This window comes from Kineococcus xinjiangensis (genome assembly GCF_002934625.1).
GTDB classification, from domain to species: Bacteria; Actinomycetota; Actinomycetes; order Actinomycetales; family Kineococcaceae; genus Kineococcus_A; species Kineococcus_A xinjiangensis.
This window is the reverse complement of sequence record NZ_PTJD01000002.1, coordinates 57672-114987: the sequence shown is the minus strand read 5'-3', so window position 1 is coordinate 114987 and position 57316 is coordinate 57672. Positions and strand designations below refer to the sequence as shown.

Genomic DNA, 57316 nt, shown 5'->3' with positions numbered 1-57316 from the left:
ACGGGCCTCGGCCTCGGCGGAGCGCAGGACGGTGTTGAGGTGCTCCAGGGTGCGCTGGTGCTCGCGGCGGTGGGAGATGTCGCGGACGAAGGCGTGGCACCACCAGCCGCCCTCCACGGCGAGGGTTCCGAGCGCCATCTCCACGGTGAGCCGGTGGCCGTCGCGGTGCACGGCGGGCAGTTCCATCGCGGAGCTCGGCAGGGCGCGCTCGCCGGTGGCGGCGAAGCGGGCGATGCCCTCGCGGTGGGAGGCGCGCAGCTCCGCGGGGATGATCAGCTCGGCGAGCTCGCGGCCGGTGGCCTCGGCGCCGCTCCAGCCGAACATGCGCTCGGCGGCGGGGTTCCAGTGGGTGACGAGGCCCGCGGAGTCCGTGGCGATGAACGCGTCGGGGCTGGCGGTGAGCATCGCGGCGAGCAGGTCCCCGCCGGGGCGCGGCTGCGCGACGGGGGCGGCCGGCGCCTCGGCCCGGTGGGCGGGCGCCTCGGTGGGGCGGCCCGCCAGCAGCAGGTGCCGCACGACGACGCCCGCGAGGGCGAGGTAGGCCAGCAGCAGCACGGCCAGCGGCCCGAGGCCGCCGGAGCCGTCGGCGCCGGGCAGGCCGGTGGCGGCGACGGCGACGCCCACGGCGGCGGCACCGGCGAGGGCGGCCAGCAGGAGGGGGCGGGCGCCACCTGGGCCGCTGCCGGGTGTGCAGGCGGGCTGCGTCCCTGGCATCGGTTCGTCCGGCATGGTGTGCTCATCGACCTGCCCGGAGGGGCACTTGACGCAGTGACCTTCCGACGGCGCAAGCACCCCGGCCGCCCACCACGGAGCGTCACGTGCCCGGCCGGCACCCTGCTGGGCCGGGCGAGCGGTGCGCTGCTCCGGTGGGGAGCGGTGACGACGGCGGTGCAGCCGCGGTGCGGCGAGGGCGCCGTCGGCGGGCTGCTCGCCGCTCGGTCAGGGAGCGCCGGGGCCGGGCGGCTGCACGGCGCGGGCGGCCTCGACCATCCGCTGCAGGTCGGCGAGGTGGCCCCGGAGGGCGCGCTGCCCCGCCCCGGTGAGCTCCGCCCACGTCCTGCTGCGCCCGCCGAGGCCGGGGATCCTGCTGAGGCGGGCGTAGCCGGCGTCGACGAGGACCTTCAGGTGCTTGCTGGTGACGGAGTCGGCGACGGCGAGGTGGTCGCGCAGCACGCCGAACTCGACCTGGTCGGCGCTGCTGAGGAGCGCGGCGATCCGCAGGCGGTGGGGGGCGTTGAGGACCTCGTCGAAGCGGGGTTCCACGTCCACGGCGCTCATCTGACCGCTCCGGCGGCGAGGGCGCGCAGGTCGGCCTGCAGGGCGCGCTCGTGCCGGCGGCCGGAGACGGTCATGCCGACGACCGTGGCGAGCGCGACGGGCAGCGCCGGCCAGGAGGGCCCGCCGAGGACGGGGGACAGCAGGCCGAGGACGACGAAGAGGGACAGCATGCTGAGGTAGTCGTCGAGGGCGCGCCGTGCGCCGTGCCTGCGGTCGCTGAGGACCGCCGTGCCGGTGCGGGAGCGCGCGGCGAGGGACAGCGCCATCAGCGCCACGAGGGTCGCGGCGGCCGCGGCGATCATCACGGTGGCGTCGGCGGTGGCGAAGCTGGCGACGAGTGCGCCGAGCACGACGGCCCGGGCGGGGGAGTACCAGGAGGGGTGCACCGGGCGCTCGGCCAGTTGAGCGCGGGCGTCCGCGACGGCGGCCAGGGCCTGCTGGGGGGTGAGGGAGGCGCCGTTCGTTTCCATGCCGGAAAGGTGCGCCTTTCCGGCATGGAAAGGCCATCGTGGTGGTCCTGCCGCTGGGCCGTCCGGGGAGCGGCGTCGCCCACGGTCACCCCGACGGCCCTCCGGGGGCCCGACCGGGTGGAGGGGCCGCTGCGCTGCGTGAGGTGGGTCGGCCGACAGCGGGCCCGCAGGCGGGCTGTCAGCCGACCCGGCCCTCAGACGAGCTGGACGAGGTCTCCGACGGAGTCGACGACCCGGTGCGGCCGGAACGGGAAGCGGTCGACCTGCTCGCGCTTCGTGGAACCGGTGAGGACGAGGAACGTCCGCAGCCCCGCCTCCATGCCGGCGACGATGTCGGTGTCCATCCGGTCGCCGATCATGGCGGTGGACTCGGAGTGCGCCTCGATGCGGTTCATCGCGGAGCGGAACATCATCGGGTTCGGCTTGCCGACGAAGTAGGGCTCCGCGCCGGTCGCGCGGGTGATGAGCGCGGCGACCGAGCCCGTGGCGGGCAGCGGTCCCTCGGCGGAGGGGCCGGTGGCGTCGGGGTTGGTGGCGATGAACCGGGCCCCGGACTGCACGAGCCGGATGGCGCGGGTGATGGCCTCGAAGGAGTAGGTGCGGGTCTCCCCGAGCACGACGTAGTCGGGGTCGGTGTCGGTGAGGATGAACCCGGCCTCGTGCAGCGCGGTGGTGAGGCCGGTCTCGCCGATGACGTAGGCGGAGCCGCTGGGCATCTGCCGGGCGAGGAAGTCCGCGGTGGCCATCGCGGAGGTCCAGATGGACTCCTCCGGCACGTTGAGCCCGCTGCGGGCGAGGCGGGCGGCGAGGTCGCGCTGCGTGAAGATCGAGTTGTTGGTGAGGACGAGGAAGCGGCGACCGGATTCCACGAGCCGGTTCAGGAACTCCGCCGCTCCCGGCAGGGCCCTCTCCTCGTGGACGAGCACGCCGTCCATGTCGGTGAGCCAGCACTCGATCTCGGGCTGGTCTCCCTGGGGGTGGGACACGGGTACCTCCTGCTGCTGGTGGGTGGGGTCTCAGGCGGTCCAGCCGTCGAGGACGGCGCGGCTGCCGGACAGGCCGAGGCGGGTGGCGCCGGCGTCGATCATGGCGCGGGCCTGCTCGGCGGTGCGGATGCCGCCGCTGGCCTTGACGCCCAGGCGCCCGCCGACGGTCTGCGCCATGAGGGCGACGGCGTGGGTGCTGGCACCGCCCGCGGGATGGAAGCCGGTGGAGGTCTTCACGAAGTCGGCGCCGGCGGCCTCGGCGGCACGGCACGCACCGACGATCGCCTCGTCGCTCAGCGCGGCGGACTCGATGATGACCTTGAGGACGCCGGGGGCGGGGACGGCGGCACGGACGGCCTCGACGTCGGCGCGCACGGCGTCGAAGTCGCCGCTCTGGGCGGCGGCGATGTCGATGACCATGTCGACCTCGGCGGCGCCGGCGGCCACGGCGGTCGCGGCCTCGACGGCCTTCACGGCGCTGGCGTGCTTGCCGGAGGGGAAGCCGCAGACGGTGGCGACGACGAGGCCGGTGCCGTCGACGGGCAGCATGTTCGGGGAGACGCAGACGGCGAGGACCCCGAGGTCGCGGGCCTCGTCGCAGAGGGCGGCGACGTCGGCGGGCGTCGCCTCCGGCTTGAGGAGGGTGTGGTCGACGAGGCGGGCGACGTCGTCGCGGGTGAGGGCGGAGGCGGTGGTCACGGCGCGATCCTGCCAGGAGCGCCGCCGGCCGGCCGGGAGGGCGTCCGGTCGCCGGTGCGCGGCACGCCGTGCCGCCGGATCAGCGACCGGTCGCTGCGGGGCCGGTGGACTCGCGCACCACGAGGGTGCAGTCGTGCAGCCGGACGCCGTGGCCGACGCGCTCGCCGTCGATGATGCCGAACAGGTCCCGCACGGCCGCCGCGCCGAGGTCCTCGAGGTTCATGTCGACGGTGGTCAGCGGCGGGTCGGTCTCCAGGGCGAAGGGGGCCCAGTTGTCGTAGCCGGTGACCGCCACGTCGTCGGGCACCCCGCGTCCGGCTGCCTGCAGGCCGGTGACGACGCCGTAGGCGATCTGGTCGGAGCCGCAGACGATGGCGTCGACGTCGGGGACCTCGGTGAGGAGGCGCTCCACCGCCTGCCGGCCCCAGCGCTGCGACCACGGGCCGTAGGCGATGGGGGCGGCCAACTCCAGGCCCGCGGAGCCGAGCGCGCTCTGCACCCCGGCGGCGCGCTCGGTGACGGCGCGGGTGCCGGCCGGGCCGCTGACGTGGGCGATGCGCCGCCGGCCGGTGTCGAGGAGGTGCTCGGCCAGGAGGTGGCCGCCGTAGCGGTCGTCGGGGACGTGGGCGATGTCGCGGGGCTGGGTGGTCTCGCCGTGGACGTAGACGACGGGGACGTCGATGTCGGCGGACAGGGACGGGGTGACCGCGTTGTCGTCGCCGAGGACGAGGATCCCGTCCACCTTGCGCTGGCGCAGCATGTCGAGGATCGCCTTGAGCCGCCCCGCGTCGCCGCGGGCGTCACTGGTGATCATCGTGAGGTCGATCTCGCTGAGCGCTGCCTCGGCCCCGAGCATCGTCGGGACGACGAACCGCTGGGAGAGGCTGTCGACGATGACCAGCCCCACGGTGCCGCTGCGGCCGCTGATGAGGCTGCGGGCCATCGGGTTCGGCGTGAAGGAGAGTTCCCGGGCCGCCTTGAGAACCCGTGCGCGGGTCTCCTCGGAGACGCGGCTCTGCCCGTTGATGGCCTTGGAGGCCGTGGTGAGCGAGACCCCGGCCCGGGCGGCGACCTCGGTGAGCGTGGATGCGCGGCGCGCCGTCACGCGGCGCATCATGCCAGAGCGCGACGCGCCGGAGGTGGTCCGGCCGTCGGCCGGTGCCCCGTCGCGTGTCGGCCGGGGGAGCGCGAGGACGCGCCCGGCGGTGCGCTCCGCGTGGTCCTCTGCGCGGTCCACCGGCTCAGTCCTTCACGGAACCCGCGGTGATCCCGGCCGCGACGTAGCGCTGGGCGAGGACGAGGAGCACGGCGGCCGGGACGGAGGCCACCACCGCCGTGGCCATGATCGCGTCCCACTCCTGGTTGTTGTTCCCGATGTAGCGGTAGATCCCGAGGGTGATGGGCTGGTGCCTGCCGCCGCCGTCGAGGGTGGAGGCGAAGATGAAGTCGGACCAGGCCCACAGGAAGGCGAACAGCGACACGGTCACCACGGCGTTGCGGCTGACGGGGAGGACGACGGAGACGAACGTGCGCAGCGTCCCGGCGCCGTCGATCGTCGCGGCCTGGATGAGCTCGTCGGGGATGCCGCGCATGAAGGCGGTGAAGAGCAGGACACCGAACGGCACGGCGATGGTGGAGTCGGCGAGGATCAGGCCGGGCAGGGTGTTCAGGACGCCGAGGCTGAGGTAGATGGCGTAGAAGCCGCTGGCCATGATGATGCCGGGGACCATCTGGGCGACGAGCATCGTGAAGGTGAGGGCCCGGGCGCCGCGGGGGCGCAGCTTGGCCAGGGCGAAACCCGCGGGCGCGGAGACGAGCAGCGTCAGCAGCACCGTGCCGAGCCCGAGGACCAGGCTGGTGCCGAGGAACGGGAGCTGTTCGTCCAGCACGCTGCGGTACCCGTCCAGCGTGGGGGTCAGCGGCAGCAGCTGCGGCGGGGTGCGCCGCATGAGCGCGGCCGGTGTCAGGGAGACGTTGACCATCCAGTAGACGGGGAAGAGCATCACGGCGGTGAGCAGCACGCCGACGACGGACTTCAGCAGCTGCGACCTGGTGCCCGCGGGATCGTTGCCCGCGACGCGGGTGTTCACGACTCCGTGCTCCGTCCGGCCGAGCGGATGTACAGCAGCCCGCAGAGGAGTGCCATCACGATGAGGAGGTTGCTGATCGCCGCGCCGGGCCCGAACTGCGGCAGCAGGGATCCGAAGCTCTCGCGGTAGGACCAGGTGGCGAGGGTGGTGGAGGCGTCGCCGGGCCCGCCCCGCGTCATGATCCAGATGATGTCGAAGACCTTCAGCGTGTACACCAGGCCCAGCAGCAGGGTGATGGCCGAGACCGGCCTCAGCAGCGGGAAGGTGATGAACCGGAACCGTTGCCAGGCGCCGGCGCCGTCGAGGGAGGCCGCCTCGTAGACCTCGCCGGGGATGGACTGCAGGCCGCTGTAGAGCACGACGAGGTTGAACGGGATGCCGATCCAGATGTTGGCGATGATGACCGACACCAGCGCCCACTGCGGCGACGTGAGCCAGTTCACCGGCTCCACCCCCACCAGCGACAGGGCGTGGTTGACGACGCCGGAGTCGCTGTTGAGCATCCACGCCCACGTGGACGAGGACACGATGAGAGGCAGCAGCCACGGGACGAGGAACAGCGCCCGCAGGGTCGTCGACAGGCGGAAGTTCTGGAAGAAGAAGACGGCGAGCGCGAGGCCCAGGACGAACTGGAAGAGCAGCGAGACGCCGGTGAACAGCAGGGTGTTCAGCAGGGCGGTGCCGAACGTCGCGTCCTGCACGACGGCCCGGTAGTTGTCCAGGCCGGTGAACTCCGCCCCGCCCTGCACGAAGGAGCGCACGGTGTAGTCGCGGAGGCTGAGGTCGGCGTTGCGCGCCAGCGGGTAGGCGTAGAAGGCGACCAGGTACAGGGCCACGGGCGCCAGGAACGCCCAGGCGGTCCACTGCCCGGAGCGGGGCCGCCGCACCCGCCCCGCGGGTGGCGGTGCGGGCGCACGGCCCGCACCGCCCTCCACGGCGTGCTCGGTCATCATCGGTGTCGTCACCAGGGTGTCCTCTGCGGTGGGGGTGCGGCGGCGGGGTCCGTCAGGAGGTCGCGGCGGCCGCCGCGTCCTGCGCCTCGGCGAGGGCAGCGGCGGGGTCGGCCGCGCCGCTGAGGGCCTTCTGGAAGGCCCCCCACATCGGCTCGGAGATCCGGGGGTACTTCGTGCCGAGGTTGTCGCTGGTGCGTCCCTTGGCCGCCTGCACCGCCTCGACCCAGACCTCCAGGTCGGGGTCGGCCTCGACCTGCTTCGCCTGGACCTCCTCCGTGGGGGCGACGTAGGAGAGGGTCGTCGTGGTGGTGAGGCTGTTCTCCCCGCTGGTGAGGCAGTCCACGATCTTCCCGGCGGCCTCGTAGGTGGAGGTGTCCTCCTGGACGGGGACGGAGACGAACTCCCCGCCGGTGGGGGCCGGGGCGGGACCGCCGTCGCGCGCCGGGATGGGCATGACGCCCCAGTCGATGCCCGACTCCTTCACGTTCCCCAGCTGCCAGGTGCCGTTCTCCGCGAACGCGTACTCGCCGGTCTCGAACTCCTGCCAGCTCGTGGTCTGGGTGTTGTTGAGGACGGAGTTGGGCGCGTAGCCCTTGTCGAGCCAGTCCTTCCACAGGGACAGTGCGGCCAGGCCCTCCGGGGAGTCGAGCTCCTGCAGGTCGGCGCCGGCGCCCCAGAACCACGGCAGGAACTGGAAGCTGCCCTCCTCGGTGCCGATGGCGGAGAAGGTGATGCCCTTCTTGCCCGCGGCCTTGACCTTCTCCAGGGCGGCGGTGAGGGAGGCCCAGTCGGTGACGGAGGCGGGGTCGACGCCGGCCGCGTCGAGGACGGCCTCGTTGTAGTAGAGGGCGAGGGTGTTCGCGCCGATGGGCACCCCGTAGGCGTCGCCGTCCACCTCGCCGGCCGCGAGGAGGTTCTCCGCGATGGCGGAGGTGTCGCCGCCGAACTCCTCGGCCGTCGTGAGGACGCCGGCGTCGGCGAGGGTGGAGACGACGGGGTTGTCGACGACGAGGATGTTCGGGGCGCCGCCCTGCTGGGCGGCGAGGAGCGCCTTGTTGGTGAGGTCGGAGGTGTCGAACCCCTGGCGCTCCAGCGTCACCCCCGCCTGGGTGCCGCACTCCTCGACGAGCTTCGTCCACTCCGAGGTCTCGTCGAACTGGGGGTAGGGGTCCCAGAGCGTGAACTCCCCCGCTGCGCCGCCGGCGGCGGCCTCGCCCGTGGTCCCTCCTCCGCCGCAGGCGGAGACGGACAGGGCGGTGGCGAGGAGCAGGGCGGCGGTGCGGCCGCGGCGTGGTGCGGGGGAGGGGAGCACGGTGTTTCCTCTCTGAAACAGGTGGCGGGGTGCGGGGGCGGGGCTCAGGACGCGGTGGGGATCCAGACGCGCATGGCGCCGGGGCGCCGGTTGCCCCAGCGGTGGTACGGGACGAGGTCGACGTCGAAGGGTGCGGAGGTCCGCCCGGTGCCGGGGGTGGAGGTGTACAGCTCCCCGGGCTGCGACGACGTCTCCACCACGGCGCGGATCCGCACGCCGGGCCGGGTGCCGCTCCCGTCGTCGGCGAGGCCGACGAGGCGGACGTCCTCCAGGACGACCCCCTCGGGCAGGTCGGCCTCCTCCAGTGCGAAGAGGAGGGGGCCGCGGGCGAGGGCGACGCACCCGCGGACCGCGTCCACCCGCGGGTGCGGGGAGACGGTGCGGGCGGGGGCGTCGAGGTGGAGCAGCACCTCGTGGCCGCCCCGCCAGGACCTGCGGAGGCGGGCGTAGCCGTCGGGGGCGGTGGCGTCGACGCGTTCGCCGTCCACCGTCAGCGACCAGTTCGTGCACCAGCCGGGGACGCGCAGGGCGAGCTCCCAGGGCGCGTCGGTAGCCGTCTCCACGCGGATCGCCACGGCCCCGTCGAGGGGGTACTCCGTGGTGACGTCCAGCCGCACGGCGTGCCCGCCGTGCAGGTCGAGGACGGCGCTCCCGGCGCTGGGGTGGTGGACCTGGACGCCGGCGGCGGAGGTGGTGAGGCAGTAGTCGTGGATGCTGGTGAGGAGCCGCGCGAGGTTCGGCGGGCAGCAGGCACAGGTGAACCAGGGCAGGCGCTGCGAGGGCGCGTCCTCGTGGGTGCCGTCGTGGCCGGAGCGCAGGTGCAGCGGGTTGGAGTAGAAGAACGCGGTGCCGTCGGTGGAGGTGGAGACGGCGATCGCGTTGTGCAGGGTGGTCTCCATGGCGTCGGCGTAGCGGGCCTCGCCGGTGGCGAGCAGGAGTCGCCAGGCGAGCTGGAACGCGGCGATCGCCGCGCAGGTCTCGGCGTAGGCGCGGTCCGGCGGCAGCTCGTAGGGGTCGCCGATGGACTCGTCGCGGTGGCGGGAGCCGTGGACGCCGCTGAGGTAGGTCTTGCTGGCCGCCAGGTCGTCCCAGATGCGGACGGCGTAGGCGAGGAGTTCCGCGTCGCCGGTCTCCACGGCCACGTCCACCGCCCCGGCGAGCAGGTAGAGCTGGCGCACGGCGTGTCCGGTGGCGCGGGTGGCCTCCCGCAGGGGCACGTCGTCCTGGAAGTAGCCGGAGCCGAAGTGGCTCTCGCCGAGCCAGCGGTGCCCGCGCCGGTCGAGCTGCCGGCGGGCGAAGTCGAGGTAGGCGCGGTGGCCGGTGGCCCGGTACAGCTCCACGAGGGCGGTCTCGACCTCGGGGTGGCCGTCGACGTGGGGGTTCTCCTCGTCCCCGAGGGCGTCGAGGACCAGGTCGGCGTTGCGGGTGGCGACGTCGACGAGGCGGGGGAGGACGTCGCAGCGGGCGGCGGCCACGGCGGCCTGGAACAGGTGCCCGGCGGTGTAGAGCTCGTGGCCCCACTGCGGGTCCGACCAGCGCGGGACGCCCGGGTCGCCCTGGACGCGGGAGTTGAGGTAGCCGTCGGGGTCCTGGGCGCGCTGGAGCAGGTCGACCAGTCGCTCGGCCTGCTCCAGGCGCTCGTCGCCGGCGGGCAGGTCGTGGGCGGCCCAGGCGACGGCCTCGAGGGTCTTGTAGACGTCGCTGTCGGTGAAGAGCATCCCCGTGAAGGGGGCGTCGGACTCCCCGGTGAGCCGCGCGAGGTTGGTGAACGCCTCGCCGTCGAGCACGTGCCGCAGGACGTGGGGGAGGGTCCGCTCGACCGTGGTGGCCTGCCAGGACCCCAGCCAGCCGTGGCGGCCGAGGCGGAAGCTGCGGTGGGGGAGGGGCTGCAGGGTGCAGCCGGTCCCGTCGGAGGGCAGGACCGGCCCGCCGGGTCGGCAGGCGGTCACGGCGTGGAGCGTCATGGGTCGTCCTTCCAGGGAGCGTCGCTCGCCGTGGAGTCGGAGGGGTGCGGGCCGCGCCGGCCCGGAGGCGGTGCGGCGAGGTGGGGAAAGGTTTCCCCACTCAGGCCTCTGCGGTCAAGCACTGCCTGCCGGTCACTTCCCAGGAGATTGCCTGGCTTGACGCTTGACGCCGCCCGCCGAGTGGGGGAAGGTTCCCCCACCCGCAGCCCCGGCCCGGTGGATGCCCCCCGTCCCCGGCGGCCGCTCCCCTCGCCGACGAGCGGAGCGCCCCCGCGGGCGGCACCACCGGCACGACGGCGCACGCGACCCGCACCGAGGCACCCTCCCCGCGCGCCGCCCCCACCCCCCGACCTGGAGCCCTCGATGACGCCCCGACGGACCACCCGGATCCTCACCGGCCTGCTGCCCGCGACCCTGCTCCCCGTGACGCTGACCGGCGCGATGGTCGCCGTCGCCCCCGCCGCGCCGGCGCTGGCCGCGACGCCCGCCCCCGCCCTCCACTACGAGTTCGACGCCGACGACGTCGGCAGCGGCGAGGTGACCGACTCCTCGGGCAACGCCCGGCACGGCACCCTCGTCAACCCCGCCACCGCCTCCCTGCTCGACGGTGCGCCGGGCGGGGCGGCGCTGCGACTGCCCGGTGGCGCACCGACCTCCGACGGCGCGTACGTGCGCTTCCCCGGCGACGTCGTCGACGGCGCCGCCGACGTGACCGTCTCCGCCCGCGTGCGCTGGGACGGCACCGCGGCGCCCTGGCAGTGGCTGTTCGCCCTCGGGGAGGACACCGACCGCTACCTCTTCACCACCCCCTCCAGCGGCGAGGGCAGGCTGCGCACCGCGGCCACGACGACCGCCGCCGGCGGCGAGGCCCAGGTCACCGGCTCGGCGGCCCTGCCCGCGGACGGCTGGCGCACCGTCACCGTCACCCTCGACAGCACCACCGACCGCCTCACCACCTACCTCGACGGCGCCGAGGTGGCCTCCGCGCCGACCACCGTCACGGCCGCCGACCTCATCGCCGGTCCCCGTGCCGCCACCGGGTTCATCGGCCGCTCCTTCTACCCCGACCCCCTCTTCGCCGGCGCCGTCGACGACTTCCGGGTGTGGCGCTCCGCGCTCACCCCCGCCCAGGTCGCCGAGGTGGCGGGCGGCGCGACCCCCACCCCCGTCGCGCTCGCGGACACGGACGTCGACGTGCGCACCCCGATCGGGACGGCGCCGCAGCTGCCGCACGCGCTGCCCGCCTCCTTCACCGACGGCTACCAGCGTCAGGTCCGCGTCCAGTGGCAGCCCGTCGACCCGGCGAGGTACGCCACCCGCGGCAGGTTCACCGTCGAGGGCGCCGCGGCGGGGCTGCCGGTCACCGCGACCGTCACCGTCATCCGCGAGGGCGAACTCACGATCGACCTGGCGAAGACCACGGGCGCCTTCCACGGCGGCGCCTCCGGAACCCTCTACGGGCTGTACGGGCAGGGCGTGCCCACGAACAACCTCATCGAGGGCATGCACGTGCGCACCGTCTCCACCAAGGCGCAGGACGGGCCCCAGCACCCCGGCGCCGACGCGCTGGAGGTCGTGAAGCCGCTCGCGGACAGCACCGACGGTGACGTCTACATCTACATGACCGACATCCACCGCGGCTTCCCCTACCAGTGGCCGGGGCGGACGCCGGAGGAGAAGCTGGACCTGTTCCTGGACAAGATGTCCGTGCAGGTGGACCAGGTCCTCACCCTCGAGCCGCGCTACCGCGACAACATCGTCTTCGTGCCCTTCAACGAGCCCGAGGGCAACATGTTCGGCACGGGGGAGTGGAGCTACGACGGCACGAGCTGGCTGAGCGACCCCACCGACTACTTCGCCGCCTGGGACCGCGCGCACCGGCTCATCAAGGGCAAGATGCCCGACGCACGCATCGCCGGGCCCAACACGAGCATCCTGTTCGGCCAGGTCAAGGGGTTCCTCGCGCACACCGTCGAGGCCGGCACCGTCCCCGACGTGATGACCTGGCACGAGCTCAGCCACCCGCAGCAGATCCGCGACAGCGTCGCGACGTACCGGGAGTGGGAGGCGGAGGTGTTCGCGGGAACCCCGCACGCCGGGCGACAGCTCCCCGTCAACATCAACGAGTACGCCTTCAACTACCACACCTCCGTCCCCGGCCAGATGGTCCAGTGGATCTCCGCGATCGAGGAGTCGAAGGTCGACGCGGACATCGCCTACTGGAACATCGACGGGAACCTGTCCGACTCCGCCGTCGAGGCGAACCGCGGCAACGGCCAGTGGTGGCTCTACAACGCCTACGGCAGCATGACCGGCCAGACGGTGGCCGTCACCCCGCCGTACCCGGGCCGCAACTACTCCCTCCAGGGCGTCGCCACCCTCGACCGCGGCAAGGCGCAGGCCCGCGCCATCCTCGGCGGTTCCTCCGGTGCGGGGCACGTCCGCTTCGAGAACGTCCCCGTCGACGTGTTCGGCACGACGGTGCGCGCCACCGTCCGCGAGATCGCCTGGACCGGCCAGATCGGCGACTCCGCCCAGCCCGCGGTCGTCGCCGAGCGCGACCTCGCCGTGCGCGACGGGGCCGTCGTCCTCGACTTCGGCAGCGACCTGCCCGCCCTGCAGGAGTCCTCCGCCTACGAGGTCGTCCTCGTCCCCGGCGGCGGTTCCGCGCCCGCCAAGGCGTCGCCGCGGCTGTGGCAGGAGAGCTACGAGGCCGAGGCCGCGCGCTACACCGGCGCCGGGTACAGCAGGAACGGGCCGGAGGGTTCCCCGGCCGACGTCTCGAAGTTCTACACCTCGGGCGGTTTCAACGTCGGGGGGCTGCGCACCGGCTCCGACGGGGTCCTCGAGTTCACCGTCGACGTGCCGCAGGACGGCCGCTACGACCTCGGCGTCTTCGCCAGCACCCTGAACACCTTCCCGCTGGTGCGCGAGCAGGGGCCGACGAACGTGTTCGTGCGCGTCGACGGCGGCGCGGAGCAGGAGCTGTTCCTGCCGCTGGCCTACAAGTGGGTGGTGTGGGACCACGCGGACACCACCGTGGAGCTGAGCGAGGGCCGGCACACGATCTCCCTCGCGGCGCGCAGCCTCGACGGCAGCCGGGCCACGAAGGGCGACGCGATCGTCGACCGGATCACGCTGTCGCTGCCGAACCCGGCCGCGGCCACCTCCGTGTACGAGGCCGAGGTCGCCGACCTGCGCGGCGGGCGCACCGTCTACACCCGCGACCTGAAGGGCGCGGCCAAGGACGCGGTGCTGTCCGGTGCCGGCGCGGCCGCCCTCGCCAAGGGCGAGACGGCGACGTTCTGGGTGTACTCCGCCCGCGACGCCGAGGCCACCCTCGCCGTGCACACCGTCAGCGGCGGCAAGGTGCGCCTCACCCTCAACGGCGTGGACGTGGCGAGGTCGGGGAAGTCCCTGTCCGTGCCCGTCTCCCTCTCCGGCGGCGTCAACAAGGTCACCCTCACGGGAGAGGCCGCCACCACCGTCGTCGACCGGATCGAGGTCCGTCCCACGTCGGGGAACCTGCCGGTCGCGACCTACGAGGCGGAGGCCGCGCAGCTCCGCGGCTCCGCGGCGGTGACGCCCCTGTCCCTGGCCTCCGGCGGCTCGGCGGTCACCGGGATCGGCGGCGAGCCCGGCAACGGCAACACCCTCACGTTCACGGTGACGGCAGAGCGCGCGGGCCGGCACGCGGTGCGGATCCGCTACTCCAACCCCGAGCAGTCGCCCGCCACCCACTACAACCCCGACCCCCTCGCCCGCCACGCCGACCTGACGGTCGACGGCGGGCCCGCGGGACGGATCCTGTTTCCGCACACCTTCCACGAGAACAGCTTCGAGGAGCTCACCGCCGTGCTGGACCTGCGGCAGGGAAAGAACACCGTCACGTTCGCCGCACAGGAGCTGCCGAACTTCGACGGCAGGACCTACGCCTCGGAGACCGTCCCCGGCGTCCTGCTGCGCTCGCGGTGGGCGCCGGTGATCGACCGGATCGCGGTGTCGCCGCTCGCGGGACCGGTCACCGGGCTGCGCTGAGGCGCGGCTCGGTGCGCGCCCCCTCCTGGACCGTCCGGGAGGGGGCGCGCACGTCCCCGGTCCGCCGGCCGGCCCCGGTTGGCGGGCGTAGACTCGCCCCGTCCGCCGCGCTGCGCTGGATGCTCCGCCGCTTCCGGCAGGTCCCGGACGGGGCCCGTCCCGATCCGGGAGCGGCCGTGCACGAGCAGGGAGCACCGGGCGCATGACGTCCGCGCGGAGCGCCCGGATCCTCGGCGGGCTGCGCGCCACCTCCACCGGCGGTCTCGCCCCCGAGGTGTGCGCGGCGTCCATCCGTGCGACGGGCGTCGACGGCGCGGGGCTCAGCCTCGCCGGGAACCGCGGCCCGGTCGTCGTCGTCGCCGCCACGGCGGGGCTCGGGCGGACGCTGGAGGACCTCCAGGTGCACCTCGGGGAGGGGCCGTGCGCCGACGCGTGGCTGTCCGGGGAACCCGTGTCGCACCCCGAACTCGCCCGCTCGGCCCACCGGTGGCCGGCGCTCGGGCCCGCCGCCCTGGAGGCCGGGGCGCGGGCCGCCTTCGCCTTCCCCGTCACCGTGGGCTCGGTGCGCCTGGGCACGCTCAGCCTCTACCGCTCGCACCCCGAGGACCTCGGCCCCCGCGAGGTCGACGAGGCCATCGCCCACGCCGGCGCCGCCGGCAGCGCCCTGCTGCAGCTGCGCCCCGCTGACGACGGTGCGGGCGCCGACGGCGAGGCGGACGCCGTCCGGCGGGCGGTGCGGGCGGACCGCTACGTGCACCAGGCGACGGGGATGGTCAGCGAGCAGCTGCACTGCTCCCTCGACGACGCCCTCGCCCGCCTGCGCGCCCACGCCTACGCCGGCGGCCGGACGGTGGCCGAACTGGCCCGCGACGTGGTGGCACGGCGGGTGCGCTTCTCGCCGGAGGACCCGTGACGCCCGGCGCGGGAACGGGTCCCAGGTCGGCGCGAGGAGGAGGGAAGACCCATGGGGACGGCTGAGCGGGTGGTCGAGGTCCTGGTGGAGCTGGCGGACACCCTCGTCACGCCCTTCGACGTCATCGAGATGCTGCACGTGCTCGTCGAGCGCAGCGTGGAGCTCCTCGCCGTCGACGCCGCCGGACTGGTGATCGCGGATTCCTGCGGTGCGCTGCAGGTCGTGGCGGCCTCCTCCGAGGAGGCGCTCGTCCTCGACCTGCTGGAGCTGCAGGGGAAGGAGGGCGGCCCCTGCGTCCTCTGCTTCACCACGGGCGAGCAGCAGGTCAACCTCGGCGCCGCGGTCGTCTCGGCCCGGTGGCCCGAGTTCGCCGCAGCCGCGCTCGCCGCCGGGTTCGGCTCGGTGCACTCGCTCCCGCTGCGGTTGCGCGACGACGTGCTGGGGGCGGTCAACCTCTACGCCGCGGCGGAGGTGCGGTTGTCGGCGGAGGACGTCGCGGTCGGGCAGGCGCTGGCGGACATGGCGACCATCGCGATGCTGCAGGAGCGCGCGGTGCGCGAGCAGGAGGTGGTGGCGCAGCAGCTGCAGATGGCGCTGAGCAGCCGGATCGTCATCGAGCAGGCGAAGGGCGTGCTCGCCGAGCGGTACGGCCTCGGCGTCGAGGAGTCCTTCGGCGTCCTGCGCACGCACGCCCGCCGCACGGGGCAGCGCCTCACGGACGTGGCGCGCAGCGTCGCCGTCGGCGGGGAGCTGCCGCTCGGGATCGTGCGCCCCTGACCTCGTCCCCGATCTCGCCCGCGAGCCCGGCGCGGGGGCCCGCCGGGCTTCCCGTCTGCGTGAGCATTGATTACGATACGTACTGAAAGCTGCCCCAGACCCGGTGGCGCCCGCTCGTCGCACCCCCGGGGGAGTTCCATGTCCAGCCGTCCAGCCAGCCCCGCCGAGCGCCGGTTCCCCGCGGGGGCCGTGCCCCGGTGAACCAGCAGCGGCTCACGGCCGTCCTCGCGGAGTTCGCGCGGACGCTCGTCACCGACTATCCCGTGCAGGCCATCCTCGAGCACCTGGTGCGCCGGGTCGTGGAGGTCCTGCCGGTCAGCGGTGCCGGGGTGATGCTCACCGAGGGGCGGGGCCTGCGCTTCGCCGCGGCCTCCGACGACGTCCTCCTGCGCATCGAGTCCCTGCAGGACGAGGTCGGCGAGGGGCCCTGCCTGGAGGCCTGCCGGACCGGGCAGCCCGTCCTCGTGCCGGACCTCGCGGCGGACGAGCGCTTCCCCCGCTTCGCGCCCGCCGCGCTCGAGGCCGGCATGGCGGCGGTCTTCACCTTCCCGCTGCGCTGGCAGAGCGGGCAGATCGGGGCGCTCGACCTGTACAGCGACGTCCCGTACGAGCTCAGCGGCGCGGAGTTCGGCGCGGCGCAGATCCTCGCCGACGTGGCGGCGGCGTACGTGGTGAACGCGCGCTCCCGCGACGAGCTCAGCGCGAGCGCCGCCGAGATGGAGCACCGCAGCCTCCACGACCCGCTCACGGGCCTGGCCAACCGCGCCCTCCTGCTCGACCGGCTCACACGGGCGCTGCTCCTCGCGGAGCGCTCGGGAACCTCCGCCGGGGTGCTGTTCCTGGACCTCGACGCCTTCAAGGCCGTCAACGACGCCCACGGCCACCGGATCGGTGACCTGCTCCTGCTGGCGGTCGCGGAGCGGATGCAGAGCGTCCTCCGCCCGGGCGACACCCTGGCCCGGCTGGGGGGTGACGAGTTCGTCGTCGTCTGCGAGGGCCTGAGCGGGCCGAGCGAGCTGGCCCGGGTCGCCGAGCGGGTGGCGCTGGCCTTCCGCTCCCCGTTCCTGGTGGAGGGCCGGGAGGTCGGCGCGGGGGCCAGCATCGGAACGGCGATGGGCAGCGGCGCGGGCGAGCTGCCGCAGCACCTGCTGGAGGCGGCGGACCGGGCGATGTACCTCGCGAAGCGGCCCGCCCGCTCCGGTGGGGCCCGCGGAGGCGCTGCGGGAACGGCCGGGGCGCGCTCCTGGGCGTCGCTGGAGCAGGAGCTCGCGGTGGTGGTCGCCGAGGGCTCCCTGGAGGTGGCCTACCAGCCGGTCGTGGACCTGGCCACGGCCTCCTGGGTCGGGGTCGAGGCGCTGGTGCGCTGGCCGCAGCGCCTCGGTGGCCACGTCGACGCCGCCGCGGTGGTGGCCGCGGCGGAACGCGCCGGCCTCATCGTCCCCCTGGGGGCGTGGGTGCTGGGGCGCGCCTGCGCGGACGTGCGCAGCTGGTCCGCCGCGGACGGCGTTCGCCGCAGCGTCGCCGTGAACGTGTCGGGGACGCAGCTGCGGCACCCCGCCTTCGCCGAGATCGTCGAGGACGTCCTGGTCCGCACGGGCACACCCGCGGCGGACCTCTGCCTGGAGATCTCACCCGCGGAGTCGGCGGACGGGCCCGACCCGGCGGCCCTGCGCAACGTCCACCGGCTGCGGGACCTCGGGGTCCGCATCGCCGTCGACGGCTTCGCCAGCCGCCACAGCGCGTTCGGGCCCGGCGGGGAGGCGGGCGTCGACGTCGTGAAGATCGCCCGTTCCTACGTCGGCGACCTCGGGCGGGAACCCGTGGGGGAGGGGGTCGTCGCCTCGATCCTCGGTCAGGCCGCCCGGATCGACCTGCGGGTCGTCGCGGAGGGGATCGAGACGGCCGGGCAGCTGGAGCGGCTGCGCGGCCTGGGCTGCTCGGAGGGGCAGGGCTTCCTGCTGGGGCGGCCGCGGTCCCTCGCGGAGCTGCGGCTCGGCCCGGTGGTGGCCGCCCGCTGACGCGGTGGGCGCGGCGTGACGCCGGCGGCCGCCCCTCACCCCTCGTCGTGCGTCGGCTTCGTCCCCGCCGGGCGGTAGCGGACGGTCAGCGTCCGCACCGTCCAGATCCCGATGCCGACCAGGTAGACCACGACGAGGACGAGGGCGCCCCAGGGCAGCCGCTCGGAGCCGGAGACCGCGGTGCGGGTGACGAGCGCGGTGAGCGCGGCGAGCAGCAGCAGGGTGGCCGCGCCGATGCCGTAGAGGTCGTCGCGCAGCCGGCGGCGCAGCTCGGGTGCGCGCTCGGGGGTCTTCCAGTGCTCGGGGTGCGGGACGTTGACCAGGTCCAGGGGGACCCGGCGCATCCAGGCCGCCAGGCCGGCGAACAGGGCGGTCAGGGCCGCGCCGAGGACGACGTCCACGGTGACCGCCCAGGCCCTGCTGCTGTAGGAGTCCGCCTCGCCGCCGGGGCCGAAGTGGACGGGGACCCGCTCGGGGAGGACGACGGCGCTGACGGCGACCACCGCGGCGTACAGCAGGGCGGCGGCGAGGAAGGCGGCCCGGGCCATCCCCGCACCCTGCCACAGCGGCGCGGGTGGCTTCCGGGTGCCCGGCGCGCCGGACGGGGGCATGGTGGTTCAACGTCGAACCAGTCGAACCAGTCGAACCAGTCGAACCAGCCGGATCGCGTCGGGTCCGGCCGGACCGGGAGGACCGCCATGAGCACCGCGCAGCCCCACGGCCTGCACCACGTCACCGCCGTGGCCGAGGCGCCGCAGCGCAACGTGGACTTCTACTGCCGCGTCCTCGGGCTGCGCCTGGTCAAGCAGACCGTCAACTTCGACGCCCCCGGCGCCTACCACCTGTACTACGGCGACGGCGCCGGGCGGCCCTCCAGCCTCATCACGTTCTTCGCCTGGCGGGACGTCCCCCGCGGCAGGCTCGGCACCGGCCTGGCCACGGCCACCGCCTTCAGCATCCCCGAGGGCTCCGCCTCCTGGTGGCGCGACCACCTGCGCGCGCAGGGCGTGGAGGCCGACGTCACCACCCGGCACGGCGCCGACGTCGTGGCCTTCCGCGACCCGGACGGCATGGTGCTGGAGCTGGTCACGGCGGCGGGGGACACCCGCTCCGGCTGGGACGGCGTCGCCGGGGTGCCCGCCGAGCACGCGCTGCGCGGCCTGCACGCCGTCACCCTCACCGAGCGCGCCCTCGACCCCACGGCGGAGGTGCTCACCTCGCTGCTCGGCATGGGCCTGGACGGCGAGGACGGCGGGCGGGCCCGCTTCGCGATGGGCGACGGCGGCTCCGGTGCCCTGGTCGACGTCCACGGCACGACGAGCGCCGAGCGGGGCCTGCAGGCGGGCGGCACCGTCCACCACGTCGCCTTCCGCGCGCCGGACGAGACCGCCCTGGCCCGCTGGCGCCAGGGCCTCGTCGACGCCGGCCTGGAGGCCACCGAGGTGCTGGACCGCAAGTACTTCCGCAGCGTCTACTTCCGCGAGCCCGGCGGGGTGCTGTTCGAGATCGCCACCGACGCCCCCGGGTTCGACGTGGACGAGCCGCTGCTCGAGCTCGGCCGGCGCCTGCAGCTGCCGCCGTGGCTGGAGCCGGACCGGGAGCAGATCGCCGCCGCTCTGCCGCCGCTGCACGTCCCCGATGACCAGGATGCCGGTCTAGTTCCGACTGACTAGTCAGAACGGGTCATCCTGGCGCACACTCCTGTACATCCCGGTGGCGGAGAGGCCGCCACTTCCCGTCCGGAGGTGCCTGTGTCCCAGGACGCCCTGGCGCGGCGACGAGCGCAGAGCCGCCCGTCGCTGCCCCGCCGAACCAGCGCGGTGGCCGCCATCGCCCTCGCCGCTGCCGCGTTCACCGCGCTCCCCAGCGCAGCCGAGGAGACCGTGCCCGCGGCCCAGCTGGTGCGCGTGTCCACCCCCACCTGGGCCGAGCGCGACCTGCTCACCGGTCTCGGGCTCGACCTGACCGAGCACGGCGGGCCCGGCTTCGTCGAGGTCGTCCTGCACGGCGCCGGGGACGCGGACGTCCTGCGGGAGGCGGGGCTCGACTTCACCGTCGAGATCCCCGACCTCGCCCTCGCGTGGGCCAGGAGCAACCAGGCCAGCGCCGCCTACGCCGCGAGCGTGGAGTCCTCCCCCCTCCCCAGCGGCCGGGACACCTACCGCTCGCTGGAGGACTACGAGGCCGACCTCGACCGGCTCGCGCGCGCGCACCCCGGACTCGTGAAGCCGATCACCCTGCCGCACAAGACCCTCGAGGGCCGCACCGTCCGCGGGGTGGAGATCACCGAGAACGCGGCCGCCACCGACGGCAAGCCCGTCTTCCTCCTCATGGGCCTGCACCACGTCCGCGAGTGGCCCGGCGGCGAGCACGCCGTCGAGTTCGCCTTCGACCTGGCGCAGAACTACGGCCAGGACGAGCGCATCACCCGGCTGCTGCGCTCCGCGCGGGTCGTCGTCGTGCCCGTCGTCAACCCCGACGGCTATGCGACCTCCTACGCCGACGGCGCGCTGCTGGACCTGCGGGAGAGCGACGACGGCGGCACCGTCACGATCCTCGGCACACCCGGCAACGCCTACAAGCGCAAGAACTGCCGCCCCGCCGACGGCGTGACCACCAGCCCCGCCGGGGCCTGCGCCGCGGCCAAGAGCCAGGGCGGCTTCGGCATCGGCGTCGACCTCAACCGCAACTACGGCGGGTTCTGGGGCGGGCCCGGGGCCAGCTCCACCCCGGCCGACCCCACCTACCGCGGCGAGGCGCCCTTCAGCGAGCCCGAGACGCGCAACGTCCGCGACCTCGTCTCCTCCCGGCAGGTCACCACGCTCATCTCGAACCACACGTTCTCGAACCTCGTGCTGCGCCCCCCGGCGCTGCGCTCCGCCGGGGACACCCCCGACGAGCCCGCCTACGCCGACCTCGGTGCCCGGATGGCCGCCAACAACGGCTACACCAACCAGAAGTCGTTCCAGCTCTACGACACCACCGGCGGCACGGAGGACTGGTCGTACTACGCCACCGGCGGTCTCGGCTTCACCTTCGAGATCGGCGAGGAGTTCCACCCGCCGTACAACAGGGTCGTCGACCACTACCTCGGCGCCGGGGACTTCGCCGGCAAGGGCAACCGCGAGGCGTACCTCGTGGCGCTGGAGAGCGCCGCCAGCCCGGCGCTGCACTCCGTCATCGCCGGCAAGGCACCCGCCGGGGCGACGCTGACGCTGGAGAAGTCCTTCGCCACGCTCACCTCCCCGGTGGAGTCCCCCACCGGCACGGGGCAGCCGATCGCCCTGCAGGACCGCCTCGCCACCACCATGACGGTCCCCGCCGGCGGACGCTACGAGTGGCACGTCAACCCCTCGACGCGCCCGGTGGTGATGGAGCGCCGACTGAAGACCACCGCCTCCGAACCCACCGCGTCGCAGACCTTCAGCGGCGTCGCCCCCACGCCCGTCATCGGCCACGTCGACCACGAGTTCACCGTCACGGCTGCCGACCAGGCGCTCCTGCAGGTGGACCTGACCTGGCCGACACCGGACGACATGGACCTCGAGGTCTACCGCAAGGCCGCCGACGGGACCCTCACCCGCGTCGCCTCCTCCGGGAACTTCCTCGGCGAGAAGGAGACGGCGGTGCTGGAATCGCCGGAGCCGGGGACCTACGTGCTGCGGGTGATCAACTTCGCGTCGGCCTCCCCGACCTACGAGGTGACGGCGGCCGTCTACGGCGCCGGCCCCGACCAGGTCGTCGGCGGGCTCGTGGAGAACTGGACGCTCAGCTGCGCCGGCCCCGACGGGACCGTCCACGAGCGCGTGCCCGTCGTGGTGGACCGCGGCCAGCAGGCCAAGGTCGACCTGAAGAAGTGCGCGACGGCCCTGGGTCGCCGCTGACCGTCCACCCCGCGCACAGGAGGGGCCGTCCCGCACCCGGGGCGGCCCCTCCGCGCGCGTGCGGGCCCGTGGCGCCGGCGCGCGGCGGGCCTACAGTCCTGCCATGCCCGAGGCAGCCCCGCCCGCAGGTGCAGCGCCCGACGACGCCGAGGACTGGCGCCGCCGCCGGAGCGAGGACGCCGAGGCCCGCGCCGCCGTGCACGAGCGGGCGCGGGCCGAGGAGCACCGCCGGGCCCGCGACCTCCTCGCCGGTTTCGTCGCCGAGCTGCACCGCCGCGGGATCCCGCCCGTCGCGCTGCGCGCCGGGGCCGACGGCCCCCGCCACCGCACCGGCCTGCAGGGCTGGTACCTCAAGCGCAACGGCTCCCTCGGGGTGAGCACCGAGGGGGACTACTACGTCCTCGCGGTGGTGCCCAGCCTGCGCGAGCGCCTGACCGGGATCCGGCTGCAGCCCGGCGACCCTCCGCTGCAGGTCGGCCGCGGCGCCCGCGACGGGGAGTCCGTCGCGCTCGCCGAGCTCCTGCGGCAGCGGCTGGCGGAACTGGGCGGGGAGTCCCCGGAGCACCCCGGGCACTGAGCCGCGGCCGGGGCCCGGCACGTCCCACCGGTGGGCCGGGCACCGCGGGGCGGGGTGGGGCCGGCGGACGCGGTGGTCGATGCTGGGGGCCGCAGATCCCCAGCCCGAACTCCGGAGGACGCCGTGCCCGTGTTCGTCGCCACCTACTCCTACACCGAGGACACCGCCGCCCGCGACGCCGTGCGCGCGGAGCACCGGGAGTACCTCGCCGGCCTCGGCGAGCGGCTGGTCCTGTCCGGGCCGACGGACGCGAACGGGGCCGTGCTGGTGTTCGACGTGCCCGCGGCGGCCGACGTGGAGCGCATCCTCGACGCCGACCCGTTCACCCGCGCGGGCCTGGTCGCCGCCCGCACGGTGGTGGGCTGGACGCCCGTGCTGGGGCGGCTGCTCCCCTCCCTGTGAGCCCGGCCCGCCGCGCGGATCGTCACCCCCGGTGACGATCCGCGGGGTGGGCGGCCGAACGGGTGCCGCCGTCCGGCTGGACGGGTGACGGAGCGCATCGGGCCGCGGGCGCGCTGCCAGGCTCCCCGGGTTCCCGAGCCCGCCCGGAGGAAGTCCCCGTGATCCGCCAGCAGCGCCCCTCCCCGGACGAGGGCCTCTCCCTCGTCGACCTGACGGTCGCCGCGGCCGTCCTGGGGGTCCTCGCCGCCGCCGCGGTCCCCGTCCACGCGGCGGTGGTGCGGCAAGCGCAGGCCACCGCCGCGGCGAGCGACGCCCGCCACGCCGCGCTGCTCAGCCGGATCGCCGCCCTGGAGACCGGCTCGTTCCGCGACGCGGACCTCACCGACGAGGCGGCGATCGCCGCGCTCCCGGGCGAGCTGGCCGCCTTCCGGCGCAGTCCCCGCGTCCGCACCCGCGTCTGGGGGATCCCCGAGGCAGCCGCGGGCACGGCGCCCGCCGGCTCCTGCGCCCTCGCCCACCACGACCAGGCGGGCCTCTTCGCGATGCACGACAGCTCGCACGGCGCCGTCGCGGCGGGCTTCACCGCGACCGACGTGCCCCGGCTCGTCGCCTCCCTGCCCGCCTCCGCGCCCTGCAGGCGGCTGTCCGGCCGCTGGCACGCAGCGGTCACCGGCACCGGCTGAGCGGGGCGGACGGGTGACATGCGCTGCAGGTGCGCGGCCCGACCGCCGAGGAACCAGGGACGACCCCCACCATCCCGAGGAGAGCAGTGGACGTCTCGCACCGCCGAGGCGGTGACGACGAGGGCTTCACCCTCGTCGAGCTCCTCGTCGTGATGATCATCATCGCCGTCCTCGCCGCCATCGCCGTGCCCCTGTACCTGAACCAGCGCCAGGCGGCGTGGGCCACCGCGGTCTCCAGCGACGCCCGCGAGGCCGCGACCGTGATCGTCACCCACTCCGACGACAGCGGGCACTTCACCGACGCCGTCTTCCGCGACGACGCCGCCATCGCGGCCCTGCCGAACCCCCTCAACGAGTTCAAGCGCAACCGCGACGTCGGCACCGCGGTCCGGGGCATCGCCCAGAACGCCGGCGGCCCCGGCCCGGCGGGGTTCTGCATCGTCTCGTACCACGACCGGGCGCAGGTCTGGGCGATGTACGACAGCGTCACCGGACCCGTCAGCCGCAGCTTCACCGACGCCACGACCGCCGCCGTCGCCGCCGGGCTGGCGGCCGCGCCCACCTCCGCGTGCGGGCGCATGACGGCCGACTGGGCGACGCTGAAGAGCGACTCCCGGGGCTACTGACCCGCACGGCCACGACCGCCCGCCCGGCTTGCGACACTGGGGGAGTGACGACCCACCCCTCCACCACCCCTCCCAGCGCCCCCGGCCCCGTGGAGGTCCCCGTCGCCCCCCGCGCCGCCGCACCCGCCCGCGCCGGGCTGGGGCCCACCGCTGGAGCGGGGCGCGAGCTGGAGGACCTGCGCCGCCGGCTCGCCGCGGCCCTGGGCCCCGGCGGCCAGGACCAGGTGGACGTCTCCTCCCGCCGGCGCGCGGAGTACACCACCGACGCCTCCAACTACCGCGTCGTGCCCCGCGCCGTCGTCTTCCCGCGCTCCGCGGACGACGTCGAGGCCGCCTTCGCCGCCTGCCGCGACCTCGGCGTGCCGCTGACCAGCCGCGGCGCCGGGACCTCCGTGGCCGGCAACTCCATCGGCCCCGGCGTGGTCCTGGACTTCTCCCGCCACCTCGGGCGGGTCCTCGACCTCGACCCCGCCACCCGCACCGCCGTCGTCGAGCCCGGCGTCATCCTCGACACCCTCCAGCGCCACGCCCGCCCGCACGGGCTGCGCTTCGGCCCGGACCCCTCCACCCACGCCCGCTGCACCCTCGGCGGCATGATCGGCAACGACGCCTGCGGGCCGCACGCCCTCGCCTCCGGCCGCACCAGCCACAACGTCGTGGGCCTGGAGGTGATCGACGGCCACGGCCGGCGCTTCTCCACCGACGCGCCCCCCGCCGAACTCGTCACCGCCCTGGAGGGGATCGCCGCGCAGCACCTGGCGACGATCCGCACGAAGTTCGGCACCTTCGGCCGGCAGGTGTCCGGCTACGCGCTGGAGCACCTGCTCCCCGAGCACGGCGGCCCCCGCGGCACCCGGCTCGCGCGGCTGCTCACCGGCTCCGAGGGAACCCTCGCGACGATGCTGCAGGCCACGGTGCGGCTCGTGCGGGAGGCCCCCGCCACCACCTTCGTCGTCCTCGGCTACGCGACCATGGCCGACGCCGCCGACCACGTCCCCGCCCTGCTGTCCCACTCCCCGCAGGCCGTGGAGGGCATCGACCGCCGCCTCGCCGACATCGTGGTGCGCCGCGGCGGCTCCGTCGACGGCCTGCCCCGCGGCGACGGCTGGCTGTTCGTGGAGATGGGCGGCGAGACCCCCGAGGAGTCCCTCGCCGCGGCCCGCGCGATGGTCGCCGGCTCCGGGGCGCTCGACTCCGTCGTCATCCCCAGCGCCGCCGACGCCCGCAAGCTGTGGCGCATCCGCGAGGACGGGGCGGGGCTCGCCGGCCGCTCCCCGGACGGGCAGCCCGCCTGGCCCGGCTGGGAGGACGCCGCCGTGCCCCCGGAGCGCCTCGGCGCCTACCTGCGCGAGTTCGACGCCCTCATGGCGTCCCACTCCGTCGACGGCCTCGCCTACGGCCACTTCGGCGACGGCTGCATCCACGTCCGCATCGACTTCCCCCTCTACGAGGACGGCGGCGCGGCCCGCACCCGGGCGTTCCTGGAGGACGCCGCCCGGCTCGTCGCCTCCCACGGCGGGTCGCTGTCCGGCGAGCACGGCGACGGCCGGGCCAGGGGCGCGCTGCTGCCGCTGATGTACGACGCCGACGCCATCGCCGCGTTCGAGCAGGTCAAGGACGCCTTCGACCCCGCCGACCTGCTCAACCCCGGCGTGCTGGTGCGGCCCAACCCGCTGGAGGCCGACCTGCGGGTGCCCGCCGCCCGCACCGCCGTCAGCATCGGCAAGCGGCCCCTGCAGTTCGCCTACTCCAAGGACGAGGGCGACCTGACGCGGGCTGTGCACCGCTGCGTCGGCGTCGGCAAGTGCCGCGCGGACTCCGGCGGCGTCATGTGCCCCAGCTACCTCGCCACCCGCGACGAGAAGGACTCCACCCGCGGCCGCGCCCGCCTGCTGCAGGAGATGGCGAACGGGACCCTCGTGCAGGACGGGTGGCGCTCGCCGGAGGTGCGCGACGCCCTCGACCTGTGCCTGTCCTGCAAGGGCTGCTCCGTCGACTGCCCCGCCGGGGTGGACATGGCGACCTACAAGGCGGAGTTCCTCGACAAGCACTACGCGGGACGGCTGCGGCCGCTGTCGCACTACTCCCTCGGCTGGCTGCCGCGCTGGTCGAAGCTCGTCGCGCTGGCCCCGAAGGTCGTCAACGGGCTGCTGGCGCTGCCCCCGGTGGCGCGGCTGGCGAAGCTCGGCGCGGGCGTGGACCGGCGCCGGCCGCTGCCGAGGTTCGCGGAGCAGACGTTCCGGGCCTGGTTCGAGGCCCGCCCGCCGCGCATGGACGGCGAGCCCGTGCTGCTGTGGGTGGACACCTTCACCGACCACTTCACCCCCGACGTCGGCAAGGCCGCGGTGAAGGTGCTGGAGCACCTCGGCTTCGCCGTCCGCATCGCCGAGAAGCGCGTCTGCTGCGGTCTGACGTGGGTGTCGACCGGGCAGCTCGACGGCGCGAAGAAGCAGTTGCGCGCCAGCCTCGACGCCCTCGGCGACGACCTCGACGTGCCCGTCGTGGGCCTGGAGCCGAGCTGCACGGCGCTGCTGCGGGAGGACGCCGCGGAACTGCTGCCCGGCGACGCCCGCGCGCGGGCCCTGCACTCGCGGGTGCGGACCGTCGCGGAACTCATCGCGGAGCGCCGCCCCGACTGGCAGCCGCCGGCCCTCGGCACGTCCGCGGTGGTGCAGCCGCACTGCCACCAGCACGCCGTCATGGGGTTCAGCCCCGACCGGGCGCTGCTCGCCAAGGCCGGGGTGGAGGCGGAGGTGCTGTCCGGCTGCTGCGGTCTCGCGGGCAACTTCGGCGCGGAGGCCGGGCACTTCGACGTCTCGGAGCAGGTCGCGGAGCACCAGCTGCTGCCGGCGCTGCGCCGCAACCCGGAGGCGCCGTTCGTGGCGGACGGGTTCTCCTGCCGCACCCAGGCGGAGCACCTCGGCGGACGCACCGGGACCCGCTACGGCAGGCACCTCGTGGAGCTGCTGGCGGACGCCCTGCCGGACTGACCGGGGCGGGTGCTGACCGGGGCGGGGACGTTCCGCACGCGACACGCGGGCGTGTCGTGGCCGAACGTCCCCGCCTCAGCGGGCCGGCACCGGGGCGGGGACGTTCCGCACGCGACGCGCGGGCGTGTCGTGGCCGAACGTCCCCGCCCGGCCCCGCGAGCTCCCGCCGCGGGGATCAGGAGGGGGAGGGGTCCGAGGACTCCGCGGCCTCCCGCAGCGCCGGGAGGAGCCGCTCCTGCGCGGCCCGCAGGAACGGCTCCTGGTGCTCGCCGCCGATCTGCACCAGCGCCAGGTCCGTGAACCCCGCGTCGAAGAACGCCCGCGCCGCCTCCACGACCGCGTCGACGTCGTCGCCGCAGGGGATCTGCTCCGCCACGTCCTCCGGCCGCACGAACTGCGACGCCCCCGAGAACCCGGCCGTCGTCGGCAGGTCGGCGTTCACCTTCCAGCCGCCCGCGAACCAGCGGAACTGCTCGTGGGCGCGCTGCACGGCCGCGTCGCGGTCGGCGTCCCAGCACACCGGCAGCTGGCCCACCTTGCGCGAGGGGCCCATGCCGCGGGCCTCGTCCCACATCCGCCCCAGGGACGGGTCCGGCTCCACCGCGACCATGAAGTCGCCGTAGGGGGCGAAGCGGGGCGCCGACTGCTCCCCGGAGACGGCGATGCCGATGGGCACCCGCCGCGAGGGCAGGTCCCACAGCCGCGAGGAGTCCACCCGGAAGTGCTCCCCGGCGTAGGTGACGAGGTCGCCGTCGAAGAGCGCGGAGATGATCTCCAGGGCCTCCTCGAGCATGTCCTGCCGCTCGTCCACGCCCGGCCAGCCCAGGCCCACGGTGTGCTCGTTGAGGTTCTCCCCGGACCCGAGGCCGAGGCTGAAGCGCCCCTCGGACAGGATCGCCGTGGTCGCCGCCTTCTGCGCCACCACGGCGGGGTGGTAGCGCATCGTCGGGCACGTCACGTACGTCATGAGCTCCACGCGGGACGTCACCTGCGTCGCCGCGCCCAGCACCGTCCAGACGTAGGGGGCGTGGCCCTGCGACGTCAGCCACGGCGAGTAGTGGTCGGAGAAGACGACCAGGTCGAAGCCGGCCTCCTCCGCCGCCGCGGCGTCACGCACCAGCGCGCGCGGGTCGGACTGCTCGCTCATGCAGGTGTAGCCGATCCTCACGTCCGCCACGTCAGGACACCCCCGCCCGCTGCTCGGCGGAGGCCGCCACGTGCTGCACGAGCGCGGCGCAGAACGCGTCGAGGTCGCCGGGGTTGCGGCTGGTGATGAGGGGCCCGGGGCCGCTGGTGTCCACCACGACCTCCTCGTCCACCCACTCCGCGCCCGCGTTGCGCAGGTCGGTGGCCAGGCTCGGCCAGGACGTCATCCGCCGACCCCGCACCGCGTCTGCCTCCACCAGCGTCCAGGGCGCGTGGCAGATGGCGGCGACCGGGCGGACGGAGGCGGTGAACTGCTTCACGAACGCGACGGCGTAGGAGTCCGTCCGCAGGGCGTCGGGGTTGGCGACGCCGCCGGGGAGCACGAGGGCGTCGTACTCGCTCACGGAGGCGTCGGAGACGCGGAGGTCCACCTCGAAGGTGTCCGCCTTGTCGAGGTGGTTGAAGGCCTGCACCTCACCGGTGTCGGTGGAGAGCAGCACCGGCTGTCCGCCGGCCTCCCGGACCGCCTCCCAGGGGGCCGTCAGCTCCACCTGCTCGATGCCCTCGGGGGCGACGAGGAACGCGACCTTCCTGCCGTTCAGCTGCTGATCGCTCATGGCCCCCCACGCTGGCACGGGCGGGGCGCGGCGGCATCCGGACGCCGTGCTGCCCGGGGGCGGCGGGCGCGCGGAGCGGAATCCTTGCGCGCACCTGCTGTCGGGTCGTGCGCCGCTCGTGCCAGGATCGACCCGCCGTTAGCCGCCGTCAGCAGGAGCTGTGACATGCCCATCGCCACCCCGGACGCCTACGCCGAGATGATCGACCGCGCGAAGGCGGGTGCCTTCGCCTACCCGGCGATCAACGTCTCCTCCTCCCAGACCCTCAACGCCGCCATCCGCGGCTTCGCCGAGGCGGAGAGCGACGGCATCGTCCAGATCTCCACCGGCGGCGCGGAGTACGTCTCCGGCCCCACCGTGAAGGACATGGTCCTGGGCTCGCAGGCCCTCGCCGAGTTCGCGCACCACGTCGCGAAGGGCTACGGCGTCACCATCGCCCTGCACACCGACCACTGCCCGAAGGACAAGCTCGACACCTTCGTGCGCCCGCTGCTGGCCATCTCGCAGGAGCGCGTGGCGGCCGGGCGCGACCCGCTGTTCCAGTCCCACATGTGGGACGGCTCCGCGGTGCCGCTGGAGGAGAACCTGCGCATCGCCGAGGAGCTGCTCGCCGAGTCCGCCAAGGCCAAGACGATCCTGGAGATCGAGGTCGGCGTCGTCGGCGGCGAGGAGGACGGCGTCGCCCACGAGATCAACGACAAGCTCTACACCACCGTCGAGGACGGCCTCGCCACCGTGCGCGCCCTCGGCTCCGGGGAGAAGGGCCGCTACCTGACGGCGCTGACCTTCGGCAACGTCCACGGCGTCTACAAGCCGGGCAACGTCAAGCTGCGCCCCGAGATCCTCAAGCAGATCCAGGAGGAGATCGGCCGCGAGGTCGGCAAGGAGAAGCCCTTCGACCTGGTCTTCCACGGCGGCTCCGGCTCGCTGCTGGAGGAGATCCAGGCCGCCGTCGACTACGGCGTGGTGAAGATGAACATCGACACCGACACCCAGTACGCCTTCACCCGTCCCGTCGCGGACCACATGCTCCGCAACTACGACGGCGTCCTGAAGATCGACGGCGAGGTCGGCAACAAGAAGCAGTACGACCCCCGCTCGTGGGGCAAGTCGGCCGAGGCCGGCATGGCCGCCCGCATCGTCGAGGCGTGCCAGCACCTGCGCAGCGCCGGGACCAAGATGTGACGAGGCCGACCGGCGCGACGGGCTGAGCCCGGCGGTCCACGGCCAGGAGGGGCGGGTGCGCTGCGCACCCGCCCCTCCTGCCGTGTCGCGGCTCCGGCTGCGCCCTGAGGTGTCGCGGCCCCCGTCGCGCCCCCGAGGGACGCCCGGCCGGCGCGCGGCCCGCAGAGCGGCTCCTGTGCCCCGTTGCGGGGGTGCCTCAGGCGGGCTCGGGCCCCGGATCGCCGTGCTGGGCCAGGGACGGCTCCTCGTCGACCACGTCGAGCAGCTGCACGATGTTCGTGGTCTCGATGAGGAAGCGCACCACCGCCGGCGGCCGGATCAGCGTCACGCGCCGCCCGCGGGAGCGGGAGGCCAGCCGCGCCAGGAACGCCAGGCCCGTGGAGTCCATGAACGTGACGTGGTGGGCGTCCACCTGCACCGGGCGGCCGGAGGACAGCGCGTCCTCGGCGGCCTCCAGCAGGTCCGGGCCGAGCTCCGCGTCGATCTCGCCGGTGAGGACCACGCGGGTCGCGCGGGGCTCGTACAGCACGTGGACTGACCCCGGGTCGACGGCGCGGATGTCCGGCTGGCGGTCCGCGCTGCTCTCGCCCGGCGGCGTCGTGTCCCTCGCCATGTCCCCTCCGACCCCCCTCGCGACGGCGGGCGCCGAGCTCGAAGCACTCCCGCCCGGCCCGCGCACGAACGCGCGAGCCGCAGCCGCACGGTAGAACATGGGAGCCAGTCCTGGGAAAGCGGCCGCCCCCGCGGCCGTGCGCGCCGCTCCCCGGACCCCACCGACGAGGAGTGACCGACGCATGGCCGAGCGCAGCGACGCGCCCGTCGAGGGCGTGTCCTCCGGCGTCGCCTCCGCCCTCCGCCGGCTCAGCGAGCTGGCGGTGGAGGCCGCCGACCTCGCCGTCGTCGTCACCGACCCGCACCAGCCCGACAACCCGCTCGTGTGGGCCAACGAGGCCTTCACCCGCACCACCGGCTACGCCGCCGCCGACGTCCTGGGCCGCAACTGCCGGTTCCTGCAGGGCCCCGGCACGGACCCCGCCGCCGTGGAGGCGCTGCGCCGCGCCGTGGAGCGCAGCGAGGCGGCGGTGGTGACGCTGCTCAACCACCGCGCGGACGGGACGCCGTTCTGGAACCAGGTCTCGCTGGCGCCCGTGCGCGACGAGCGCGGAGAGCTGGTGAGCTTCGTGGCGGCGCTCAGCGACGTGACCGAGCGCGTCCGCACCGAGGGGGAGCTGGAACGGGCCTACGGCGCGGAGCGGCAGTCCCGCGCGCGCCTGTCGCTGCTGCTGGAGCTGAGCGACGCCGTGGCCCAGCTCGACGCCCCCGAGGCGCTGCGCACCGCCGCGGGGCTGCTCACCCGCGACGTCGTGGACTGGGCGCTCGCGCTGCGGGTGGAGCCGGACGTCGAGGTCGGCGCGGTCAGCGGGACGCTCGCCGCGGCCGCCGAGCAGCTGCACGGGGCGCGGCTGCCCGCCGCCGCCCGGGAGCGCTGGAGCGCCGACCCCCTCGCCGGGCTCCTCACCGTCCCCCGCGAGCGGGAGGGGGCCCCGGCCGCCGTCGCCCCCGTGGAGGTCGACCTCGCGGACGTGCCCGCGGAGGCCGAGCAGCCGCTGGCGCACTGGCTCGGGGCGCTGCTGGCGCCCCACGCGGGCGGGCGCGCGGTCGTGGTGCCCGTGGCGGGTGGCGGCGAGGTGTTCGGGCTGCTCGTGGTCGGCGCCCACCGCGGCCGGCGCCGCTCCGACGGCCCCGCCGGGCCGCCCGGGCCCCCGGGACCACCCGGGGCCGTGGAGCGGCGCTCCGCCCCGGTGCTGGCCCCGGACGACGCCGCGCTCGTGGCCGAGGCCGCCCGCCGCACCGGCCTGGCGCTGGGCAGCCAGCGCCTGCACGCCCGCGAGCAGGCGCTGGCGGAGACCCTGCAGCGCAGCCTGCTGCCCGAGGTGGCCCGCGTCGAGGACCTCGACGTGTGGGCGCACTACGAGCCCAACCGCGAGCACGCGCAGCTCGGGGGGGACTGGTACGACGTGCTGCAGCTCGCCGACGGCGTCGCGGGTGTGGTCATCGGCGACGTCGTCGGGCACGACGTGGAGGCCGCCGCGGCCATGGGGCAGCTGCGCTCGGTGCTGCGCGCCTACGCCCACGACCTGCACGACCCCGGCAGCGTCCTGCAGCGGGTGGACTCCCTGGCCGCCGCGATGCGCATCCCCCGCATGGCCAGCGCCGTCTACGCGACCCTGTCCCGCCTCGACGACGGGGAGTGGGAGCTGGCCTGGTCCAGCGCGGGGCACCTGCCGCCGCTGCTGCGCCGCCCCGCCGACCCCGGCGGCAGGGCCCGCGTGGAGGTGCTCAGCGAGGCCACCGGCACGCTCGTGGGCCTGGGGGACCGCCCCCGCCCCACGCGGGAGCGCTCCCTGTCGCCGGGTGACGTGCTCGTCTTCTACACCGACGGCCTCATCGAGCAGCGCCGCCGCCCGATGCGGGACGGCTTCGGCGACCTGGTGGCGGCCCTGGAGGCCGCCACGGCCGAGGACGCCGCCGGCATCGGACGGGAGCTGCTCGCCGCGCTGGGGGACGCCCCGGAGGACGACACCGCCCTGGTGGTGGTGCGCGTCCCGTCCGTGCCCGCCGCGGTGGAGCAGCCGGAGCTGCCGCGGCGTCGGCGCTGGCGGCTGCCCGGGGAGGCCTCCTCGATCGGGAAGGCGCGCCACGCCACGCTGCGCGCCTGCGCGGTGTGGGGGCTGCACTGCGGCCCGCAGGCGGAGATCGCCGTCTCCGAGCTCGTGGCGAACGCCGTCCTGCACGGCGGTGGGGAGGTGGACCTGCGGCTGTTCGAGACGGACGCGGGGCTGCGCATCGAGGTCGAGGACGCCAACCCGGTGGGGCCGCAGGTGGTGGAGCCCCGGCCCGACGGGGGCGGCGGCCACGGCATGCGGCTCGTCGCCCGGCTGGGGGAGTGGGGCTGGGCGCCGACGCGGCGCGGCAAGCTCGTGTGGGTGGAGCTACGGTCGTCCCCGCCGGGGGAACCCGGCGCCCCGACCTCCTGACCCGCCCCTCCCGACCCGCTCCCTTCCGACCCGCCCCCTTCCGAGAGGACACGACGGTGGCCCACCCGCCGCACGGCAACCTCCTGCCGACCCCGCCCACGCACCTGCCCGCCGACCCGGCCGTGACCGACGCGCTGGCCGCGGGCACCGACCCCGAGGAGGTCGCGGCCGCGCACCCGGCGGCGTCGCTGGCCTGGGCGCTGCTGGCCGAGCGCGCCCTCGCCGACGGGGAGACGATCACCGCCTACGCCTTCGCCCGCACCGGCTACCACCGCGGCCTCGACGCGCTGCGCCGCTCGGGCTGGCGGGGGGCGGGCCCGGTGCCGTGGTCGCACGAGCCGAACCGCGGGTTCCTGCGGGCGCTCGCCGTCCTCGGCCACGCGGCCGGCGCGATCCGCGAGGAGGAGGAGGCGGCGCGCTGTCGCACCTTCCTCGCCGACTGCGACCCCGAGGCCGCGCGGGTCCTCGGCCTGGCGTAGCCGTGGTGGGTGCCGCCGCCGCGGCCGCCGCGGCCGCCCCGGTCGCGGTGGTCGGCGCGGGGATCTCCGGGGCGGCCTGCGCGCGCGTCCTGCACGACGCCGGGGTGCCCGTGCGCGTGCTCGACCGGGCCCGGGTGCCCGGCGGGCGGATGGCGTCGCGGCGGCTGCCCGTCCCCGGTGGGGAGGGCGTGCGGCCGGTCGACACCGGCGCGGCGTACTTCACGGTCTCCGACCCGGCGTTCGCGGCGGTCGTGGACGCCTGGCGCGCCCGCGGCCTGGCGCGGGAGTGGACACAGCGCCTGCACGTGGTCTCCGGGGCCGCGGCGGACGGGGCGCGGCTGGACCCCGGCAGCACCTCCACCGGTCCGGTGCGCTGGGCCGCACCGGCGGGCCTGCGGTCCCTGGTCGCGGACCTGGTCGCGGGGCTGGACGTGGTCCAGCAGCACGAGGTGGAGGCGGTGGTGGCCGGGCCCGGCGCGCCGCGCGTGGAGGGCGCCGGTCGAGCGGGCAGCGCCGCCGCGGTGGTCCTGGCGATGCCGGACCCGCAGGCGGCGGACCTGCTGCCCGTGGACGTGGCCGCCCGCCTCGGCGTGCTGGGCGGATGGGAGTGGCAGCCCGCCGTCGCGGTGTGCGCCGGGTGGCGGCAGCGCTGGTGGCCGGAGCTGGACGGCGCCTTCGTCAACGACTCCCCGCTCCTGTCCTTCGTCGCCGACGACGGCCGGCGCCGCGGCGACGGCGCCGCGGTGCTCGTCGCCCACGCCGCGCCCGGCCTGGCGGCGGGGCACCTGGAGGACCCCGAGGCCGTGGTCGAGCCGGTGCTGGCGGAGCTGGGGCTGCTGCTGGCCGGGTGCGCCGCCCCGCCCCCGGAGTGGACGTACGCGCACCGCTGGTCCCTGGCCAGGTCGCCGAAGCAGCACGGGCGGCCCTTCGGCTACGACGCGGCGAGCCGGGTGGGGGTCTGCGGTGACGCGTGGGGCCCGGCGTCGAAGGTGGAGGGGGCGTTCCTGTCCGGCCGGGCGCTGGGCCTGCACCTGCTCGAGCGCCTGGCGGGCTGACGGGCTGACGGCGCGGGCGGTCGGCTGCGCCGGGAGGGTGCCCCCGTCCACAGCGGGGCGGGGTGAGGGCCACGCAGCGGGTACGCTCTGCGGCGGTCCGTCGCGGCCGTCCTGTCGAGGAGCTGTCCGTGCCGCAGGAGCACGGCCCTGCCGCAGGCGGGTGGCGGCCGTCGCGCGGAGACGCCCAGCGCGAGCAGCAGCCGGAGAGGGAAGCAGGGGATCTGATGCCCGCGATCGTGCTCGTCGGGGCCCAGTGGGGCGACGAGGGCAAGGGCAAGGCGACCGACGCGCTCGGCGCGCGGGCCGACTACGTCGTGAAGTTCAACGGCGGCAACAACGCCGGGCACACGGTCGTGGTGGGCTCCGAGAAGTACGCGCTGCACCTGCTGCCGTCCGGCATCCTCACCCCGGGCGTCACCCCGGTCATCGGCAACGGGGTCGTCGTCGACCTCTCCGTGCTGTTCGAGGAGCTGGAGGGGCTGACCGCACGCGGGGTCGACTGCTCCCGCCTGCTCGTCTCGGCCAACGCGCACGTCATCGCGCCGTACCACCGCACGATCGACAAGGTCACCGAGCGCTTCCTGGGCAAGCGCCGCATCGGCACGACGGGCCGGGGCATCGGCCCCACCTACGCCGACAAGATCAACCGGGTGGGCATCCGCATCCAGGACCTCTTCGACGAGGGCATCCTGCGGCAGAAGCTCGAGGGCGCCCTGGACCAGAAGAACCACCTGCTGGTGAAGGTGTACAACCGCCGGGCCATCACGGTGGACGAGGTGGCCGAGGAGCTGCTGGCGTACGCGGAGCGGCTGCGGCCGATGGTCCGCGACACCGCGCTGGAGCTGACGAGCGCCCTCGACCGCGGCGAGATGGTGCTGTTCGAGGCCGGCCAGGCCACGCTGCTGGACATCGACCACGGCACCTACCCGTTCGTGACGTCCTCCAGCGCCGTCTCGGCGGGCGCCTGCACGGGCAGCGGGGTGCCGCCGAACCGCATCGACCGGATCATCGCCGTCGTCAAGGCGTACACGACCCGCGTCGGCGAGGGCCCGTTCCCGACGGAGCTGCTGGACGCGGACGGGGAGAAGCTGCGCGCCGACGGCGGCGAGTACGGCACCACGACGGGCCGGCCGCGCCGCTGCGGCTGGTACGACGCGCCGATCGCCCGCTACGCGGCTCGCATCAACGGCGTGACGGACTTCGTGCTGACGAAGCTGGACACCCTCACTGGCTGGGAGCGCATCCCGGTCTGCGTGGCGTACGACGTCGACGGGGTGCGCCACGACGAGATGCCGATGACGCAGACGGACTTCCACCACGCCAAGCCGGTCTACGAGTTCCTCGACGGCTGGACCGAGGACATCACGGGCGCGCGCAGCTTCGACGAGCTGCCGAAGGCGGCGCAGCGCTACGTGGAGCGGCTGGAGGAGATCAGCGGCGCGCGGATCTCCGCGGTGGGCGTCGGCCCGGACCGCGAGCAGACCGTCGTGCGGCACGACCTGCTCGGTGGCTGACGACCCGCAGCGGATGACGGGGCCGCGGCCGGTGGCGGGGGTGCAGCCGGTGGTGGACGCCGTCCTGCGGGAGGCCCCGCTGGCGGCGATGGACCCGACCACGCTGTACGCCCTCCTGCGGCTGCGGGTGGACGTGTTCGTCGTGGAGCAGGAGTGCGCCTACCCGGAGCTGGACGGTCGCGACCTGGAGCCGGACGCGCTGCAGCTGTGGGCGGAGGCCGGCGGGAGCGTGGCCGCCGCCGCCCGGCTGCTGCGCGACGCGGACGGGCGCGCCCGCATCGGCCGGGTCGTGGTCGCCCCGGGCGCCCGGGGGGCGGGGCTGGCGGGGCGGCTGCTGCGGCGGGCGCTGGAGCTGGCTGGGGACGTCGACGTGGTGCTCGACGCGCAGAGCCACCTGGAGCCCTTCTACGCCGGGCACGGCTTCGTCGTGGACGGGCCGGAGTTCGTCGAGGACGGCATCCCGCACCTGCCGATGCTGCGGCGCGCCTGAGGGAACCCGGACGGGGCCCGCGAACTCGTGGCGCGTTCACCCATCCGGGGGGCGTCCGGCGCCGAAGAGGGGGCGCGAGGACAGGCCTCGCACGGATCGCAAGGAGCGCCCTCATGCGCAAGCCCCTCACCGCTCTCCTCACCGCCGGCGCTGTCCTGGTCGCCGGCGCCGGCGCCACCGTCCTCACCGCGGGTCCCGCGATGGCCGGCCACGAGGTGACCGTCCTGACGACGAAGCTGGACGGGAAGAACGAGGTCCCCACCAAGGGCGACCCGAACGGGCGGGGCAAGGCGACGGTCTTCGGCGTCGACGGCAACCCGGACCGCCTCTGCTACACCCTGAAGGTCAGCAAGATCGACACGGCGACCGGCGCGCACATCCACGAGGCCGCCGAGGGCGTGAACGGCCCCGTGGTCGTCAGCCTCGCCCCGCCCTCCGACGGCGACTCCGCCGGCTGCGTCGACACGCCGCTGGCCCAGGAGATCCTCTCCAGCCCGCAGGACTACTACGTCAACGTGCACAACGCGGAGTACCCCGGCGGCGCGCTGCGCGGCCAGCTCGGCTGATCCCGCACCACCTCGCCGCCGCCCCCGGAAAGGACCCTTTCCGGGGGCGGAGCGGCACCCAGCACCCCGGAAAGGGTCCTTTCCGGGGTGCGCGTGGTCGCGGGGGGCGGCTCAGGCCTCCGGGGCGACCTGCACGGGCAGCGCGTCGAGGTAGGAGCGGACGTTGGCGCGGACCTGCTCGACGCTGTCGCCGCCGAACTTCTCCAGCACCGCGTCGGCCAGCACCAGCGCCACCATGGCCTCCGCCACGACCCCGGCCGCGGGGACGGCGCAGACGTCGCTGCGCTGGGCGATGGCCTGGGCCTTCTCGCCGGAGGCGGTGTCGACGGTGTCGAGGGCGCGCGGGACGGTCGAGATGGGCTTCATGGCCGCCCGCACGCGCAGGGTCTGGCCGTTGGACATGCCCCCCTCGACGCCGCCGGCCCGGTCGGTGCGCCGCCGCACGACCATCCCCTCCGCGCCGGTGCCGCCGTCGACGCGCTCGATCTCGTCGTGGGCGGCGGAACCGCGGCGGCGGGCCGTCTCGAACCCGTCGCCGACCTCGACGCCCTTGATGGCCTGGATGCCCATGAGCGCCGCGGCCAGTCGCGCGTCGAGCTTGCGGTCCCAGTGCACGTACGAGCCCAGGCCCGGCGGCAGGCCGTGCACGACGACCTCCACGACCCCGCCGAGGGTGTCGCCCTCGGAGTGGGCGGCGTCGACCTCGGCGACCATCGCCGCGCTGGTGGCCGGGTCCAGGCAGCGCACGGGGTCGGCGTCGATGCGCTCCCGGTCCCCGCGGGCCGGGACGGTGCCCGCCGGGACGGCGACGGCGCCCAGCGACACGACGTGGCTGACGACCTCCGCGCCGACGGCCTGGGCGAGGAACTGCCGGGCGACCTCGCCGAGGGCGACGCGGGTGGCGGTCTCGCGGGCGCTGGCGCGCTCGAGGACGGGGCGGGCGTCGTCGAAGCCGTACTTCTGCATCCCCGTCAGGTCGGCGTGGCCGGGGCGGGGGCGGGTGAGGGCCGCGGAGCGGCCGCGGTTGGGCAGGCGGCCGGGCTCGTCGTAGCGGCGGCCCTCGGCATCGGTGGGGTCGGCGGCCATGACCTCGCTCCAGCGGGGCCACTCGCTGTTGCCGATGCGCAGGGCGATCGGGCCGCCCTGGGTGCGGCCGTGCCGGACGCCGCCGATGATCTCCAGCGCGTCCTGCTCGAAGCCCATGCGGGCGCCGCGGCCGTGGCCGAGGCGCCGGCGGGCCAGGGCGGTGGAGATGTCGGAACTCGTGACCTCCACCCCGGCGGGCATCCCCTCGAGGATGCCGGCGAGGGCCGGACCGTGGGACTCACCTGCAGTCAGCCAGCGCAGCACGCACCGAGTCTCCCAGACGGGTGGGGGTGACCCGGACGGCGCCCCGCCCCTAGAATGGGCGAGTTTTGCTCGATCCGATTTCCCTCGCTTCCCCGACTTTATTCTCCCGCGTTTTCCGGGGAGATCGCAACGTTGTTTCCCCGGACAATTCGGGGCAGCATTTCCGGGTGATGTCGACCGCTCCTCCCGGGGAACCGGGCCCCGCCGACCCCGATCCGGTCCTCGCCGCCGAGCAGCGCCACCTCGACGCGGCCCGCGCCGAACTGGCCCGCATGCGCGCCCACGTGGAGTCCCTCGTCCCCGACGGCGGGGACGCCGTCGCCGACGCACAGCTCGCCTGGACCCTGCACCGGCGCGCGCTCAGCCTGGCCGACGACCCCGCCACCACCCTCTTCTTCGGCCGCACCGACCACGACGGCGGCGAGCGCTTCTACATCGGCCGCCGCCACGTCACCGACGCCGCGGGCGATCCCGTCGTCGTCGACTGGCGCGCCGACGTCTCCCGCGCCTTCTACCGGGCCAGCCGCACCGAGCCGCACGGCGTCCGGCTGCGCCGCCGTTTCGGGGTGGAGCGCGGGCGGCTGTCGGCCTACGAGGACGAGCACCTCGTGGCGGCTCCCGAGGAGGACGCCGACGCCCCCAGCCGCATCCTGGCGGCGGAGATCGAGCGGCCCCGCTCCGGGCCCATGCGCGACATCGTCGCCACCATCCAGCCGGAGCAGGACGCCCTCGTGCGCGCCGACCTCGCCACGAGCGTCTGCGTGCAGGGCGCGCCCGGCACCGGCAAGACCGCCGTCGGCCTGCACCGGGCGGCCTGGCTGCTCTACGCCCACCGCGAGCGCCTCACCCGGCAGGGCGTCCTCGTCGTCGGACCCAACCGGGCCTTCCTCTCCCACATCGGCGCGGTCCTGCCCGCGCTGGGGGAGGTGGAGGTCGGGCACACCACCGTCGCCGGGCTCGTCCCGCCCGGCACCCGGGTGCGCGGGGCGGACGATGTGGCCGTCGCCGTGCTCAAGGGCGAGGCCCGGACGGCGCAGGTGCTGCGCGCGGCGGTGTGGTCGGCCGTCCGCGACCCCGCCGAGGTCCTCGACGGCGGTGCGCTCGTCGTGACCCGCGGCTCGCGGCGCTGGCGGGTGCCCGGCTACGAGCTGCGCGACCTGCTGGACGAGCTGCGCGGGCGCGGCGTGCGCTACGAGGCCGCCCGGGCCCTGCTGCCGCACCGCCTCGCCCACGCCGTCCTGCAGCAGATGGAGGCCGCGGGGGACTCCCCCGACGACCGGGTGGCCGACGCCGTCGCCCGCAGCGCCGAGGTGCGCCGCGCCGCGAAGGCGCTGTGGCCGCCGCTGGACCCCGCGAGGGTGCTGCACCGGCTGCTGTCGGAGCCGGAGTTCCTCCGCGGCTGCGCCGACGGGGTGCTCGACGCGGACGAGCAGGAGCTGCTGCGCTGGCACCGGCCGTCCCGCACCCCCGGCGCGGCCCGGTGGAGCGCCGCCGACGCGGTCCTCCTCGACGAGCTGGCCGACCTGCTGGAGCGCACCCCCTCGGTGGCGCACGTGGTGCTCGACGAGGCGCAGGACCTCTCCGCGATGCAGCTGCGCGCCGTGGCCCGCCGCTGCTCCACCGGCTCGGTGACGGTGCTGGGCGACATCGCGCAGGGGACCACCCCCTGGTCGGCGCGCGAGTGGCCCGAGGTGCTCGCGCACCTGGGGAAGCCGGACGGGCGGCTGGAGGTCCTCGACCGCGGCTTCCGCGTGCCCTCGGCGGTGCTGGACTACGCGACGCGGCTGCTGCCGCACATCGCCGCGGGCCTGTCCCGCCCGCGCTCCGTGCGGGAGGACCCCGGCTCCCTGGAGGTGCTGGCCGCGGGGGCGCTGTGGCCGGCCGTCGCGGCGGCGGTGGAGCGGGCCGCCGCCGTGGAGGGGTCGGTGGGGGTGGTGGTCGCCGACGCGGACGTGCCCGCCGCCGCCCGGGCGCTGGGCGCCGTCCCGCACGCGATCCTCGGGGAGGACAGCGCACCGGCGCGGGTCCAGGTGGTGCCGGCGTCGCTGGCGAAGGGCCTGGAGTTCGACCGCGTCGTGGTCGCCGAGCCGGCCGCGATCGTCGCCGCCGAGCCGGACGAGCGCACCGGCCTGCGCCGCCTCTACGTGGTGCTGACCCGCGCGGTGTCCGGGCTCGTCGTCGTGCACGCCCGGCCCCTGCCGCCGGCGCTCGCGGGGGGCGACGGCTGACAGCAGGCCTGCCGCGGCACCTCGAGGAGCTGCCGGACCTCGGCACGCACCATCACGTGCGGGGAAACCTCGGCGTCCAGGGCGTGCCTCAACCGGGGGAGGTCCACGACGCGGTCCAGCATCCCGACGACCGGTCCGGCCACCTGCTGCGCGACGGCGTCCCGCCACGCCTGGGCGCCCACGGCGGCCAGCGCCTCGCCGTCCAGGAGGCGGATGCCCTCCAGCGGCACCTCCAGAATGCGTTCCGCCCGGAACCTCACCATGCACTTGCGTTCGGGAAGCCAGTCGCCCACCACGGAGGCGGCCGGGGAGAACCCCAGGTTCAGGTAGACCGTCGAGTCCCACTCGGACGCCTGCAGGTTCAGCACCGAGTACAGGGCCGGCCCGAGGCGGTACCAGGAGCGCCTGCGGCGGCGGAAGCCCAGGTCCTTCAAGGGCTTCCCGAAGACCGCGGAGAGTTCGCCGACCACTGCCGCCGAATCCCGCGGACCGTCCGTCGACCCGACCACCGGCCACGTCGGACCCGGTTCCATGGACCTCTTCCCTTCCCGGGAACCCGCAGGGCGCGCCTCAGCCGACCGGGCTGCTCACTCCACCAGGCCCCGGAGCAGCGGGGTGATGCGGTAGGGGACGAGTTCGCGCATCGCCAGCGAGGTGCGGGTGCGGGTGACGCCCTCGACGGCGAGGATCGCCTGCCCGACCAGGTAGAGGTGGTCGGCGTCGCGGGCGGCCACGTGGCACATCAGGTCGCTCTCGCCGGTGATGCCGTGCACCTCGAGCACCTCGGGGATCTGCGACAGCCCCTCCAGGGCGCGGTCCTGGCGGATCTGGTGGATCTCCACCATGACGAACGCGGTGACCGTGAAGCCGAGGGCCGCGGGGGCCAGGCGCCGGGTGAAGGAGTCCAGGACCCCGTCGGCCTCCAGGCGTTCCAGGTGGGCCTGCACGGTGCCCCGGGCCAGGCCGAGGAGGCGGGAGAGCCCCAGCACCGTGGCGCGCGGGTCGGAGTCCAGAGCCAGGAGGATCCGGGCGTCGGTGGTGTCGAGGCGGCGCACCCGGCACATTGTGTCGGACGCCCTGCCGGGTGGTATGGACGTTCTGCCCATCCACGGGTCTCGATCCTGCATCGGCGCAGGGCCGGCGGGAGGGGCCCGGCGACGACCTGGCGGTGGTGGCGGACCGGAGGGGGCGACGTGGCGGGCGGTGCGCGGCAGCCGGGGCGCTCGGTGACCTCGCGCGTCCTCGCGGTCCTCGGCGCGTTCGACGCCGACCACGCGGAACTGCCGCTCACCGCCGTGGCCGAGCGCAGCGGGCTGCCGCTGAGCACCGCCCACCGCCTCGTCGCCGAACTCACGGCGTGGGGGGCGCTGACCCGCACGGCCGGGGGGAGCTACCGGGTGGGGCTGCGGCTGTGGGAGCTGGGACAGCTCGCCCCGGGGAGTTGGCGGGAGCTGGCGCACCCGTGGCTGCAGGAGCTGTCGGCGGCCACTCGGGAGAACGTGCACCTGGCCGTGTGCGACGGGACGGAGGTCCTCTACGTGGAGAAGGTCCACGGCCGGCGGGCGGTGCCGATCGCCTCGCGGGTGGGCGGGCGCCTGCCGCTGCACACCACGGGCGTCGGCAAGGTGCTGCTTGCGTGGCGGGGCGCGGAGTTCGTGCACACCTACCTGGCGCGGGAGCTGGAGCGGCCGACGCCCTACGCCCTCACCGAGCCGGGGCGCCTGCACCGGGAGCTGGAGGAGGTCCGCCGCCGGGGGTGGGCCTCGACGGCGGAGGAGATGACGCTGGGGTCCTGCTCCCTGGCGGTGCCGGTGCGCCGGGGCGGGGGTGCGTCGGGCCGGGTGGTGGCGGCGGTGGGGGTGGTGGTGGCCGCCTCGCGCACGCAGGAGCTGCCGCGGTTGCTGCCCGCGCTGCTGCGCACCGCCGAGGGCATCGGGCGCGGGGTGGCGGGCGGCGCCTGACCGGGTTTCCGCTGGGCGGAAGCGGGCCGGTGCGCGGCGCCCGCCCCGGGCCCACCCTCGGGAGGCACCGGGCCGGGAGCGGGCCGGGCCGCCGAGTCGAGGAGGACGCGTGCGCACCCAGGTCGGGATCGTCGGGGCAGGGCCCGCGGGGCTGGTGCTGTCGCACCTGCTGCACCTGCACGGCATCGAGTCGGTCGTGCTGGAGGCGCGAGACCGCGCCTACGTGGAGTCGCGGGTCCGGGCCGGGGTGCTGGAGCACGCCACCGCCGACCTGCTGCGGCAGGCCGGGCTGGGGGAGCGGATGGACGCCGAGGGGCTGCCCCACGAGGGCATCTCCCTGCAGTTCGAGGGGGAGCGCCACCGCATCCCCATGACGGCCCTCACCGGCCGCCGCATCACCGTCTACGGGCAGCAGGAGGTGGTTCGGGACCTCATCGCCCGCAGGCTCGCAGACGGCGGACGCATCGTGTTCGAGGCCGCGGAGGTCCGCGTCGACGGCGTCGAGGCCGACGACCCGGTGGTCACCTGGACCGCGGCGGGGCGGCGGGAGGAGCTGCGCTGCGACGTCGTCGTCGGCTGCGACGGCTTCCACGGCACGACGCGCTCGGCCGTGCCGGCGGGCCTGCTGCGCACCCACCAGCGGACCTACCCCTTCGCGTGGCTGGGCATCCTCGCGGAGGCGGAACCGGCGGTCGACGAGCTCGTCTACTCGCTGCACGAGCGCGGCTTCGCCCTCTACAGCATGCGCTCGCCCGCGGTGTCGCGCCTCTACCTGCAGGTCCGCCCCGACACCGACCTCGCGGACTGGCCGCACGAGCGGATCTGGGCGGAGCTCGAGACCCGCCTCGGCGGCAGCGACGGCCCCGGGCCGAACCGCGGGCGCATCGTCGACGTCGGGGTCACCCCCATGCGCAGCGTCGTCACCGAGCCCCTGCAGCACCGCTCGCTGTTCCTCGCCGGCGACGCCGTGCACATCGTGCCCCCGACCGGCGCGAAGGGCATGAACCTCGCCGTCCACGACGTGCGGGTGCTGGCGGAGGGGCTGGAGGCGCACTTCCACCGCGGCGACCGCTCGCACCTGGAGCGCTACACGCAGACGGCGCTGCGCAGGGTCTGGCGGGCGCAGCACTTCTCCTGGTGGATGACGTCCATGCTGCACCGGATGGACGAGGGCGAGGGGAGCGCCGGCGACTACGGCCACCGCGTCCAGATCGCGCAGCTGCGCAACGTCGTGGAGTCCGAGGCGTACGCGCGGGCGCTGAGCGAGAACTACGTCGGCTGACCGGGGAGCCCGCGCGGACCTCGACCCCGGACCGTGGTGGGGGGAGGATCGGGTGCCGTGCCGCTCTACCGCACCGCGCTGGTCTTCGCGATCCTCACGGGTCTGCTGGTCCTCGACCGCCTCGAGGCCGGCCTGGCCCGGATGCACGGCGAGGAGCACCCCTCCGGCGGGTTCGGGACGGTGGCGTCCCCGGGCAGCGTGGTCGCCCCCTCCGACGGCTTGGCCGTGCTGCGGGGCTGGCGGGCCTGGGCGGCGGACCCGCCCCTGGAGTCGCTGCAGCCGCCCGGCCCGCTGCTGGGGGCCTACGCCCTGGTGGACCTCGCGCTGGTGGCGGTCCCGCTCTTCCTGCTCCTGCGGTGGGCGGCCCGGCGCAGCCCCGCCGAGCCGGGCGGCGGGGTGGTGGCCGCCGTGCTCGGCGGTGCCCGCACGGCCGCCGCGGTCTACCTCGCCGCCGACGTCGTGGAGACCGCGTCGCTGGCCCTGCTGTGGCACAGCCTCAGCTCGTTCGGGGTGGGTCTCCTGGGGGCGGTGTCGCTCCTGAAGCTCGTCGCGCTGGGGCTGGCGCTGGCCGGGATCGCCGTGGCGTGGCGGGAGCGCGCCCGTGCGGCCGGACCGCGGGTGCCCGCGGTGCCCGGCGGGCGTGCTCGCTCGCGCTCGGTGGCGCTGCGCGGGCAGGCCGTGGTCCTCGCCCTCCTGCTCGGCGTCCTGGTGGCGCTGTCGGGGAACATCGGCTTCCAGGTGGACGACGTCGTCGTGCGGGCCGCGTCCTCCCCCCTGGCCGCCTCCGCCGCGACGCTCGCGGCGGCCGGGCTGGCCCTGGTGCAGTGGGCGGGGGGCAGGGCCGCCCTGCGGGCCTACGCCGACGCGCCGGGGCAGTGGGCGCTGACGGAGCGGGCCGCGCGCCGGCTGCTGGCGGGCGGGGCCGCCGTGCTGCTCGCCGGGGTGGGGGTGACGGCGCTGACGGCGCTCGACGGGCCGCTGTCCGCGTGGGCGAGCCTCGGCGCGCCGCTGGCGGTGGCCGGGGCCGGGGTCCTGCTGCTCGCGGTGCTGTGCCGCTCGGAGGGCCTGCGCACGGCCCGGTACCCGCAGCAGCAGGTGGTCCCGGAGGAGGAGACCCCGGAACAGGAGGAGGCGCGCCTCGGCGTGGAGCGCACGCTCCTGCTGGTGCTGGCCACCGCGGGCCCCCTGGCGCTGGTCGCGGCGATCCTGCGTGCCGTCGTCAGCCTCGCGGTCGGCGGCCGGTTCTCCGGGGGGCTGCTGCTGTGGGCGCTCGTCATGCTCGCCGTGGTCGTGCTGGTGGGCCGCCTGGCGCTGCGGCACTCGGCGCCGGCCACGGCCCCGGACCCGGACGTGCCCCTGCTGCGGTGGGGAGCCGCCGCCGGCGCCGTCGTCCTGCTCGGCTTCCTCGCCGACCCGGTGTGGACGATGCCGCTGGGCACGGTGACGGTCCTCTTCGCCGGTGCGCTGGCGCTCTCCGTCGTCGTGACCGCGCTGGTGCTCCTCGGCGACCGCTTCGCCCCGCCCCCGCCGCTGCGGGTGCTGCGGCTGCGCCGGATGCCGGTGCTGGCCCTCGTGGTGCTCTTCGTCGCGGCCACCAGCGTGGCCGACCGCGAGGCGCCGTACTACGACGTCCGCCTCCGCGGCGACGCGGCTCCCGCGCTGCTGCCGCTCACCGATCCCCCCGGGGCCACGGCACCGGCCGGCGGCGTTCTGCCGGCCTGGCTCGCGGAGCAGCAGCCGGGGCCCCGGGCGGTCCCGGCCGGCACCCGGCCCACCGTGCCCCTCGTGCTGGTCGCCGGGTCCGGCGGCGGCATCCGCGGCGCCTACTGGACCGCCCTGACCATGGAGTGCCTGTTCGGCGCCCACCTGGCCGGCGACGCCCAGCTCGGCCCCGTCTGCCCCGCCACCCCGCGCGCCTCCGGGGTCTTCCTCGCCTCGGGCGTCTCCGGCAGCAGCGTCGGCCTGGCCATGCTGCGCGCGGAGGAGCTGCGCCGCGACGCCCTGCCGGACGCGGAGCGCGCCGCGGAGTCCGAGGCGCTCGCGGACGGGGACCGCGCGCCCTGGCTGCGGCCCGCCTTCGACGCCGACTACGTCGCCCCCGCGGTGGCGGCCACCCTGTTCCGGGACCTGCCCAACAGCGCGCTGCGGCTGCCGCTGCCGGCGTGGAACCGGGCCGCCAGCCTGGAGCGCGCCTGGCAGGAGCGGAACCCGCGGCTGGTCGCGGGAACGGGGGCCAGCGGCGTGGACGGCGCCGGTCCCCGCTTCCCGCTGCTGCTGTTCAACGGCACCTCCGTGGAGGACGGCTGCCGGGTGGCGGTGTCCCCGCTGCGGCTGGCGCCGAGCAGCGTGCCGGGCCCCGACTGCCTGACGGCCGGCCAGTTCAGCGCCGCCGGCGCCGCGGGGCGTGCTCCCGACGGCGTGCTGGCCGCCACGGAGGACGCGCTCACCGCCACGTGCCCGCGCGGCGGGGGTTCCGCCCGTGACGTGCGCCTGTCGACCGCCGCGCTGCTGTCGGCGCGCTTCCCCTACGTCTCGCCGTCCGGGGCGCTGCTGACGTGCACGGAGGGGACGACGTCGGACGAGCGCCGCACCTACGTGCTGGACGGGGGGCTGCTGGAGAACTCCGGCGCCGACGCGCTCGTCGAGGTGTGGGCCGCGCTGGAGCCGCAGGTGCGCGCGGTCAACGCCGACGCCACGCAGCCGTTCTGCGTGGTGCCGCGCCTGCTGCTGCTGGACAACTCCTTCGCCGACGCCGGGCCGTGGCAGGCCGCCGCCCGCTCCCCGCAGCTCCTCGCCCCCGCGGCGGGTGCCCTCGGCGTCCTCGGCGGCCAGGCCTCCACCGCGCAGCAGGAGGCGCAGATCGCGGTGACCCGGGCGGTGGCGGAGTTCGACGCGACCGTGGCGCTGCCGAGGGCGGGGACCCGCTGCGCCCCCGCCGGGGGTGAGGCCGTGGCGCACCTGTTCCCGCGTGCGCGGCCGGGTTCGCAGGCGCCCCTGGGGTGGACGCTCGCCGAGCCGTCCCGGCTGGCGCTGCGCACCGCCCTCTGCGGGGAGCGCAACCTGCGCCAGCTCGCGGTGGTGGACGGCTGGTTCGGGGGCGGGTCCGGCCGGCCGGGTGGGGTGCGGCAGCAGGAGCGGGAATGCGCGGAGCGAAGCCCCGGCGAGCACTACGGTTGACGGGGTGTCCGACGTCCTGCCCGAGCAGCTGCTCCCTGAGGGGGGAGCGCCTCTCGTCCTTCCCGAGGAGGCCTGGCGCGCCCGCGAGGCCGCTCACGCCGAGCGGGCGGAGCGCCTCACCGCCGCGGCCCGTGAGCGCCGCGAGCGCGGGGAGTCCCACGCGGTGGAGGACTTCCTCTACACGTACTACCCGTGGGCGCCTGGACGGCTGCGGCGCTGGCACCCGGGCACGGGGGTCGTGCTGGCCGGGCCGGCCGCCGTCGGGCGAGCCGGCTGGGCGCACTACACCCGCACCTGCGCCGGGGTGGCGGTGGACGCCGCGGGGATCGCGGCGGCCCGCACCGCCACGGTGCGGCTGGCGGCGTCGGTGCTGTCGGCGACCCTGACCCGCCCGGCGCAGCTCGGCTGCTTCGGCCTGCACGAGTGGGCGATGGTGCACCGGACCCCCGCGCCGGAGATCCGCCACTCGCGGCTGCCCCTGCGCCTCGGCAGCGCGGGCACCGACGCCGTCGTGGAGGCGCACCGGATCCGGTGCAGCCACTTCGACGCCTTCCGCTTCTTCACGCCCACCGCCGTGCCGCGCAACGAGGTGCAGCCGCGGCGGGAGACCCAGGCGGCGCTGGAGCAGCCGGGGTGCCTGCACGCCACGATGGACTGCTACCGCTGGGCGATGAAGCTGTCCCCGGCGGTGCCGGGGGAGCTGCTGCTGGACTGCTTCGAGCTGGCGCGCGACGTGCGGGTGCTCGACATGCGGGCCTCGCCGTACGACGTCAGCGGTTACGGCCTGAGCCCCGTCGCGATCGAGACCCCGCAGGGCAAGGCCGAGTACGTCGCCGCGCAGCGGGAGTTCGCGCAGCGGGCGGAACCCCTGCGCCGGAGCCTGCTCGGGGTGTGCGAGGACCTGCTGGCGGCACTGCCCCCGGACGGGTCGCGGGATTCAGCCGGCGGCTGAGGCGTCCTGCTCGTCCAGTTCGACCGCGCGGTTCCAATCCTGCTTCTCCGCGCGCCAGTCCTCGTCGCTGCGCCCGCACCGCCAGTAGCCCGACGCCGAGAGCAGCTCCTTCGGCACCCCCAGTTCGAGTCGGGCCCAGCGGCGCAGCTGCCGCACCGCATCGGCCTCGCCGTGGAGGAAGGCGTGGGGGGTTCCCTCCGGGCGGGGGAGTTCCCGCGCGGCCCGGACGAGCGCGTCGCGGCCGCCGCCGGCGCTGCGGTGCACCCAGCGGACGAGGGCGTCGGCCGCGGTGGGCAGGGGCTGCTCGTCCTCGGGCCCCTCGACCTCGACGACGACGCGGGCGGGCACCCCCGCCGGAAGCTTCCCGAGGATGACGGCGATGGCGGGCAGGGCGCTGTCGTCGCCGACCAGCAGGTGCCAGTCCGCCTCGGGGGCGGGGGTGAAGGCGCCGCCGGGGCCGAGGAGGTGGATGACGTCGCCGGGGCGGACGGCGGCCGCCCAGGGCCCGGCGAGGCCCGCGTCGCCGTGGACGACGAGGTCCAGCGTCAGCTCACCGCGCTCGGCGTCGAAGGCGCGCACCGTGTAGGTGCGAGGCCGCGGCCACTCCTCGCGCGGGTGGTCGCGCCGCACCGCCGCCATGTCCAGGGGGTCGGGGTAGCTCGCGCCGGGCACGCCGAAGAGCAGCTTCACGTAGGAGTCGGTGAAGCGGGGTTCGAAGTCGTCGAACTCGCCGCCGAGGACGACGCGCACCACGTGCGGGGTGAGGCGCCCGGCGCGCAGGACGACGGCGCGGCGGGTCGGTCCGCCCTTGGTGCTCTGGCCGGTCGTGCCGGTGACGGCCGACGCGATGCGCCCGCCGGCCTCTGCGACCTGTCCCGCCACCTGCCGCAGCACGTCCCCGGCGCTCATGCGTGCTCCGCCCGTCCCCGTCGCCAGTAGCCCATGAAGGCCACGCTCTCGCGCGGCACGCCCACCTCGCGCACCAGGTGCCGGCGCAGCTCCTTGACCATGCCGGCCTCCCCGGCCAGCCAGGCGTAGAGCCCGTCCTGCCCGCACGCGCCGGGGGCGTCGGGGACCTCCCACAGCAGGCCCGCGTCGACGTCGACGTCCTCCAGCACCGGCACCTGGGCGCCGGTGGCGCCGAGGCCGGCCGTGTGCCGGCGGACCGCCTCGGTGAGGAGGCGCCCGTGCGGGGCGCGGCTGCCTGCGCGGGGCATCCACTCGATGCGGGCGTCGGCGGCGGTGGTCAGCGGCAGGATGTCCGCGGCCTGCGGCACCTCCAGCAGCGCGGTCACGTGCAGGTGCTGCGGCAGGGCCTCGAGGATGGCGGAGATGGCGGGCACGGCGGTCTCGTCCCCGGCGAGCAGCACGGAGCGGGCGGCCGGCGGGGGAGCGAACTCCACGCCCCACATCCGGCCGGTGCCGGGGGCGCTGGGGCCGATGACGACGACGCGGTCACCGGGGGTCGCGGTGGCGGCCCAGGTGGCGGCGGGCCCGGCGTGCTCGGGGCCGGTGCGCTGGAGGCCGGCCTGCGCGGTGTCGACGTCGTGCAGGACGAAGTCGACGTCGATCTCCCCGGCGGCGGGACGGGCGGCGCGCACCGTGTAGGTCCGCATCGGGGGGCGCGTCTCCTCCGGCAGGGCGCGCCACCAGCCGAACCAGTCCTCGGGGGCGTCCTGCCAGCGCCGGCCCGCCACGGGCGGCACGACCTTGATGCGCTGGTCCCACCCGGCGGCGCCGAAGTCCGCGAGGTCCGCCCCGCCGAGGGTGATGCGCACGAAGCCGGGGGACAACCGCTGCCGCCGCACGACCTGGAGGTGGAAGGGGCGGTAGCGGGGCGCGGTCACCACGACGGGTGCCGCGCCGGCTGCCAGGACGCTCACGGGGACCCCTCTGCTCGGTGCGCGCGCCGGACGGCGTGCTTAGGCAAGGCTAACCGATGTGGGGGTCGGTTCGTCCAGACGGGGACCCCGGAGGTGCGCGACCCGGCCGGCGCGGGGGCCCGGAACGCGGAGAGGCCACCCGGGATCCCGGGTGGCCTCTCCGATCGGACGGGAGTGGGAGTCGCTCAGGCGCGGGTGCGACGGTCGCGGCCGCCGATGAGGCTGAGACCGATCATGGCGACACCGAGCACCAGGTGCAGCCAGTTGTCCGCGGTGTTCAGCGGGACGAAGTTGGCGGGGGAGTCGTGGCCGATGACCAGGCCGTACAGCCACAGCACCAGGTAGATCGCGCCGCCGATCATCAGGTAGCTGCGGGCGGCCGCGGCGGTGCGGGACATGGCCAGGCCCGCCACGCCGAAGAGGAGGTGGACGACGTTGTGCAGGACCGAGACCTGGAACAGGCCGAGCAGGAACGCGTTGGACTCGTGACCGGCGAAGGTCATCTGCCCGAAGTTGGTCGTGATCCCGGGGATGAACCCGAGGACGCCCACCAGGAGGAAGACGGCCCCGACGGCCTTCGCGATGGTGGGCAGCGGGCTGCGGGTGTGCAGCGAGGTGTCCGAGTAGGCGCTCATGCCGTCCAAGTACCCCCGTCGGCCGGAATCACTCCTGTTCCCGGCTCTTCGTTACCGTCTCGTGTCGAAATGCTGAGCCGTCCGGGGGAAGCCCCGGGGCAGGCTGCGCCGAACGGGTGATCTGCGGTGGCGTCAGGGCAGGCGCCGGTCCCCGGGGCGCACCCACCGCAACCACCGGTGGCCGTAGCCGTCGAGCGGCAGTTCCACCGAACCGCCCTCGCCGAGGGGGGTCTCGCCGTCGCCGAGCAGGTCCACCAGCCGGTCGCCCGGCCCGGCGCCCTCCAGGGTCAGCGGCACGGTGCAGGCGTCGGGGCCCAGGTTGTGCACGGCGACGGTGCAGGCCTCGTCCCACGTGACGCTGTGCGCCAGCACGGCGGGGACCGGCTGCTCCAGGACGGCGAAGCGGCCCCAGCCCAGTTCCGGGCACTCGCGGTAGCGGCGCACGAGCTGCCGCACGAAGTTCAACAGCGAGCCGGGGTCGCGACGCTGGTCGGCCACGTTGACGTGCTCCGGCCCGAACGGGCCCTCGACCACCGGGCCGGGCAGCTCCTCCGCTGCGGCAGAGGAGAAACCGCCGTTCTCCCCGGACGTCCACTGCATCGGGGTCCGCACGGCCAGGCGCCCCTCCGCCTCCAGGTTCTCCCCCATGCCGATCTCCTCCCCGTAGAACAGCACGGGGGTCCCCGGCAGGGAGAACAGCAGGCTGTACACCATCCGCACCCGCCGCGGGTCGCCGTCGAGCATGGGCGGCAGCCGCCGGGTCAGGCCGCGGCCGTAGACCTGCATCCGCTCCTCGGGGCCGAAGGCGGCGAACACCTCCTGCCGCTCGGCGTCGGAGAGCTTGTCGAGGGTGAGCTCGTCGTGGTTGCGCACGAACGTCGCCCACTGGCAGTCGGAGGAGGTCTCCGGCCGCGCCAGGAGCGCCTCCGCGAGCGGCCCCGCGTCCGCCCGGGCCAGCGACAGGTACATCTTCTGCATGGCGATGAAGTCGAACAGCATGGTCAGCTCGTCGCCGTCGTCGCCGCCGAAGAACTCCAGCTGCTCCTCGTGCGGGAGGTTCACCTCGCCGAGCAGCACCCCGTCCCCGACGCGCCGGCCGAGGAAGGACCGCAGCGACCGCAGGTAGGCGTGGGGGTCGGCGAAGTCCTCGCCCTCGCCGTCGGCGGCCCCCTCCACCCCCATCGTCTCCAGGAAGAACGGCACCGCGTCGACCCGGAACCCGGCCAGCCCGAGCTCCAGCCAGAACCCCATCATCTTCGCGATCTCGTCGCGGACGCGGGGGTTGGTGACGTTCAGGTCCGGCTGCTCCTTGTAGAAGCGGTGCAGGTAGTACTGCCCGGCCTGCTCGTCGTACGTCCAGACGCTGTCCTCCTGGTCGGGGAAGACGGGGTCGGGCTGCTCCTCGGGCGGCTCGTCGCGCCACACGTAGAAGTCGCGGAACGGCGAGTCCGGGCTGGAGCGCGCCGCCTGGAACCACGGGTGCTGCCGGGAGGTGTGGTTGACCACGAGGTCGGCGATCACCCGGATGCCGCGGTCGTTGGCGGTGCGGATCACCTCGACCAGGTCCCCGAGGGAACCCAGCCGGGGGTCGACCGCGTAGAAGTCGGAGATGTCGTAGCCGTCGTCGCGCTCGGGCGTGGGGTAGAAGGGCATCAGCCACAGGCAGGTGACGCCGAGGTCCGCGAGGTAGTCGATGCGCTGGGCCAGGCCCTCCAGGTCACCGATCCCGTCGCCGTTCCAGTCGAGGAACGTCTCCACGTCCAGGCAGTACACGACCGCCGTCTTCCACCACAGGTCGCTGGTGTCGGTGATCCGCACCGGGTTCACCCGACCTTCGGCGTGACGCCCAGCTGCGGCAGCACCCGGGAACCGAAGACGTCGATGAACTCGTCCTGCTCCTTGCCGACGTGGTGCAGGTACACCTCGTCGAAGCCCACCTCGATGAGCTCCTGCAGCCAGGCGGTGAGCCGGCCCGGGTCGGAGGAGACGAGCACGGCCTCCCGCACGGCCTCCGGGGGCACGTGCTTGGCGGCCTCGTCGAAGGCGTGCGGGGTGTCGAGGTCCCAGCACACCGGCGGCTGGAACACGTTGGTGCGCCACTGGTCGTGGGCGATGGCGAGGGCGGTGTCCTCGTCGGCGGCGTAGGACACGTGGACCTGCAGGACGAGGCGACCGCGCCCGCCGCCGCCCCGGTACGCCTCGACCATCCGCCGCAGGTGGTCCAGGGGCTGGTTGATGGTGGCGAGGCCGTCGGCCCAGCCCGCCACCCAGCCGGCGGTCTCCACGCTCACCGCGGTCCCGATGAACGGCGGCGGCTCCTCCGGCAGGGTCCACAGCTTCGCCCGGTCCACGGTCACGAGTCCGTCGTGGCTGACCTCCTCACCGGCCAGCAGCGCCCGCATGACGTCGACGCACTCCCGCAGCCGGGCGTTGCGGAGGCTCTTGCGGGGCCACCCGCCGCCGGTGACGTGCTCGTTGGCCGCCTCCCCGGAGCCCAGGGCGACCCAGAACCGGCCCGGGTACATCGCCGTCAGGGTCGCGGCCGCCTGCGCGATGATCGCCGGGTGGTAGCGCTGGCCCGGGGCGTTGACCACCCCGAACGGCAACGTCGTCGCCTGCAGCGCGGCGCCCAGCCACGACCACGCGAACGCCGACTGCCCCTGCCGCTCGCTCCAGGGCACGAGGTGGTCGGAGCACATCGCCGCGGTGAAGCCGGCCTGCTCGGCCCGCTGGGCGGCGGCGAGCAGCGCGCTCGGGTGGACCTGCTCGTGCGAGGCGTGGAACCCGATCACGGTCATGTCGGCAGAGCCTCCCGCTGCGGCGGCGAGCCCGCCACCGGAACGGCTCACCGCGGCATGAGCCGGCGCGCCTCCTCCAGGGGGATCCCGTGCGCCTCCAGCAGGTCCGCCACCGCGGAGCGGACCTGGGCCACGACGACCGTGGCGGAGAGGCCGTCCGCGCCGAGGGTCCTGGGGCCCAGCCGCACGGCGAGCTCCTTCAGCCCGCTGACGACGGGGGGCTGCGTCTCGCCCTCCCACGCCGGCGCCCCCAGCGTCCGCACGACGGCCGCGAGCTCCTCGAACACCCCGGCGAGGGAGTCGGGCATCTGCTCCCCGAACTCCAGGGCGGTGCGCACCCGCCGGACGGCGACGCGGAGGTTGCGGGTGGCCCGGTCCACCCCGGCCTCCAGCCGCTCCTGCGCCGAGACCTCCTCCCGCCCGCCCCACCGCAGCGGCGAGATGCGGTTGACCTCCTGGCCGGCCGTGACGGACTCCGCCCACGCGTCCAGCTCGGCCTGCGTGCCGCGCACCGCCTCCAGGGCGCGTGCCGCGAGCGCGGCGTCGTGCTCCCGGACGGCGCGGGCGGTGTCGTCGAGCACCGCGGCCAGGCGCTCGACGTAGGAGGCGGTGCGGGCGCGCAACTCCCGGCGCGGGTCGGAGGGCAGCAGCGCGGCGATGAGCAGCGCCACCACCGCGCCCGTCATGGCGTCCAGCCAGCGCGCGGAGTTGCCGCCCGGCTGCGGGGGCAGGGCCAGGACGAACACCGCCTGCAGCGCGGTCTGGTTGACGATGAGGTTGCCCGCGTCGAGGAAGCGGGCCACGGCCATGCCGAGGACGACGATCAGCCCGATCTGCCAGCCGCCGTGGCCGATCCACTGCACGATCAGCGACCCGAGCAGCACGCCGACCGTCACGCCGACGCCGAGCTCCCCGACCCGGCGCAGCCGCTGCCCGTCGGTGACGCCGAGGCTGATGACGGCGGCCACGGCGGCGAACACGGGCGCGGGCTGGTCCCACAGCGCCCGCGCGAGGTGCCAGGCGACGGCGGCGCCCAGGCCGCACTGCAGGATCTGCCACCAGGAGCCCTTCCAGCGCAGGGCGCCCGAGCGCACCCGCGGCCCCAGCACGGGGAAGTGGATGCTGAACCGGCTCACCGCCCGATCCTGGCGCACGCACTAGGCTCCCGGCCCGTGGAGGTCCTCGTTCTCGGCTCCGGTGCACGTGAGCACGCCATCGTCCGCAGCCTGCTCGCCGACCCGGAGGTGACCCGCGTGGTCGCCGCCCCGGGCAACGCGGGCATCGCCACCGTCGCCGCGTGCGAGCCGGTGGACGTCTCTGACCCGGAGGCGGTCGCCGACGTGGCGCGGCGCACCGGGGTGGACCTGGTCGTCGTCGGCCCCGAGGTGCCGCTGGTCGCGGGGGCCGCCGACGCCGTGCGCGCGGCGGGCATCGCCTGCTTCGGCCCGTCGGCGGAGGCCGCGCGCCTGGAGGGCTCCAAGGCCTTCGCCAAGGAGGTGATGGCCGCGGCCGGGGTGCCGACCGCGCTGGCGCACCTGTGCACCACCGAGGACGAGGTCGCGGCCGCGCTCGACGCCTTCGGGGCCCCGTACGTCGTCAAGGACGACGGCCTCGCCGCCGGCAAGGGCGTCGTGGTCACGGACGAGCGGGACGCCGCGCTGGCGCACGCGCGGGCGTGCCTGTCCCGCGAGGGCGGCGCCGTGGTCGTGGAGGAGTTCCTCGACGGCCCGGAGGTCTCCCTGTTCTGCGTGTGCGACGGCACCGACGTGGTGCCGCTGGCCCCCGCCCAGGACTTCAAGCGCCTCGGGGACGGCGACGAGGGGCCGAACACGGGCGGCATGGGCGCGTACTCGCCGCTGCCGTGGGCTCCGGCGGACCTGACGGAGGAGGTCCTGGAGCGGGTGGCGCGCCCGGTGGTGGCCGAGATGGCCCGCCGCGGCACGCCGTTCAGCGGCGTCCTCTACTGCGGCCTGGCGCTGACGTCGCGCGGGGTGCGGGTCATCGAGTTCAACGCCCGCTTCGGCGACCCGGAGACGCAGGTCGTGCTGGCGCGGCTGGTCACGCCGCTGGCGGGGCTGCTGCGCGCCGCCGCGGAGGGCGGCCTGGCGCAGGTGCCGCCGCTGCGGTGGCGCCCGGAGGCGGCGGTGACCGTGGTGGTGGCGGCGCCCGGCTACCCGGGGACGCCGCTGACGGGTGAGGTCGTCGGCGGGCTGGAGGCGGCCGACGCGGTGGCGGACGCCTACGTCCTGCACGCGGGCACCGCCGTGCGCGACGGCGCGGTGGTCAGCGCGGGCGGGCGGGTGCTGTCCGTGGTGGGCACCGGCGCGGACCTGGCGGCCGCGCGGATGGCCGCCTACACGGCGGTCGACGCGGTCGAGCTGGTCGGCGGGCAGTTCCGCCGCGACATCGCCGCGGCGGCCGCCGAGGGCTGAGCGCTCCTCAGGCCTCGCCCGGCTCCCGGAACCGCGGCGTCAGCGGGTCCTCGCCCCCGTCCGCGGCGGACGGGAGGACGGAGGGTGGCAGGACGGCGTCGTCGTGGGCGGCGGAGGCCGCCTCCGGGGTGTCCTCCACGGCCTCGGCCGCGTCGCCGCTGTCGAGGTCCGGCGGTGCGCCGTCGCTGTGGTCGCCGGGTGCCCCCTCGTCGCTGCCCGTCGCCATCGCGCTGTCCAGCACCGGCTCGCTGGGCTCCTGGTCCGCTGCCACGTCGACCTCCTGCGCTCGGGCGTTCGTGCCGTCCGGGTACCCCTCGTCCGCGGGGCGAAACCCCGGGCTGGTGACAGCGGGCCTGCGGGCTGTGCGCGACGCGCCGGTGGAACCGTTCCCGGGGCGGCGAGTCGCCGGGTGCCCGCAGGCCCACTGTCACCGCCCCGGCCGTCTGGGACGATGGCGCCCGTGACGACGGCTCCGCTCCCCGCCTCCGCGCCGGCCCTCGACGGCTGGCGGCACGTCTACTCCGGCAAGGTCCGCGACCTCTACGAGCCGGTGGACGGCCCCGCCGACCTTGTGCTCGTGGTGGCCAGCGACCGGATCTCCGCCTACGACCACGTCCTGTCCACGCCGGTGCCCGACAAGGGCGCGGTGCTGACGGCGCTGAGCCTGTGGTGGTTCGAGCGCCTCGCCGACCTCGTGCCGAACCACGTCGTCTCCACCGACGTGCCCGCGGCCGTGGCGGGGCGGGCGATGGTGTGCCGGCGGCTGGAGATGTTCCCCGTGGAGTGCGTGGCCCGCGGCTACCTGACCGGTTCCGGGCTGGCCGACTACCGCGCCACCGGCTCGGTGTGCGGGGTGCAGCTGCCCGCCGGTCTGGTGGACGGCTCCCGGCTGCCCGAGGCGGTCTTCACCCCCGCGACGAAGGCCGCCCTCGGCGAGCACGACGAGAACGTCTCCTTCGACGCGGTCGCGGCGACGGTGGGGGCCGGGGCCGCGCAGGAGCTGCGCCGGCTCACGCTGGCGGTGTACGAGCGCGCGGAGGGCGTCGCCCGCGAGCGCGGGATCGTGCTGGCCGACACGAAGCTGGAGTTCGGCCGCGCCGGGGAGGCGACGGTGCTCGGCGACGAGGTGCTGACGCCGGACTCCTCCCGCTACTGGCCGGCGGACTCGTGGGAGCCGGGGCGCTCCCAGCCGAGCTTCGACAAGCAGTTCGTGCGCGACTGGCTGGCCTCGCCCGCCTCCGGCTGGGACCGGGCCTCCGACGCCCCGCCGCCGCCACTGCCGGACGACGTCGTGGAGCGCACCCGCGCCCGTTACGTCGAGGCGTACGAGCGGTTGACGGGCCGCCGCTTCGGCTGAGACGGCGCCGGCACCGCGCCGCGCAGGAGGACCGGGCTCGTGGCGATGAGCGCGACGGCGACGGCGCCGCGGGTCAGGAACTCCCACGGATCCGCCATGCCGGTGGCGAACCACGAGCCCACCACGCCCACCGTCGCGACGACGGGGACCCAGGTGGCCACCAGCCGCGCCCGGCGCAGACCCCAGAACAGCAGCGGCAGGCCGAGGTAGTAGCCGGGCAGCATGAGCAGGAAGGGGATCACGAGCCCCGGGGCGCTCTCCATGCGCTCGACGGCGGCCACCACGTCCGGTGGCACGGGCAGCGTCGGGCCGGCCAGGACGGGCAGGTCGGCCTCCCTGGTGCCCACCAGGACCATCCCCACCATCCCGGCGCCCGCCAGGCAGGCTCCCGTGACGGTGAGTGCAGCGCCGCGCCCGGTCGCGGCCCGGCCGAGCGCGGCGATGCCCGGCAGCAGCACGAGGCCCGTCGCCGCCAGCGCGAGCGCCCAGGCGGTCCAGCGGCCCGGCTCCG

The 57316-nt window shown here is 75.5% G+C and carries 50 protein-coding genes (2 of these 50 only partly in view); 25 read left to right on the top strand and 25 right to left on the bottom strand.

Features of this window, described 5'->3' with window-relative positions; translation table 11 throughout:
* The 10 genes from CLV92_RS03425 to CLV92_RS03380 form a co-directional block, all read right to left on the bottom strand.
* A protein-coding gene (locus tag CLV92_RS03425) for a PAS domain S-box protein (RefSeq protein ID WP_104431408.1) crosses the window boundary here: on the bottom strand, positions 1 to 729 show its start. It extends 2037 nt beyond the left edge of the window; only the first 729 of its 2766 coding nucleotides appear in the window; the start codon lies at positions 727 to 729; its stop codon lies off the left edge, out of view.
* 210 nt (positions 730 to 939) lie between these two features.
* Positions 940 to 1278 carry a transcriptional regulator gene (locus CLV92_RS03420; protein WP_104431407.1) on the bottom strand — a complete coding sequence of 113 codons (339 nt, stop codon included), beginning with the start codon at positions 1276 to 1278 and terminating at the stop codon, positions 940 to 942.
* A complete protein-coding gene (locus tag CLV92_RS03415) occupies positions 1275 to 1748 on the bottom strand; it encodes a hypothetical protein (RefSeq protein WP_104431406.1) in 474 nt (157 codons plus the stop codon). The genes CLV92_RS03420 and CLV92_RS03415 overlap by 4 nt, the downstream gene beginning before the upstream one ends.
* Before the next feature lie 194 nt (positions 1749 to 1942).
* Entirely contained in the window at positions 1943 to 2683 is a 741-nt protein-coding gene (locus CLV92_RS03410) for an HAD-IIA family hydrolase (protein ID WP_104431645.1), read from the bottom strand.
* Between the two features lie 81 nt (positions 2684 to 2764).
* Positions 2765 to 3433 (bottom strand): deoxyribose-phosphate aldolase, encoded by a 669-nt coding sequence (gene deoC / locus CLV92_RS03405; protein ID WP_104431405.1) that lies wholly within the window; start codon positions 3431 to 3433, stop codon positions 2765 to 2767.
* 79 nt (positions 3434 to 3512) lie between these two features.
* Positions 3513 to 4538, bottom strand: coding sequence for a LacI family DNA-binding transcriptional regulator (locus CLV92_RS03400; protein ID WP_211290831.1), 1026 nt, complete (start codon positions 4536 to 4538; stop codon positions 3513 to 3515).
* A gap of 136 nt (positions 4539 to 4674) precedes the next feature.
* Positions 4675 to 5436, bottom strand: coding sequence for an ABC transporter permease subunit (locus CLV92_RS03395; RefSeq protein ID WP_104431643.1), 762 nt, complete (start codon positions 5434 to 5436; stop codon positions 4675 to 4677).
* An 83-nt stretch (positions 5437 to 5519) separates the two neighbouring features.
* Complete coding sequence (locus tag CLV92_RS03390; protein ID WP_104431642.1) at positions 5520 to 6473, bottom strand: ABC transporter permease subunit; 954 nt, start codon at positions 6471 to 6473, stop codon at positions 5520 to 5522.
* A gap of 55 nt (positions 6474 to 6528) precedes the next feature.
* Entirely contained in the window at positions 6529 to 7788 is a 1260-nt protein-coding gene (locus tag CLV92_RS03385) for a sugar ABC transporter substrate-binding protein (RefSeq protein ID WP_104431404.1), read from the bottom strand.
* A gap of 44 nt (positions 7789 to 7832) precedes the next feature.
* Complete coding sequence (locus CLV92_RS03380; RefSeq protein ID WP_104431403.1) at positions 7833 to 9752, bottom strand: glycoside hydrolase family 127 protein; 1920 nt, start codon at positions 9750 to 9752, stop codon at positions 7833 to 7835.
* A 363-nt stretch (positions 9753 to 10115) separates the two neighbouring features.
* Between CLV92_RS03380 and CLV92_RS03375 the strand changes: the two genes are divergently transcribed.
* The 4 genes from CLV92_RS03375 to CLV92_RS03360 all read left to right on the top strand — a co-directional run bounded on the left by CLV92_RS03375 (position 10116) and on the right by CLV92_RS03360 (position 17498).
* Positions 10116 to 13790, top strand: coding sequence for a LamG-like jellyroll fold domain-containing protein (locus CLV92_RS03375; RefSeq protein ID WP_104431402.1), 3675 nt, complete (start codon positions 10116 to 10118; stop codon positions 13788 to 13790).
* 202 nt (positions 13791 to 13992) lie between these two features.
* Entirely contained in the window at positions 13993 to 14703 is a 711-nt protein-coding gene (locus CLV92_RS03370) for a GAF and ANTAR domain-containing protein (RefSeq protein ID WP_104431401.1), read from the top strand.
* 51 nt (positions 14704 to 14754) lie between these two features.
* Positions 14755 to 15480 (top strand): GAF and ANTAR domain-containing protein, encoded by a 726-nt coding sequence (locus tag CLV92_RS03365; RefSeq protein ID WP_104431400.1) that lies wholly within the window; start codon positions 14755 to 14757, stop codon positions 15478 to 15480.
* Positions 15481 to 15677: 197 nt separating this feature from the next.
* The gene (locus tag CLV92_RS03360; protein ID WP_104431399.1) at positions 15678 to 17498 is read left to right on the top strand and encodes a putative bifunctional diguanylate cyclase/phosphodiesterase; all 1821 of its coding nucleotides are present in this window, start codon (positions 15678 to 15680) and stop codon (positions 17496 to 17498) included.
* A gap of 35 nt (positions 17499 to 17533) precedes the next feature.
* Here the strand turns inward: CLV92_RS03360 and CLV92_RS03355 are convergent, their stop codons facing one another.
* Positions 17534 to 18046, bottom strand: a complete 513-nt coding sequence (locus tag CLV92_RS03355; RefSeq protein WP_158257114.1) for a DUF1648 domain-containing protein — start codon at positions 18044 to 18046, stop codon at positions 17534 to 17536.
* A 150-nt stretch (positions 18047 to 18196) separates the two neighbouring features.
* Here CLV92_RS03355 and CLV92_RS03350 point away from each other — a divergent pair, with 150 nt between their 5' ends.
* The 7 genes from CLV92_RS03350 to CLV92_RS03320 all read left to right on the top strand — a co-directional run bounded on the left by CLV92_RS03350 (position 18197) and on the right by CLV92_RS03320 (position 26660).
* Positions 18197 to 19171: a ring-cleaving dioxygenase gene (locus CLV92_RS03350; protein WP_104431397.1), complete on the top strand. Its 975-nt coding sequence runs from the start codon at positions 18197 to 18199 to the stop codon at positions 19169 to 19171.
* Between the two features lie 72 nt (positions 19172 to 19243).
* Positions 19244 to 21382, top strand: a complete 2139-nt coding sequence (locus tag CLV92_RS03345; protein WP_211290830.1) for a M14 family zinc carboxypeptidase — start codon at positions 19244 to 19246, stop codon at positions 21380 to 21382.
* Positions 21383 to 21485: 103 nt separating this feature from the next.
* Complete coding sequence (locus CLV92_RS03340) at positions 21486 to 21959, top strand: hypothetical protein (protein WP_104431396.1); 474 nt, start codon at positions 21486 to 21488, stop codon at positions 21957 to 21959.
* 129 nt (positions 21960 to 22088) lie between these two features.
* Entirely contained in the window at positions 22089 to 22361 is a 273-nt protein-coding gene (locus CLV92_RS03335; protein ID WP_211290829.1) for a YciI family protein, read from the top strand.
* Between the two features lie 158 nt (positions 22362 to 22519).
* Positions 22520 to 23044 carry a hypothetical protein gene (locus CLV92_RS03330; RefSeq protein WP_104431394.1) on the top strand — a complete coding sequence of 175 codons (525 nt, stop codon included), beginning with the start codon at positions 22520 to 22522 and terminating at the stop codon, positions 23042 to 23044.
* Between the two features lie 86 nt (positions 23045 to 23130).
* Entirely contained in the window at positions 23131 to 23670 is a 540-nt protein-coding gene (locus tag CLV92_RS03325) for a type II secretion system protein (protein WP_104431393.1), read from the top strand.
* A gap of 137 nt (positions 23671 to 23807) precedes the next feature.
* Positions 23808 to 26660 carry an FAD-binding and (Fe-S)-binding domain-containing protein gene (locus tag CLV92_RS03320; RefSeq protein WP_104431640.1) on the top strand — a complete coding sequence of 951 codons (2853 nt, stop codon included), beginning with the start codon at positions 23808 to 23810 and terminating at the stop codon, positions 26658 to 26660.
* Positions 26661 to 26835: 175 nt separating this feature from the next.
* Here CLV92_RS03320 and CLV92_RS03315 read toward each other — a convergent pair whose 3' ends face one another.
* Positions 26836 to 27828 carry a TIGR03557 family F420-dependent LLM class oxidoreductase gene (locus tag CLV92_RS03315; protein ID WP_104431639.1) on the bottom strand — a complete coding sequence of 331 codons (993 nt, stop codon included), beginning with the start codon at positions 27826 to 27828 and terminating at the stop codon, positions 26836 to 26838.
* Positions 27829 to 27838: 10 nt separating this feature from the next.
* Positions 27839 to 28423 (bottom strand): type 1 glutamine amidotransferase domain-containing protein, encoded by a 585-nt coding sequence (locus CLV92_RS03310; protein ID WP_104431392.1) that lies wholly within the window; start codon positions 28421 to 28423, stop codon positions 27839 to 27841.
* A gap of 165 nt (positions 28424 to 28588) precedes the next feature.
* Between CLV92_RS03310 and fbaA the strand changes: the two genes are divergently transcribed.
* A complete protein-coding gene (gene fbaA, locus CLV92_RS03305; protein WP_104431391.1) occupies positions 28589 to 29608 on the top strand; it encodes a class II fructose-bisphosphate aldolase in 1020 nt (339 codons plus the stop codon).
* Positions 29609 to 29804: 196 nt separating this feature from the next.
* Here fbaA and CLV92_RS03300 read toward each other — a convergent pair whose 3' ends face one another.
* Complete coding sequence (locus CLV92_RS03300; protein WP_104431390.1) at positions 29805 to 30221, bottom strand: STAS domain-containing protein; 417 nt, start codon at positions 30219 to 30221, stop codon at positions 29805 to 29807.
* A gap of 181 nt (positions 30222 to 30402) precedes the next feature.
* Between CLV92_RS03300 and CLV92_RS03295 the strand changes: the two genes are divergently transcribed.
* From CLV92_RS03295 to CLV92_RS03270, 6 genes are all read left to right on the top strand, one after another.
* Positions 30403 to 32646, top strand: a complete 2244-nt coding sequence (locus tag CLV92_RS03295; protein WP_158257113.1) for a SpoIIE family protein phosphatase — start codon at positions 30403 to 30405, stop codon at positions 32644 to 32646.
* Positions 32647 to 32702: 56 nt separating this feature from the next.
* On the top strand, positions 32703 to 33125 hold the full coding sequence (locus CLV92_RS03290) for a DUF3151 domain-containing protein (RefSeq protein ID WP_104431388.1): 423 nt from the start codon (positions 32703 to 32705) through the stop codon (positions 33123 to 33125).
* 5 nt (positions 33126 to 33130) lie between these two features.
* Positions 33131 to 34180 carry an NAD(P)/FAD-dependent oxidoreductase gene (locus tag CLV92_RS03285; RefSeq protein ID WP_104431638.1) on the top strand — a complete coding sequence of 350 codons (1050 nt, stop codon included), beginning with the start codon at positions 33131 to 33133 and terminating at the stop codon, positions 34178 to 34180.
* A 224-nt stretch (positions 34181 to 34404) separates the two neighbouring features.
* Positions 34405 to 35694 (top strand): adenylosuccinate synthase, encoded by a 1290-nt coding sequence (locus CLV92_RS03280; RefSeq protein WP_104431387.1) that lies wholly within the window; start codon positions 34405 to 34407, stop codon positions 35692 to 35694.
* A gap of 13 nt (positions 35695 to 35707) precedes the next feature.
* Positions 35708 to 36184, top strand: coding sequence for a GNAT family N-acetyltransferase (locus CLV92_RS03275; RefSeq protein WP_104431637.1), 477 nt, complete (start codon positions 35708 to 35710; stop codon positions 36182 to 36184).
* Between the two features lie 113 nt (positions 36185 to 36297).
* Complete coding sequence (locus CLV92_RS03270; RefSeq protein ID WP_104431386.1) at positions 36298 to 36750, top strand: CHRD domain-containing protein; 453 nt, start codon at positions 36298 to 36300, stop codon at positions 36748 to 36750.
* 111 nt (positions 36751 to 36861) lie between these two features.
* Here the strand turns inward: CLV92_RS03270 and aroC are convergent, their stop codons facing one another.
* The gene (aroC, locus tag CLV92_RS03265) at positions 36862 to 38100 is read right to left on the bottom strand and encodes a chorismate synthase (protein WP_104431385.1); all 1239 of its coding nucleotides are present in this window, start codon (positions 38098 to 38100) and stop codon (positions 36862 to 36864) included.
* A gap of 170 nt (positions 38101 to 38270) precedes the next feature.
* On the opposite strand from aroC, the gene CLV92_RS03260 reads away from it, so the two are divergent.
* The gene (locus CLV92_RS03260; RefSeq protein ID WP_104431636.1) at positions 38271 to 40328 is read left to right on the top strand and encodes a HelD family protein; all 2058 of its coding nucleotides are present in this window, start codon (positions 38271 to 38273) and stop codon (positions 40326 to 40328) included.
* Here CLV92_RS03260 and CLV92_RS03255 read toward each other — a convergent pair.
* Positions 40241 to 40798: a DUF4304 domain-containing protein gene (locus tag CLV92_RS03255; RefSeq protein WP_158257112.1), complete on the bottom strand. Its 558-nt coding sequence runs from the start codon at positions 40796 to 40798 to the stop codon at positions 40241 to 40243. The genes CLV92_RS03260 and CLV92_RS03255 overlap by 88 nt on opposite strands.
* 117 nt (positions 40799 to 40915) lie before the next feature.
* Positions 40916 to 41392, bottom strand: coding sequence for an Lrp/AsnC family transcriptional regulator (locus CLV92_RS22750; protein WP_104431383.1), 477 nt, complete (start codon positions 41390 to 41392; stop codon positions 40916 to 40918).
* Between the two features lie 129 nt (positions 41393 to 41521).
* Between CLV92_RS22750 and CLV92_RS03245 the strand changes: the two genes are divergently transcribed.
* The 4 genes from CLV92_RS03245 (at position 41522) to CLV92_RS03230 (ending at position 47700) form a co-directional block, all read left to right on the top strand.
* A complete protein-coding gene (locus CLV92_RS03245; protein WP_104431382.1) occupies positions 41522 to 42289 on the top strand; it encodes an IclR family transcriptional regulator in 768 nt (255 codons plus the stop codon).
* 109 nt (positions 42290 to 42398) lie between these two features.
* The gene (locus CLV92_RS03240; protein ID WP_104431381.1) at positions 42399 to 43571 is read left to right on the top strand and encodes a 4-hydroxybenzoate 3-monooxygenase; all 1173 of its coding nucleotides are present in this window, start codon (positions 42399 to 42401) and stop codon (positions 43569 to 43571) included.
* A 57-nt stretch (positions 43572 to 43628) separates the two neighbouring features.
* Positions 43629 to 46748 (top strand): hypothetical protein, encoded by a 3120-nt coding sequence (locus CLV92_RS03235; RefSeq protein ID WP_104431380.1) that lies wholly within the window; start codon positions 43629 to 43631, stop codon positions 46746 to 46748.
* Positions 46749 to 46752: 4 nt separating this feature from the next.
* Positions 46753 to 47700, top strand: a complete 948-nt coding sequence (locus CLV92_RS03230) for a 3-methyladenine DNA glycosylase (RefSeq protein ID WP_245886381.1) — start codon at positions 46753 to 46755, stop codon at positions 47698 to 47700.
* Here CLV92_RS03230 and CLV92_RS03225 read toward each other — a convergent pair.
* The 6 genes from CLV92_RS03225 to CLV92_RS03200 all read right to left on the bottom strand — a co-directional run bounded on the left by CLV92_RS03225 (position 47686) and on the right by CLV92_RS03200 (position 54152).
* Complete coding sequence (locus tag CLV92_RS03225; protein ID WP_104431379.1) at positions 47686 to 48609, bottom strand: siderophore-interacting protein; 924 nt, start codon at positions 48607 to 48609, stop codon at positions 47686 to 47688. The genes CLV92_RS03230 and CLV92_RS03225 overlap by 15 nt on opposite strands.
* Positions 48606 to 49583 (bottom strand): siderophore-interacting protein, encoded by a 978-nt coding sequence (locus CLV92_RS03220; protein WP_211290827.1) that lies wholly within the window; start codon positions 49581 to 49583, stop codon positions 48606 to 48608. The genes CLV92_RS03225 and CLV92_RS03220 overlap by 4 nt, the downstream gene beginning before the upstream one ends.
* 185 nt (positions 49584 to 49768) lie before the next feature.
* Positions 49769 to 50218 (bottom strand): DUF4383 domain-containing protein, encoded by a 450-nt coding sequence (locus tag CLV92_RS03215; protein WP_104431378.1) that lies wholly within the window; start codon positions 50216 to 50218, stop codon positions 49769 to 49771.
* A 132-nt stretch (positions 50219 to 50350) separates the two neighbouring features.
* Entirely contained in the window at positions 50351 to 52036 is a 1686-nt protein-coding gene (locus tag CLV92_RS03210) for an alpha-amylase family protein (protein WP_104431633.1), read from the bottom strand.
* Positions 52037 to 52041: 5 nt separating this feature from the next.
* Positions 52042 to 53016: a TIGR03885 family FMN-dependent LLM class oxidoreductase gene (locus CLV92_RS03205; protein WP_104431377.1), complete on the bottom strand. Its 975-nt coding sequence runs from the start codon at positions 53014 to 53016 to the stop codon at positions 52042 to 52044.
* 47 nt (positions 53017 to 53063) lie between these two features.
* On the bottom strand, positions 53064 to 54152 hold the full coding sequence (locus CLV92_RS03200) for an FUSC family protein (RefSeq protein WP_158257111.1): 1089 nt from the start codon (positions 54150 to 54152) through the stop codon (positions 53064 to 53066).
* A gap of 36 nt (positions 54153 to 54188) precedes the next feature.
* On the opposite strand from CLV92_RS03200, the gene purD reads away from it, so the two are divergent.
* On the top strand, positions 54189 to 55448 hold the full coding sequence (gene purD / locus CLV92_RS03195; RefSeq protein ID WP_104431375.1) for a phosphoribosylamine--glycine ligase: 1260 nt from the start codon (positions 54189 to 54191) through the stop codon (positions 55446 to 55448).
* Between the two features lie 7 nt (positions 55449 to 55455).
* On the opposite strand, the gene CLV92_RS03190 is transcribed toward purD, so the two are convergent.
* Entirely contained in the window at positions 55456 to 55719 is a 264-nt protein-coding gene (locus CLV92_RS03190) for a hypothetical protein (RefSeq protein ID WP_104431374.1), read from the bottom strand.
* A gap of 180 nt (positions 55720 to 55899) precedes the next feature.
* Between CLV92_RS03190 and CLV92_RS03185 the strand changes: the two genes are divergently transcribed.
* Entirely contained in the window at positions 55900 to 56805 is a 906-nt protein-coding gene (locus tag CLV92_RS03185) for a phosphoribosylaminoimidazolesuccinocarboxamide synthase (protein WP_104431373.1), read from the top strand.
* Here CLV92_RS03185 and CLV92_RS03180 read toward each other — a convergent pair.
* Positions 56760 to 57316 carry the 3' portion of a hypothetical protein gene (locus CLV92_RS03180; RefSeq protein WP_104431372.1) on the bottom strand. It continues 148 nt past the right edge of the window, so only the last 557 of its 705 coding nucleotides appear in the window; the start codon falls outside the window, past its right edge — the gene reads right to left on this strand; it ends in the stop codon at positions 56760 to 56762. The two genes, CLV92_RS03185 and CLV92_RS03180, sit on opposite strands and share 46 nt — an antisense overlap.

What these genes read in the sequence shown, in the direction of transcription:
- CLV92_RS03420 (WP_104431407.1), bottom strand. Translation starts at nt 1,278, where the DNA reads ATGAGCGCCGTGGACGTGGAACCCCGCTTCGACGAGGTCCTCAACGCC.
- CLV92_RS03415 (WP_104431406.1), bottom strand. Translation starts at nt 1,748, where the DNA reads ATGGAAACGAACGGCGCCTCCCTCACCCCCCAGCAGGCCCTGGCCGCC.
- CLV92_RS03410 (WP_104431645.1), bottom strand. Translation starts at nt 2,683, where the DNA reads ATGGACGGCGTGCTCGTCCACGAGGAGAGGGCCCTGCCGGGAGCGGCG.
- CLV92_RS03395 (WP_104431643.1), bottom strand. Translation starts at nt 5,436, where the DNA reads ATGCTCTTCCCCGTCTACTGGATGGTCAACGTCTCCCTGACACCGGCC.
- CLV92_RS03390 (WP_104431642.1), bottom strand. Translation starts at nt 6,473, where the DNA reads ATGACCGAGCACGCCGTGGAGGGCGGTGCGGGCCGTGCGCCCGCACCG.
- CLV92_RS03380 (WP_104431403.1), bottom strand. Translation starts at nt 9,752, where the DNA reads ATGACGCTCCACGCCGTGACCGCCTGCCGACCCGGCGGGCCGGTCCTG.
- CLV92_RS03375 (WP_104431402.1), top strand. Translation starts at nt 10,116, where the DNA reads ATGACGCCCCGACGGACCACCCGGATCCTCACCGGCCTGCTGCCCGCG.
- CLV92_RS03370 (WP_104431401.1), top strand. Translation starts at nt 13,993, where the DNA reads ATGACGTCCGCGCGGAGCGCCCGGATCCTCGGCGGGCTGCGCGCCACC.
- CLV92_RS03365 (WP_104431400.1), top strand. Translation starts at nt 14,755, where the DNA reads ATGGGGACGGCTGAGCGGGTGGTCGAGGTCCTGGTGGAGCTGGCGGAC.
- CLV92_RS03355 (WP_158257114.1), bottom strand. Translation starts at nt 18,046, where the DNA reads ATGGCCCGGGCCGCCTTCCTCGCCGCCGCCCTGCTGTACGCCGCGGTG.
- CLV92_RS03350 (WP_104431397.1), top strand. Translation starts at nt 18,197, where the DNA reads ATGAGCACCGCGCAGCCCCACGGCCTGCACCACGTCACCGCCGTGGCC.
- CLV92_RS03340 (WP_104431396.1), top strand. Translation starts at nt 21,486, where the DNA reads ATGCCCGAGGCAGCCCCGCCCGCAGGTGCAGCGCCCGACGACGCCGAG.
- CLV92_RS03310 (WP_104431392.1), bottom strand. Translation starts at nt 28,423, where the DNA reads ATGAGCGATCAGCAGCTGAACGGCAGGAAGGTCGCGTTCCTCGTCGCC.
- fbaA (WP_104431391.1), top strand. Translation starts at nt 28,589, where the DNA reads ATGCCCATCGCCACCCCGGACGCCTACGCCGAGATGATCGACCGCGCG.
- CLV92_RS03300 (WP_104431390.1), bottom strand. Translation starts at nt 30,221, where the DNA reads ATGGCGAGGGACACGACGCCGCCGGGCGAGAGCAGCGCGGACCGCCAG.
- CLV92_RS03295 (WP_158257113.1), top strand. Translation starts at nt 30,403, where the DNA reads ATGGCCGAGCGCAGCGACGCGCCCGTCGAGGGCGTGTCCTCCGGCGTC.
- CLV92_RS03280 (WP_104431387.1), top strand. Translation starts at nt 34,405, where the DNA reads ATGCCCGCGATCGTGCTCGTCGGGGCCCAGTGGGGCGACGAGGGCAAG.
- CLV92_RS03275 (WP_104431637.1), top strand. Translation starts at nt 35,708, where the DNA reads ATGACGGGGCCGCGGCCGGTGGCGGGGGTGCAGCCGGTGGTGGACGCC.
- CLV92_RS03270 (WP_104431386.1), top strand. Translation starts at nt 36,298, where the DNA reads ATGCGCAAGCCCCTCACCGCTCTCCTCACCGCCGGCGCTGTCCTGGTC.
- CLV92_RS03260 (WP_104431636.1), top strand. Translation starts at nt 38,271, where the DNA reads ATGTCGACCGCTCCTCCCGGGGAACCGGGCCCCGCCGACCCCGATCCG.
- CLV92_RS22750 (WP_104431383.1), bottom strand. Translation starts at nt 41,392, where the DNA reads ATGTGCCGGGTGCGCCGCCTCGACACCACCGACGCCCGGATCCTCCTG.
- CLV92_RS03225 (WP_104431379.1), bottom strand. Translation starts at nt 48,609, where the DNA reads ATGAGCGCCGGGGACGTGCTGCGGCAGGTGGCGGGACAGGTCGCAGAG.
- CLV92_RS03215 (WP_104431378.1), bottom strand. Translation starts at nt 50,218, where the DNA reads ATGAGCGCCTACTCGGACACCTCGCTGCACACCCGCAGCCCGCTGCCC.
- CLV92_RS03205 (WP_104431377.1), bottom strand. Translation starts at nt 53,016, where the DNA reads ATGACCGTGATCGGGTTCCACGCCTCGCACGAGCAGGTCCACCCGAGC.
- CLV92_RS03185 (WP_104431373.1), top strand. Translation starts at nt 55,900, where the DNA reads ATGGCGCCCGTGACGACGGCTCCGCTCCCCGCCTCCGCGCCGGCCCTC.